Source organism: Pseudomonas sp. UBA6753 (assembly GCF_002453565.1).
Lineage (GTDB): Bacteria > Pseudomonadota > Gammaproteobacteria > Pseudomonadales > Pseudomonadaceae > Aquipseudomonas > Aquipseudomonas putida_Z.
Window position 1 is genome coordinate 1 of the sequence record NZ_DKHD01000056.1, and the last position, 54,826, is coordinate 54,826.

Genomic DNA, 54,826 nt, shown 5'->3' on the forward strand with positions numbered 1-54,826 from the left:
TCGGCTTAGATCCCAATTGTCTTTTAACCAATTGGTCGTAGTTTCAAATCCTACACGCCCCACCACGAAAAAAGGGCATCTCGCATGAGATGCCCTTTTTTTTGCGTTGAATTTATCCCACAAGAATGCGCTCTTGGGCCTACAAAGCCCTGTGTGGGAGCGGGTTCACCCGCGAATGCGGCAGCAGGTTCACCATCGCATTCGCGGGTGAACCCGCTCCCACAGGGCATGCTGGTGTCTGTCAGTGCAGTTTCAGGCGCGGCTCGGTACCCCGGCCAATCTTGCTACCCAGCATCATCAACGCCGTACGGAAGAACCCGTACAACGCCATCTGGTGCATCCGGTACAGCGACACGTAGAACATCCGCGCCAGCCAGCCCTCCAGCTTCACGCTGCCCATCAGGTTACCCATCAGGTTGCCCACCGCCGAGAAGCGCGACAGCGACACCAGCGAACCGTAGTCCTTGTACTCATAGGTCGGCAGCGCCTTGTTCTCCAGCCGCGCCTTCAAGCTCTGCGCCAGCATCGAAGCTTGCTGGTGCGCCGCCTGGGCACGTGGCGGCACGTTGCGGTCGCTACCCGGTTGCGGGCAGGCGGCGCAGTCACCGAAGGCAAAGATATTGTCGTCGCGCGTGGTCTGCAGGGTAGGGCGCACCACCAACTGGTTGATGCGGTTGGTTTCCAGGCCATCGATGTCCTTGAGGAAACCCGGCGCACGGATACCGGCCGCCCACACCTTCAGGCTGGCCTGGATCACTTCACCATCCTTGGTTTTCAGGCCATCCTCGGTCACTTCACTGACGGCAGCGTTGGTCATCACCTTCACCCCAAGCTTTTCCAGGGTCTTGTGCACCGGCACGCTGATACGCTCTGGCAGCGCCGGCAACACGCGCGGGCCCGCCTCGATAATGGTGATGTGCATGTCCTTGGGCTGGATGCGGTCCAGGCCATAGGCCGCCAGTTCGTGTGCCGCGTGATGCAGCTCGGCGGCCAGTTCCACACCGGTGGCACCGGCGCCGACGATGGCCACGCTGATCTTCTCGCTCGCCACATCACCGGCATGGGCACGCAGGTAGTGGTTAAGCAACTGCTGGTGGAAACGCTCGGCCTGCTTACGGGTGTCGAGGAACAGGCAGTGCTGCGCCGCGCCCAGGGTGCCGAAGTCGTTGGTGTTGGAACCCACGGCAATGACCAGGGTGTCGTAGCCCAGGGTGCGCGCTGGCAGCAGCTCGCGGCCCTCTTCGTCGAGGGTGGCGGCCAGTTGAATCTGTTTGCCTTCACGGTCCAGGCCGCTCATGCGCCCCAGCTGGAAGTTGAAGTGGTTCCACTTGGCCTGGGCCACGTAGTTCAGTTCGTCTTCCGAGGAGTTCAGCGAGCCGGCGGCCACTTCGTGCAGCAGGGGCTTCCAGATGTGCGTGAGGTTGGCGTCGACCAGGGTGATCTCGGCCTGCTTGCGCTTGCCCAGGCTTTTACCCAGGCGGGTCGCCAGTTCCAGGCCGCCGGCGCCGCCGCCGACAATCACGATGCGATGAGTCATGGGGATATCTCATAAGGTTTACGGAATTCGTGGCCCCGGGGGCCGGCCGCAAACTGCACGATGGGAGGGCGAGCGCGAAGCAGCTCATAGCACCAGTCCACTGAGCAGGCGGCTGATGAGACCCAACCCGATGGTCACGGCCACCACCAGCACAAGGAGCAGCCACGGCCGGAAGGGCCTGCGCTCGACTTGGTGCTGGGGGGCTCGCAGATACTCATCGACACGACGCTGATCTTCCGGATTCAGGCGGCTGGTCATGGTAGGGCCTCGTCAGGTAGACGTTTGTGACTGCGTAAACGCTACAGCGTTCACGCAAGCGCTTGAAACAAATGATAATGCTTTCTATATCTGGCGCCGAGTGTACGCCATCGCAAACATTCGCTGCACTGGATCAAAGACTGATGCCCACGTCGAAGACAATGCTGCGGCCCAGGTTGCCGCGCAGGAAGTCCGGCGCGTCGGGGTGGGCGAACAGCACCCGGGCAAAGGTCGGCCCGACCAGCGACAGCGAGCGCCAGCCCTGGCGCAGGTATTCGGTGGGCGGCGGGAAGTGGGTATTGAGGTCGAGCACTTCGCGCTTGAGGCTGGCGAAGGCAATGATGTCCAGCTCGTTCAGCTCCAGCCCGCGTTCCCGGTAGTTGTGCGCCTTCTTGCGCAAGGTCGGCGCCAGCCGCCCCAGCAGCTCGGTGGCACTGATGCGCCGCGGGCGCGCTTCGCGGCGTACCAGCTGCGCCAGGGAGAATGCACTGCGCCGGCGCTGCAGTTCTTCGCGCCATTCGTCGTTGAGCCGGCGGCCCTCGTCGAGCACGAAAAACACCTCGAACGCCGCGTCGCGGAACAGTACGTCTGGCGGTTCTTGCCCGGCCGGGGTGAAGTCCTCGCTGCGGTAGGGGATGTTCAGCCCCTGCAACAGGCGTTGGCACACCCAACGCTCCCGCTCCCACTTGCGGGCGTTGGAGAGAAAGGCATTGGCTTGTTCCGCCTGGATGGTAAGCAGGCGCAGGTAGTCTGAGTCATCCATGCAGACAAGCTTAGCCGCTAATCGATGACGATAAGATGCTGTTTGTGCGCAGGAATCAGCCCGGTACCGGCGCACTGTTGCGCTACCCCTGCCAGATGAAACCGAGAATGGGTGTAGACTCGGCTTTATCCACATGGCAGTAAGGGGCATTCGTCAGGTGATCAGCGCGCAGGTGTTGTCCGGCACCACCCTTACGCTTGGCTGGCTGGGATATGTGCCGTTGCTGATCTGGGCGGTCAGCCAGGTGCGCTGGGTTGAGCTGTTCACTGACCGGCGCCGCCAGCATCTGCTGTTTGGCACGGTGTTCTGCCTGTTTGCCTTGTGGTTGGTGCGGCGCGATTTCGATACCGGGGTGTCGTACCACTTCATTGGCATGACGGCGGTCACGCTGTTGCTGGACTGGCCACTGGCGGTGCTGGGCGGATTCATGGCCCAGCTCGGCTTGCTGGCGCTGGGGCGCCAGGACCTGGCGGCGCTTGGGGTGAATGGCTTGTTGCTGGTTGGCCTGCCGGTGCTGATAGCCGAGGCGTGCGCGATAGGGGTCGAGCGCGCCCAGCCGCGTAACCTGTTTGTGTATATCTTCTGTTCAGGGTTCTTTCCGGCGGCATTGACCGTGCTGGCCTGCCTGTCGACCGCGCTGGGGCTGTTGTGGCTGGACGGGCGCTTCGCCATGCCGGAGTGGCTCAGCGATTTTGTCGGCTACCTGTGGCTGATGATGTTCCCCGAAGCGTTCATCAACGGCACGGTGATCAGCGCGCTGGTGGTGTTTTGCCCGGAGTGGCTGGAAACCTTCAACCGCACGCGGTATCTGCAGGCGCCGTGGAAGGAGGATGATCGATAAGTAACCAGGCCCGAGCAGCCCCGGCGATCTTTGAGTTAACGCTGAAATCGGGGGCCGCTTTGCGGCCCATCGCGACACAAGGCCGCTCCTACAGGTACCGCGCCAGTCTTGAGGCTTGTGGGGTTGCCTGTGGGAGCGGGCATGCCCGCGAAGAGGCCCGCACAGCCACTTGGCTATCGGATCAATGCCGCGGCTCCAGGTCCCCCGAGTACAGCTCGTCCTCGGACTCTTCCGCCCCCGGAATCTTGTGCTCTTCCGCCGCCCAGGCCCCAAGGTCGATCAGTTTGCAACGGTCCGAACAGAATGGCCGGAACGGACTTTTCTCGTTCCATTCCACAGGTGCGCCACAGGTCGGGCAATCGACGGTCAATGGCTGGCTCATGGCTGGCCTCCTCGTAAAGTCAGGTAAAAGTGGTGCAGGCGGTCAATCTGCTCATGCAGCGCGGCCAGGTCGCCGTCATTGACCACCACATCATCGGCATGGCGCAGGCGCTCCTCGCGGGCCAGCTGGGCCTTGAGAATGGCCTGCACCTGCTCGGCGCTGGTGTTGTCACGCGCCAGGGTACGCGCCACCTGCAGCTCCTGCGGCGCATCGATCACCAGCACCCGCTGGGTCTTCTGGTACTGGCCCGACTCGATCAGCAGCGGCGACACATACACCGCATACGGCGACTCCGCCTTGGCCAGGTAGCTGAAAATCTCCTGCCCTATCAGCGGGTGCAGCAATTGCTCCAGCCATTTGCGCTGCGCCGGGTCGGCGAAGATCAGCTGGCGCAGGGCTGCACGATCGAGTTGGCCGTCCGCCTGCAGCACGCCGGCGCCGAAGCGCTCGACGATGCTGGCCAGGGCCGGGCGGCCAGGTTCGACAACCCAACGCGCCGCCTGGTCGGCATCGACCAGGTGCACGCCAAGCTCGACGAAACGCTCGGCAGCGGCGCTCTTGCCGCTACCAATGCCGCCGGTCAGGCCGAGAATCCAGGGGGTAAAGGCCGCAGTGGTCATCAGAATCCAAGCAGTTGTGTGTATGTAGCGTATATTTCATCACCCCAGAGCACGGCAATCCACCCCGCAATCGCCAGATAGGGGCCGAACGGGATCGCCGTACCCATGGCATGCCGGCGCAGACGCAGCAGGCACAGCCCAGCCAGCGCCCCAACCACTGACGACAACAGCAAGGTCAACGGCAACACCTGCCAGCCACCCCAGGCCCCGATCAGCGCCATCAGCTTGAAGTCGCCATAGCCCATGCCTTCCTTGCCAGTGACCAGCTTGAACAGCCAATACACCGTCCAAAGGCTGAGGTACCCGGCCACCGCACCCCACAGCGCGCTGGTCAGCGGGACATAGAGGTCGAAGGCGTTGACGATCAGCCCCAGCCACAGCATCGGCAGCACCAGCGCATCCGGCAGCAACTGGTGCTCGGCATCGATCAGGCTCAGGGCCAGCAGGCACCAAGTCAGCGGCAGCGCCAGCAAGGCCTCGGGCGAAGCACCAAAGCGCCAGGCCACCACTAGCGACAGCAGCGCGCTGGCCACCTCCACCAACGGGTAGCGCGGGCTGATGCGGGTTTTGCAGGCTGAACAACGCCCGCGCAAGGCCAGGTAGCTGATGACCGGAATGTTCTCCCACGCGCGAATTCGATGCGCGCAATGCGGGCAGCGCGACGCGGGTAGCCACAGGTCGAAACGCTCGTGCGGCGTGATCGGCAATTCCAGCATTTCCTGCGCCTCACGCTGCCATTGCCGCTCCAGCATGATCGGCAGGCGGTACACCAGCACATTGAGAAAACTGCCCACCAGCAGGCCGAGCACCGTGGCCAGGGTGAGAAAGTACGCCGGCTGCTCAGCCAGCAAAGTCCATAAAGTCATGTTCAGATCAAGCTACCCAACTGGAAGATCGGCAGGTACATCGCCACCACCAGGCCGCCCACCAGCAGGCCCAGGACCAGCACGATGGCCGGCTCCAGCAGGCTGGTCAACTGGTCCAGCGCCTGGCTGACCTGTTCCTCGTAATGGCTGGCGGCTTTTTCCAGCATCTGGTCCAGCGTGCCGCTGGATTCCCCGATGGCCGTCAGTTGCACCAGCAGCGGCGGAAACAGCGGCTCAGCGGCCATCGCCTGGTGCAGCCCCTGCCCATTGGCCATGCCCTGGCGCAGCCGCAACACCGCCTGTTCATGCAGGTCGCCACCACTGACCCTGGCCACCGTGCCCAGCGCATCCAGCAACGGCACCCCAGCGGAGTAGGACGTTGCCAGGCTGCGCGCAAAGCGCGCCAGCGCCGCCTGCCCCAGCAGCGTGCCGAACACCGGCAAACCCAGCACCCGGCGAGATATCCACAGGCGCGCTGGCGCGTGCTGCCGGTAGAGCTGGCGCATGGCAACACCCAGCACCACACCCATCACCAGCAACAGCGGCGCAAACCGGCTCAGCCCTGTGGACAAGTCGATCACCCATTGGGTAAATGCCGGCAACGCCACGCCCATGCCCGAGAACATACTCTCGAACTTCGGAATCACCTCCAGCAGCAAGATCGCCGATACCCCCAGCCCCGTCAGCAACAGCAGCAACGGGTAGATCATCGCCTTGCGCACCTTCTTGTGCAGCACGCGACGCTGCTCCAGCATGCCTGCCAGCTGTTCCAACTGCCGGTCGAGCGTGCCGGACTGCTCACCCACCCGCACCAGGTTGCAGTACAACGCATCGAACCAGCCCGGGTGGCGCTGCAACGCATCTGCCAGCCCCAGGCCCGAGGCCACATCCTGTTTCAATCTATCCAGCAATGCCGCCTGCGCCGCATCACAGCCACTGCGCCCCATCACCTCGAACGCCTGCAGCAGCGGCACCCCGGCCTTGAGCAAGGTCGCCAACTGCCGGCTGAACCCCGCCGGGTCAGCCTTTGCCCGCCGTTTCGGCAAACTGAACGTCAGCCCACCGGCAGGCCGCAAACTGGCGACCTTGATGCCCTGGCGAATAAGCCCGGCACGCACATAAGCCGGGCTGCGCCCGGACGTTTGCCCGCTGACCGGCGCGCCGTTGGCGTCGGTGCCGTGCCAGGTGTAGAGGAGTGTGGATTGGGTCATGCAAAGGTCCTTTTTCTGCCCGTGCGACAAGCCTGGAAACAGCTTGCCGCGCCCATGCAAGGGCGTGCGTCCGAGATGCTCACTAGAGTAGTTCAGCGAAGACGACGCCCGAGCGGGCAGGGGTGACAAAAGGTGTCTGTTCAGGCCTACTGCGCCGCTGCCAGCCGGGGTCGAGCCTGACCTCAACGAGTACGCGTATCAAAAAGGAAAACGTTCATGAAAGGGCAACGCGGTATTACCCTGATCGAACTGATGATCGTCGTCGCGATCATCGGCATTCTGGCGACCATCGCCTTACCGATGTACACCAACCACCAGTCACGCTCCAAGGCCGCGGCTGGGCTGCTGGAGATCAGCGCGCTGAAGACGGCGATGGACCTGCGGTTGAATGACGGGAAGGATGTTGCGGATGTGGCCACGTTGGGTGGCCAGCCGGCGACGGCGCACTGTGCGATCACGGCTAGTGGCAAGGCGGCGGACGGCACTGGGAGCATCGTTTGTAAGCTGGTGGATGCGCCGGCCACTGTGCTCGACAAAGCACTGACCCTGACGCGTTCGGCTACTGGGTGGGCGTGTACGACCAACATCGAGGAAGACCTGGCGCCGAAGGGGTGCAAGGCGCCTTGAGGGTGGGGCAATAAACTAGCGGAAACAGGGGTTTGCGTAACGGGTGCGAGCAGTGGTACGTTGCGCTACACGCCGGTGTAGCTCAGTCGGTAGAGCAGCGCACTCGTAACGCGAAGGTCGTAGGTTCGATTCCTATCCCCGGCACCAGTAAATACAAGGTATCCAGCCAAATCACCGTGACAGCAGTGAATGGTGTGACAGCAGGGTGACAGCAAAGAGAAGCCCCGCACAGAGACGATCTGGCGGGGCTTTTTCGTGGGCGCCACAAAATGGCGGTGTCGGGTTTCGTGGCGCGGCCTGGGTCAAACCGGCGATTCGCCGGTTTTGTCGGAATACCCGGTATTACGGGAATTTCCCGTATTCAGACCAGCGCAGTGCTGCGCCCGTTGACTACGTACGCTTTCCGTACGAATTGGGGTTGGTACGAAAAGCGTCCCGACCTACTACGAAAATTTCGTAGTGGAACCCAGGTGGAACCTAGTCGGTTCTGAGTTCTGGATTTCAAATCCAAAAGTGTCTCAGAGACAGGTTTGTATCGACGAAATTCGTCGGAACAAGCAGCCGGACGCCAGGCGTACGCTTGGCCAAAAGAACGTTTGGCGTTGTTTTGCCGGACAACTCCCGGACAAGAACGCCGGACAAGGAATCGGCTCCAGCCCAGGCGCCATACGGCTTGCAGCGATATCTAACTACGTGTGTCGCGAACCCATACACAGAGCCAGAATCGAGAGCCGATTGGTGTTCATGAAGGCACAATATCAGGGCACAAGGTTTTCGCTCCAGGCCATGCGCCATGCGGCCTGTAGCGTATTCAAACTACGTGCGCTGCAAACCCCATGTGGATTTGAAGTCTGGATGGCTCAGAACCGAGCCATGGTCCAGAACTGGACCATCTAGAGATGCCCTCAATTTTGAGGAGACCTCATTCAGATGAATGACATGCGGGATTTTCCCGGATGACTTGCAGGAAAAATTTCCGGCATGACCTGGCCCGCCAGATCGACGGGGTAGACTTCCCCCAATGGGGAGAGTTGACGATCAATTCTGTCAGCCTGCCAGAATTGTCTTCCCCCGCTGGGGGATCAGATCGGTTCTGACTCCTCAATTTTGAGGAGTCGGGTGGGGTGGTGATTCGTCACCCCATGGGGTCGTGAAACGCTACCCCCTTCAAGCACGCCCTGTCTTGCACATGAGCTCGATTCGCCGGCGGCGAGCGTCGGGCAGCACGGCAGTGATTTCGTAGGTCTTCGCCCCTTCGCGTAGGCGCCAGCTCGATACCAGGTCGTCGCGGTAACGGATGCGGATGCGGAACACGGTCTGCGACTGAGGCGCCTGGGCGGCCATGAACTCGCTGCCGCTGATGCTCTCAATATCGGCCCACTCCCGGCCCACTGGCTCCCAGGTACGAATGAACCCACCGCCGGGTGTTCTGGTGTCCACCGGGCGTTCAATCGTCACCGGGTAGCGCAGCTTACCGGCCAGCATCACAGCACCGCCATCGAGCGATACGGGGCCAGCAGCATCGCGTAAGCGGTGCCCTCGGTCAGCGTGCGGTCGCCCTGGCGCTCCCGATTCTCGTATAAGTCGCCCACCAGCAGCAGTACAGCAGCCTTGATCGGGGCGGGCATCGGATCGGGTAAGCCGTCTCCCAGAAAGTTGCTGACGTGAGTTTCGGCGGCAGCGATCAAGCCTAGGATGTGGCCGTCTTCCTCGTCGTGATCGACGCGCATGTGCAGTTTGGCTTCTTCAAGGGTCACGGTGGTCATACGAAAAATACCTCGGTATCAAGATCGGCAGGGGCCTCGGCCACCTGGGCGGCGCCGAACGCCATAGCCAGGGCCTGCAGGCCGTCGATGCGGCCGGTGCGACGGCTCTTGTCCAGCTTGCGGTTGCCGCTGGGGTCTTTCACCGCCACGGCGTTGGCAGCGCACAGGGTCAGTACGGGGTGGCCACCGTGGGCGATACGACCATTCAGCAGCTCAGCCTCTAGGGCGTCGAGGGCTGGCGCCATGTCGCGGAAACCCTGCCCGTGTGGCACCAGCGGCAGCTCCAGGCCCAGGCGTTCCAGTTCCTTCTTGAGCACGTCGATGCGCCAGCGGTCATAGGCGATCGCCGCCACCTCGCAGTCGCTCAGTATCTCGGCCATGTCCAGTGCCACCGCTTCCAGGTCAACCGTGGCGCCTGGCGTGGTGCGGATGTATCCCTGGCGCACCCACATGTCGTACGGGGCGCGGTCCTTCTGCGCTCGGTCGAACAGGCCCTGCTCGGGCGTCCAGAAGTACGGACGGACCTGCCACACGCCATCCACCTTGCCGATCAGCACCAGCGCCGTCAGGTCGGTTCGGGCCGACAGATCGAGGCCCGCATAGACCAGGCCCTCGAACGGGTCAGGCGCGGTGTCGCAGGCCATCCACACGTCAGGGCTGATGAATGGGCTGTCGAGGCTGACCCGCTGGTTAAGCAGCAGGTTGCGGGCGGTGTTGCTCATGCTCGGCATGCGCTCGGCTTGCTGCATCTGCTCTCGCAGGTCTGTCTCCGACCGAAAGATGCCCAGGGCCGGGTTGGCCGCTCGCCAGCCGTCTTCGTCCATCAGTTCGCATCCCGCTGGCGCCGCGTACAGGCGGCACACGATCTTGGGGTCATTGCTGCGCAGGGCGTCGTCAATCCACTGGCTCAGCAGATCGGCGTCGTTGGCTGCCTGGGTACTGATGGCGATCAGCAGCGGTGCCGAGTGAGCGCCCTGGCTGGTGGTGATAGCGTCCACGAAGTCGGACTGCGGGCCGCGAATCTGGCCAATCTCGTCCAGGATAGCCAGCACCGGGGAAAGGCCATGCGCGGTTTTGCCATCGGCGGCCAAGGCGCGGAACTCGGTGTTCAGGTTCAGCCCCAGCAGCCGCTTGCCGCTGGGCACGATGCGGACGATCTTCGACAGGGCGGGCGATAGCTGAACCATCTTGGCGGCCAGGTTGAACACCAGGGCGGCTTGGTCGCGGCTCATGGCACCCGACACAAGCTGGCTGTTTTGCTTCGCCTCGGGGCCGACCAGGTGCGCCAGCAGCAGGCCCGCGATCAGGCCCGACTTGCCGTTCTTCCTGGCCACACTGAGGATGGCCCGGCGAGTGCCCACCGGGTTGTCGTACACGTCGCGGATGAACTGGCGCTGGAACTCAGCCAGGCATAGCGGCTTGCCCACGTCTGCGCCTTCGGGCGTCACGCAATAGCGCTCGATGAACGCGACGATCTTTTCGGCGCGGGTCATTGCAGCGTGCTCAGGGTCGGGATCAGGTCGTCATCCACATGCTGCCGAGCCTCACGCTCGAGCGCAGCGGATTTGCGGCCATCCTCAGACCGCCCCACGGTGGCAGCCGCGTGGATGTGCAGGAGCCTGGACAGGGTGATTGCGCGACGGCTCATGGTGTCTAGAATTGCGCAAGCGGGGTTGGCCTTTCCGTCAACGACAAAGCCGTCCACGTCGATACTCTGCTGTAGCGCTTCGATATCCGCATTGGTTCGCGCAAGGTTTCCCGCCAGTACCAGATCGTTATCGGTCCAGGTGTCCCGTGGTCGCGTCTGTATCACAGCGTTCCAGAACGGCCAATCCTGCGCACGAAGTCGGACATGGGGAGGCGGTGCGATAGGGCCAAGCGCGACAGCCTGGGCCGCTGCTATGGCGGCCTTGGCGCTATCGGATCGGGGGCGGCGGGTTTTCATGGTCGTTTTTTGCGGTTAGCGATGAAAGAGAGGGTCGGGGGCGGTCTTGCTGTCGGCGGTTGCTGGTGATTTTTCCTCCCGATTCCACGGGTGATCGGGGTCGATGGGCATCCCATTCACGTCGCAGCCCAGATGCACGCGCTTGCCCATGTCGCGGGCAGTCTTGAGGGAGTGACACTCGCGGCACATGGCAGTCAGATTCTCTCGACAGTTGTCATCGCTGTAGTCCTCGCGGCTGTCCTTGATGTGGTCCACGTCAGTGCTGGGCACATACAGGCCACGGGCCAGGCACCAGCGGCACAGTGGTTCCTCTGCAAGCACCTGGGCACGCAACTCCTTCCATGCGGCGCTATTGAGGCTGACTGTTCGTTTCTTCGGCTTGTACCTGTTCACGCTTCTTCTCCTTCGCCCGTGCCTGCATCGCTTCCAGGGGTGTTGGGGCTTCCTTGAGTCTTGGTTGCAGCATCTTGAGGCGGGGTCGCTTGGACATCATCAATACCTTCGACGGTGGGTAGATTCTCAATGCGGCGCACCTCAGAGCGCAGCATCCAGCCATCCTTGATGGCGTAGTCATAGAACTGGGCGCGGGTGACGCTATCGCCACGCAGCAGACCTTCCACGTTGTGCTCACAGAAGAAACCACTGCTCAGCATGGTCTTGTTGATGGCCTGCTCCCACATGACCAAATGTCTGCGCAATGTGAGGGTGATGAACTGGCGGGCCAGCTCCACGCTGTTGCTGTAGTTGGCAGACTCCATGCTCTGCACGATCACAGGCGGGCAACGGAACAGGCGGCATACCTCGATCACCGACAGCTTGCGCGACTCGATCCACTCACTGTCTTCCAACGTCATCGACACTGTGCGGAACGTGGCACCTTGCGGCAGTACGGCGGTCTTGCCGTGGTTGCTCACACCACCTTGGCCAGCCGCCCAGCTATCACGGATCTCCCCTGCCTGCTGCTTGGTGGTGCCCGCTTGAGTCTCGATCACGCCCGACAACTTGGTGCCCTGCTCGAACATCTTGGCACCGTGGGTACGCTCAGCCAGGGCCAGGCCCAAAGTGTCGCGGGCCACTGCAATTGGCGAGCGACCGAGCACACCATCATCGGAGTGGAAGCGCAGGTGGAGCATTTCGTCCGCAGTCAGGCGTTGCAGCTTGCCGTGGCGGTCGGTGTATTCGTAGACCAGGCGCTCACTGGTGGACGTGCGCAGGATCGACACGCTGTCAGGGTGGATAGGCTCCAGGGCTTGGACGCGACCGGCACCACTCCAGCGGATACGGGCGTAACCATTGCCACGCAGCAGAACATGGCGTTGCAACTGCTCCCGGAATTCGAGAGCGGTCTGCCAGTCGTTCGGCGCGTCGTGGAGTAGGGCATACAGTGGGTGGGTGCGGGCCTTGTCGCGTCCGTCATCGGAGTGGCGGTACACGTCCAGCGGCAGGCTGGCCACCGTTTCGGCAATGGCACTCACGCAGCCATAAACCGCGCTGATGCTCTCAGCCGATTGTGCCGTGACATTCACGCCCGCCGAATTGCTGGCCTGGCTGAATTGGTCGAAGTACCGGTCGTATGCCGGTGTGTTGTTGTCGGAGCGGGTGAATAGTCGGAACAGCTTTTTCACCGGATGCACTCCAGGAACTCAAGGTATCGACGGGCATTGGTCAGCGCCAGCAGCGGCTTGCGGCTGCGCACCGATACGGTGGTGCTCGCATATGCCGGGGTGGCGGTGATCGTGATTTCGTGCAGGTCCACGTCCTGTAGGCTGCGCACCTCGCCTTGCCAGTCCTCCTTCACCGGCACGAAGCCGAATGAGCACCCGGCTACGTCGCCACGCTTCACCAGCTCGGACAGGTCGCGGCCCAGGCTGGTATCGGGCAGGTCCAGTTCGAAGGCAAGGCCCACGTCATCCTCAGTAAGGCGCAGGGTGCCAGCTCCGACACGGCCCAATAGGGCTGCATCGTCGTGCTCGTAAACGGCGCGGATGCTGGCGGCGGCTGGGCCTGCAAGGGAGCGCTTGAAAGCCCCCGGAAGGATGATTTCGGTAAAACCCCCAATGGGGGCTGGATCACCGAAACGGGCGGCATAGCCGAACAGCGTTCGGCCTTTGCGTTCCAGGCTTACGGCTGCTCGGCGTTCCATCACGGTGCGCTCGCTACGACGAAGCCTTCGGGATGGCGTACAGCGGTATCGACGGTGGCCATTGCACGGACCTGCACACCGCCACGGCTGTAGGCGGGTTCAGCGAATGGGTTGACCAACAGGTCAATTTCGCTCCAGACGCCCAGCATCACCTGGCTCCAGTCGCCCAGGATCAGCTTGCCAGTCGGGACGTTCTTCGAAGTCGCCAGCGCCAGACTGGCCAGGATGCCGTTGTCGAACAAGAAACCGCTGCCCGATCCAGCCACCTTCTCGGTGCTGCCCAGGATGGTGCGGATCGCGGCGGTGGTCAGCCAGCGGGCGTTGGTGATGTTCACGTCATCCAGCTTCTCCAGCAGCGCCAGCACCTCGGCCCAGGTGTTGGGCAGAGCAGCGGTCTGGATGCCGGGGGTGTTCAGCACGCCCAGCGGTTCACCAGCAGCGCCGCTGCCGTTGATGATGGCGCGGTCGATCTGGCGGGCGATGAGGAAGGCCAGGTCTTCGCGCACCAACTGCTCGATACCCGGCGCCGATTGCTGGAGCAACTGGCGGCTCATTTCAGTTTTGCCGCCGCAATGCTTCGGCGTCAGGGTGACGTTGTCGAACGACATTTGGGCTTCGGGCACGGCCTGGCCTTCAGTGACCCAGCCGGTTTCCAGGCCGCTGCCGTACTTCGGAATCGACACATTGCCGATCAAGCCGGTCAAGGTGCGGATACCCAGCGAGCGGGCCAGCAGGCTTTCGCGCAATGGGCCGATGTATTGGTCTGCCCGGTGGTCGGTGCCCACCAGCTCGGGTGCGGTCGTGGTGGTGTTGGCGCGGCGCTCCAGGGCGGCGAACGGAACGAATACGCCCTCAGCCTTGCGACCAGTGCGGCGCTCGGCCTCTTTGGCATACTCGGCCTCGGCGCCGTCCAGAGTACGCCCCTCCATCTGCGCACGCAGGACACGCACGACCGATACGCGCTTCTCCAGGTGCTCAGGGGTGTCGGTGGCGGCGGGAGCGGCGGTGCGCTTCTCCAGATCGGCCAGGTGCTCGTGGCGGGTGATCTGGTCGGCCAGCGAACGCTCTTCGGTCTTGAAGGTTTCAAACTGGGTGGATTCGTCGGTGGTCAGGTCACGGCCAGCAGCGGAAGCGGTGTCCACCAGCTTTCTCATGCCCTCGACGGCAGTGGTGCGCTTCTCGCGCAGTTCGTGAAGTTTCATCAGGGAAAAGTCCTGTGGATGGGGTTTTCGAGTACCCACCATAGGCCTGTTTTCCCTGTCAAAACAGTGGCTTACCGTTCGCTTGATTGAGGCTCTGTCCTATTGTGTATGGGTGTATCTGTAGGGACATTGAGGCTTGAGAATTTCCGATGAACGGTCATCTGGTCGCCTCGCTGCCTGGATTGAGCAAAAGTCGCGGGCCGCGATGTTTGGTTCAGGCCGAGTCGTAGTGAGAAAGCCATTCATCGACGGATTGATCTTCTGGTGCTCTATGTGTCTCTTGTGGGGTATTGGAAAGGGTCTTGTTACCGCACATCCTGATTACCTTGTTTCCGTGGTTTGCAACGCCCGTAGTTTGATTTGGCTGTAGGCCGCATGATTCCTGGGCTGTAGCGGTTTCCTTGTCCGGAACTTTTGTCCGGGAGTTGTCCGGCGCTTGTCCGGAAATTGTCCGGATGTTGTCCGGCAAAACGGCTGCTCTGAATTGCTCTGCGGTCAGACTGACAGGTGCCAGACTGCCGACTTTGAATCGGTCATCAGTCACCGATCCTGTCACCACGACGCTGCGTAGCTTCCCCATGTAATCGTGCATAGCTGCCAGCCGCCGTGGAAAGGGCAGGCCGGTGCTCAGCCAGAACTTGTAGAAATGGCTGCGCTTGCCGACACGGAATTGCCCTTTTGGTAGCAGGGCGCCAGCCTTACCAGCGGCAGTGGTGCGCTGGCGTGTCAGATCAGCATTGAACACCGCGTAGACAGACTGGCCAGACAGCACCGAGACAAACTGCAGCGTCACCCCGGCGACCCGGGATTTGCCGTAGTGGCCAGTGGAGTAACCGATGTACTCAAACGCATCCATGCCCACCGCCATCAGGGCCTCGCGACACAGCCCGGTCCTATTGGCGGCGATCCACTCAGGCGGCACGGGCTTGCCGCTCGCCGGTTGAATGACGAGCTGCCCACGCTCAATGCTCACCATGTCTCCACGGCGAAGTAGTTTTGCGGCTAGGCATTCCATTCATGAACTCACAATCAGGCGCAAAGGGGTCGATCTGAAATCGACCCCCTGCATGGGGCGGTGGGTTGTCAGGCTGCGCGGCGCGTGCCAGACTTGCCCCCGATATCGCATTCCCGTGCCATGTCTTGACCCTTGCGGCGCTGCAACGCCGCTTGGGCCTTCTCTTCTTCCTTCCAGATAAACTCGCTCAGGTTCTCACTGCGTTCGCACAGGCTGTGCGCGACCAGCCTCAACCCGTTCATGAGCCCAGCCAGGCGATAGCCGTTCAAGAACGGACTTCCTTCGCTGTCTTCTTCGGTGGCGTTGTCGTTTACCAGGTCAGCGACCACGTTCATGAAAGTGCCAGCATCCATCAGCAGCTTGGCGTCAATTTCCGCAATTCGCAGATTCATGCCGCGTCACCCTCGAAGAACTCGATGATCTGCTCGGCACCCATGTCGTAGCGGTGGCCAGCCTCAATACGGTTTGTCGCATCTTCAATCAGCATGAACTCCCCGTAGTTGTCCCCTGAATATGGCTTGTCGGAGCGCTCCGCCCGATAGCCGTTCTTTGCTGCGATCCGCTTTGCTCGAGCGTCGAGCGCCCTTTGTTCGTTGCTCATGCTGCGATTACCTCCACACGATGGGCGCCAAGCTGGCGCAGGGTTTCCAGATCGACCAGGCGGGTGCTGGCCGGGAGGTGAAGCGTGCCCAGGATCTTCTGGGCACTACCGATAATGCGGACGGTCATCGGGCGTTCTCCACCGCCACGCGGTTGATGTACGTCTCCAGCTCTTTCGTCAGGATCATTCGCCGGCGCCCGATCTTGAAGCTAGGGAGCTCTCCTCGTGCGACGATTTCGTAGATTGCTGAGCGAGCTACTCCGATGGAGCGGGCTGCATCTTCGATCCCTAAAGCCAGGGGTGGAACGTGGTGCGCTTGAGTCATTGCATTCTCCATCTGGCGAGTTGATTGGTTCCGCCAGTGGAGTAAGGCTATACCGAAGAAATACTGCACGTCAAATGATGTGCAGTATTTTTCTGAATTGTATGGGATGGATTGACGGGTATACTGAGGCCCTCAGAGGGGAAAGAAATGACCGCCAAGAAGACGCCAAAGAAGACAGATGCCCTTACGCTGCGACTTGATCCGCGCACGAAATTCCTTATCGAGCTATTGGCTAGATCAGGCCATCAGTCAATCACGGGCGTGATCGAGTCTGCTGTCACTCGGCTTGCTGGCGACCGAAGGGTCGATGGCGGTCAGCGGGAGGAATCTCTTGCGGCGGTGTCGGCGCTTGTGTGGGCGCCGAGCGAGAGTGAGCGAATCGTCAATCTGGCACTTTGCGCCCCTAGCTTGATGAGCCATGAGGAGAGCTGCATTGCCTCGGTGCTGGATTCTGCCGTAGATATATTCTTCAATGTCTACGAGATTGGAGGCAGCGCTGATTACGATTACAGAATGGTAGATGCTAAAGCCGGAAGGGGCGGATTTAGACAGTCCAGTAGTGGGGTGACAATATTTGTAACTCCGAAAAGAAAGTTGATTCGATTGTCTTGGGATCTTATTAAATCTCGTGCTTTAGAACTCGCTGAGAAAGGGTGTTGCCCTGACCTAACGCTTGATGATGTAGAGTCATTCATTGGCCGCCCGGTTTCATCGTTAACTCCTGAGGTAAAAGTCCCTGCGGTGGTTATTCACGACGACGATGGCGTCGGATACATGGGAGCCGATAAGGAGTTTGACGATATCTCTGATAGTTTAGGAGTTAAGCGCTAGATCAGTTCTACCGCCGCCGCCTTGCTGTCTGGCGCAAGGTGCGCGTAGCGCAGGGTCATCTTGAGGTCGGCATGCCCTAGTAGATCCCGGATCGTATTGAGCGGGACGCCCTTCATTGCCAGTTTTGAGGCGAAGGTGTGTCGAAGGTCGTGCCAGCGGAATGCGCTAATGCCTGCCGCCTTCAATACTGCATCCCATGACTTTTTGACGTTGTCCATACGCCCGCCAGTTTGGCTTGGGAATACAAGATCAGAACTTGATGACTGTTCTCTCCAGCCTTCGATGGTTGCCAGGGCCTCGGCGTTTAAAGGGATATGTCGAGTCTGATCGGATTTGGCGCCTTCACCAACTACTGTCAGGTTCTTGTGCTGAATATCAATGTCCGCCCAAGTTAAGTTAAACAGCTCACCCCGGCGAAGCCCGGTATTCAGGCTGATAATTGCCATAGGTTTAAGGTGATCGGCAAATGCGAATTCACGCAAGTTAGGCAGCTCTTCTTTCTTCCTGTCTCGGCGCCATCTGTTGGCGGTGTCGCGCTCGGCTCGTATGCGCTCCTCGCGGTCGCCCAGGGCTTTGCGCAGTCGCAGTTCCTCTTCCCCTGATAGGAATCGAACCCGACCACGGGTATCGAGGCGCAATGGCTTCAGCTTGGTCATCGGATGATCTTCAATCACGCCCCATTCCACTGCCTTGGAGAGGGCGCCCCGGAGAGCTGCAAGCTTCCTGTTGGCCGTGGCATCTTTCAATCCCGACGCCAGCCATTTCACCCGCATAGCCTCCAGATCGCGCTGATTGAGGTCTGAGAGGGGCTTGGTCATCAGGGCAGCAAAGCTGTGTTCTATCGCGTGCCGGGTCTTCTGGTGCGCCTTGTGGTGCGTTTCCAGCCAGGGGTAGTAGCTCTCTGTTAGGTAGCTTGCCAGGGTGTGGGCGGCCCGGCGCTTGTTCTTGGTGGCGACCAGTGGGGCACCGTGCTCATGCGCTTCCGCCAGCCACCTGGCCGCTTCCGTCCTGGCCTGATCGAGCGTCATCATGCCGACCCTGCCCAACGTGGCGGCTTGATTCCTGCCCCAGCTCACCATGTAGCTGGAGTGGCCACTAGGTAGTACCCTGATCGACAGGCCGGGCTGAGCTGTATCATGGATGCGGTAGGGCTTATCCTGCGGGTGGATACTCGCAAGGAGCTTGGCCGTGATCTTGGTTTTCATAGCTGGGCGCCCGTGACAGCATGGTGACAGCAAAATAGACTATACGGACGTGTCTCAAAAGACAAAACCAGACGCTAAAGCCCAGTGTTTATTGGGATCTCCCCGATTTCGTTAGGCTCCATAACGCACTCGTAACGCGAAGGTCGCAGGTTCGATTCCTGTCTCCGGCACCACATCCAGCTCCACTGCATTCCGCTGAATGCTTTGGAAGCCCCCTAAACCGGCCTTATGGCCGGTTTTTCGTTTCCACGACCCTCCGTCGGGAACCAACTAAATCCCCAATAACCGGGGGTATTTTTGGGGTACAGCGTCTTTCCTGAATGGAGAACGTACCCCTATGCCACGTCTAGCCACTCCGCTCAGTGACCTCAAATGCCGCACGGCCAAGCCGCGTGATCGCGCCTACAAACTGTTCGACGGCGGGGGCATGTACCTGTACGTCGCACCCAGTGGCTCGAAGACTTGGCGGCTGCGGTATTTCAAACCCAACGGCAAGGAAGGCACGCTGATTATCGGCAAGTACCCTATCGTTTCATTGGCCGTTGCGAGGACCAAGCGCGATGAGGCCAAGGCGCTGTTGCTCGACAACCTTGATCCGATGGAAGAGAAGCAGAAGGCCAAGATCGCAGCTCAGCGGGCGAGCCTTCTCTTTGAAACCGTTGCCCTGGAGTGGCACGTCGAAATGTCCCGGCGCTGGACTGAGAGCCATGCCAAGACGGTGCTTAGCAGGTTGCGCACGCATGTATTTCCACTGATCGGCCAGCGGCCTATCGCTGAACTCGACACCCATGATCTGCTTGAGGTCACCCAGCGAATCAAGGATCGCGGCACGATGGATGTTGCGCTGCGAGTGCAGAACTATCTATCCACGATCATGCGGGGAGCGAAGCGGGCGCGGCAGATCACTCAAAACCCGGCGCTCGATCTGGCGGGCTCGATTCAAGCCCCGCGCACCGTGCACCGTCCTGCTCTCTCGCTGAACCGCCTTCCTGAACTGTTGGATAGAATCGACAACTACACCGGTCGCGAGCTGACTCGGCTCGCAGTGCTGCTGACGCTGCATGTGTTCGTGCGCTCCAGCGAACTGCGCTTTGCGCGGTGGGATGAATTCGACCTGCAACGGGCGATGTGGGAGATCCCTGATACCCGTAAGCCAATTGAAGGCGTCCGCTACTCCACACGCGGGACCAAGATGAGTGGGGACATTCAGATAGTGCCGCTGTCGCCTCAAGTCATCGAGATCCTTGAACGGCTGCGTAGCTTGAATCGCTTCTCTGAACTGGTGTTGCCCGGTGACCACAGGTACTGGAAACCCTTGTCGGAGAATACGGTTAACCAGGTGCTGCGCAATATGGGCTACGACACCACCAAGGACGTCTGCGGGCATGGTTTCAGGACCATGGCTTGTAGTGCCTTGCTCGAATCAGGGCTGTGGACGGACGCGGCGATTGAGCGGCAGATGAGTCATCAGGAGCGTAACCGCGTGCGCGCTGCGTACATCCACAAGGCCCAGTTTCTGGAGCAGCGTCGGTTGATCATGGCGTGGTGGAGTAACTACATCGATGCCAACAGATCGGGCCATGTCACCCCGCATGAGTTTGCCCATCCGGTAGGCGACAACGTCACCGCTTTGCCAAATGGCCATGGCGCATTCAATCGCGGGTGAGCCTGCAAGATCGGCGCTGGCTGCTCTTTCACGCGGGTCCATCCAAACAGGGCTGCAAAGCCGCCCTGTTTGGATGGACCTCACATTGAAGAGCTATAAGCCACAACGATGTCCGGGATTTACCACGGAATTCCACCGGAGAATAACCGCTTTTCCTGTCCTCAACAGCCCGGAGTTTCGACCCTTGACCGGGTTTATCCACAGGCGTAGAACTGGCCGTGCAAGCGCTGTCGATGACAGCACCCCAGGTGACCCGAACCTTCAAGGTCACGCCGCTCCTGCGGTGGTTCTCCCCAAGGGCGATTAGCATCCGGCAGCTCGCCCGGTCACTACCCATGTGATGGATGCTCTTACACACATAGCGCTCGTGCGCCAGATACTCCGTACCTCGCTGCCCTGCAGCAATCTATCCGCTTGGCCGAATCTTGCGCCAACCTGTGCCCGTCTCTTTCTCTGGAAAGAGACGGGCACTTCTAACACTGCTGCAGCCCTGATCGCACATGGCTTTGCGGCAATCCCCCTCGTGACAATCGGCGTGACAAACGCCGATGTCACCAGCAACAGCCATGCAGATGATGGTGCCGCAGACCAAGGAGTGGACTGCACCTGACTGACAGTCAGGCATGCCCCGGTCATCGCATTGCTGCTTGCACATGGCTCAGGATCTTCAGGTGCTGGTCTCGTCAGCCAGTGCTGCCTCCACCCGCCCACCGGTAACGGTGTTCAGGAGGCCAGATCATGAGATGCCCTTGCTCCCGGTTGTAAGGAGCCGCCAGTCCCGCGTAGTGGACATTCCCCACAGGTCGCAGGGGCCTTAATCCCTGATAACACTCAGCATTCTTGGCGGGATGACGTGGGGCGAGGATCGAAGAGTGGACGATGAGGTGACCGACATGGCATTGGTGGGTAAACGCGGTGGCCGTAATTTCGGCTACGGCAGGCAATTGAGTTACGCAGGTCCGCAGGCGCTCAAAGACATGTTCGGCGGCGGTCACTACGGCACGGTGAGGGCACACTGCGATCGGTGGCAGGCATTCGTGAAGTGGTGCCGCTCCGAACAAGGGCCGGTATCAATGATGCGCGGCTGATTGATCGGGAGGTGCTGGCCGACTATGCGGCGTATCTGCGCGACATGGTTAGGCGCGGTGATCTCCCTGTCAGCACCGCACAAAATCGGCTATCCAGCGTTAACAGGGTCATGGCTGCGCTTCGCGGTGATCAATACGTGAAGTTGCCAAGTCCGAGCAGGGCGTTGGGTATGCAGCGCACCGGGGTTCGACACTCGGTACCTCAGAGCCAAGACCGCGAACAGGTTAAGCAGATCGTCGATGCGCTTTGCAGCCATCATCAGCTGCGGGCTGCCGCGATTGTTCTGTTGGCGCGAGCCACCGGTATGCGCTTGCGTGAGGCCATCTTGGCTGACCTGCCACGGTTAAGCCGTGAGGCTAGCAATCTAGGTAAGATTAACATTCAGGACGGCACCAAAGGCGGTCGCGCCGGCGCCTCGGCGCCACGTTGGATTGCAGTGGATGACCATGTTCGAGGTGCCCTTGAGTTTGCACGGCAAGTGTCGGCTGCGGGTAGCTGCAATCTGATTGCGCCAAGCGAAAGTTACCTGGACTTTCTGCAGAAAGTCGCCCGACCTGCGCGGGACATCCTCCATGCACACAACCTCAAGGGCTTCCATGAGCTGCGAGCGGCATACGCATGTGAGCGCTATGAGCAAATCACCCAACACCGAGCGCCTATCAACGGCGGTCAATGTTGTCAGGTCGATAGTAATCTTGATCGCGAGGCCCGCAGGCGAATCAGTTACGAGCTTAGGCACGGTCGGATCGACGTGGTTGCGGCCTACATTGGAGGACGGACATGAGCAAGCCATTCGATATGGAGTTGTTCTTGGCTTGCGTGCTGACCGGGTCGCACGCGACGCGGCAACGCCACTTGCGGCAGGCAACGCTTATCCTAGTTGAAATTGCAGATCGCTGGCAGCGAGAGACGCCTTGGGCCTGGCAAAGAAAGCATTTGGTTTGGTTTCTAGAGCATCGTATAGATCGACACAGCAGGATGACGCGGTACTACTATCTTCTGACCGTGCGGTTACTCGTTCGCCGTTTACAAAAAACATGGGTGTTCAACCTCTGAGCGAGGATCTGATATTGACAGGCAGAACTGACAGTAATCGATCCATAGCTGCCCTTCAGGAAGTGCAGAAAGCGGCCAGAAGCGCTCACCGATTCTCATCAAAAGCCGAGGGGGATTCACAGCACTATGAGCTGTCGCCAGTAGAGTATGAGAAACTCTATCTTCTGAGCTTGGAGAGTGTCTAAGAAACCAGGGGCGATTCAACCATGTGAATAAGTAGATTTTGAAATTCCGCCATTTACGAATGCGACGTTAGGAGCACGCGAGGGAACGGTATCATCCTAGATCTTGGTGAGTTGGCTTTTTTGACTGTTTTAGCCTGAGCTTGCCCGTAAATGAATGGCTGATAATAGCTTTGTGCTGCCAATGGCTAGCGCCCGCTCCGGGTCGAATAGTGGTAACTAGACCCAAATGAAAGAGGTTTTTCTGGATCAGCACGGTAATTTAATATGTCTCCTTTTTCCCTCTCGCGAAGATAGCGAGGGGTAAGGCATGTCCCTTTGACCTGTGATTACCTATCTCTTTCGGCCAAGCTCACCGCTCAGTTCGACGGCAGCTATGGGGTGATTTTCGGTAAAAAGTGGACGTTAGCTGCGACTGAGTGTTTTAACAGCGAGAGTTTGTACAAATGTCTATAAACGCATCAATCAGAAATCTTTGTAGAGCTGATATGCAATGAAACTATCAAGAGATATACGCCTCCCACTGCACGCCACGCATTACTAAGCGACCTGTTACTTTTGATAGTAACGCAAGCAAACGAGCCAAACCCACTCCCGCTTCGTTGAAGCGAATGTATGCAGCAGTACCGTCATGACCAAATAGCACTCCGTCGTTCTTGATTAGAATCCCTTTTGTTAAATCTAAATAGACATCTGGCTGACCTGTCGCGGGCAACTCTATTAGTTTGCGCTCAATGACATCCAATGCAGAACCTCCATATGTCAGAATAACATTCAATATTCTTGCATATGGCCAGTCTAGATCGCCTAATTGAACCCCCTCTAATGTGCTTGGTACTAGCGTGTTCACGCTTTCAATATTGATCGCAATAGCGTCGAGAGTAGATGGGGAGATTTGGGTTTTAATTTCGAAAGTCGCTACGGTTCCCTCCTGAAAGATAAGATCATGGCCGCTAGCAAAAGGTAATCTTGGCATAGACCGCAACATCAGAACAATGTCTTGTTGTTTTGAACGCCCCCCGTTCGAGTCAATAATCATCCCACTCACAACGCTGGTCATTTCTGGGAGATGCGCAATGAGAAAATCTTGGATAAGACGTTCGCGCGCCGACCCAGCGGTGGCAGAGTGACCTAGCACGTTGCTCATTTCATATTGAGCATTCAATGCTTTAACAGCTCCTTGGCAGTATTCGACTAGCGGTTTCATTCGGCAGCTCTTTTTTGGATTTGCGTGAGCCACGATTCTGTAGGAGTCTCGGAGGGACTGCAAATGGCTGTCAGTTGTGCTCTGCCAAGTGCAGCTCTGGGTCGTTTTCAGTCGTCCCTCTCCTAGCTTTCGGAGCGGGTGTGCGTAGCTCTCACTGGATCCTCCACAAGTCCCGATTCGATTCCACGGAAAGCCACAACTAGCTGATTTGTTTATAGATACCCTATGAGGTACATCAAAAAATCCACCAAATTCCAGCCCCGCGAAAACCGGGCCCTCACGGCCAACAACCGTCCGTCTGTCTCCGCAGCCGAAGCACGAACTCATGAGATGGATACTTCAGTTTGGGAGTGCGTTGCCGGGTTTGATTTCCGAGCAGCTTTGATGAACATCGCCGTTCCACCATTCCGCATATCGATCTCGAACAGCCCCGAGGTTCGAATCAGATCGCCAAGGGTCCGGTGCCCGTAGTTCACGGCAGAAAACGAACTGTTGTTGCGTATAAAAGTGCCGACCTGGCTGAGGTGCGACCAGCCTGCGTCATCGGCGGTCTTCTCTGCCGCAGTTCTCAGCAAGCGCACAAGTGATGTGTCATTGCGAAGCTCGTTTCGGGTGCGTTTACTGCATTTCGACGATTCGCCTTCATCAGCTTTCTCGTGATCATCACCAAGCAGGTTCTCTGTGTAGATGAACTGCGAGCAGGCATCTACAAAAGGCTTCGGCGTCTTCTTCTCCCCAAAGCCGTAGACCGGCAAGCCGCTTTCCAGCAGCCGAAGCACCAACGGTGTGAAATCGCTGTCGCTTGTCATGAGTGCAAAGGCATCGACGTTTTTGCTGTATAGCAAATCCATTGCATCAATGATCATCGCTGAGTCAGTGGCATTCTTGCCCTTGGTGAAAGCAAATTGCTGCATGGGGCGGATGGCGAACGGGTGGATCTTCTCGACCCATCCAGTGAGGAGAGGAGAACTCCAGTTCCCGTGTGCATGCCTGATGTTGACCATGCCGTACTTGGCCAACTCATCGAGCACGCCCCCTATGGATGCATGGCTCACATTGTCGCAGTCAATCAGCAGTGCTATCCGTTTCGACTCCACGGTGTACCCCGGTCAGTCCCTGTGTAACCAAACTCTAGCTCAACTGCCCTGGCAGCACTTTCAATGTTCATATCGTGCACCTCATCTTACCTTGGGGATTTCAGCTGAGCCTAGTTCGCTGCATTCGAAGTTTGAATGGGGATTTTGATGCAGATGATCGGATGTGGATTTATGGTTGCGTTCAACGCTGTTCGCACATAATTCAGAGACGTTTCCTACAGCTTTGACACTTGCTTGGCCGAGATACATGAGGCTAAATTTCCTCCGTCGCGGAAAATTCCGTGACCGGGCGTAGGAACCCGTTGGTAAACTTGGCGCACGCACTAGGCGCCCCTGCACCACAGCTGGCGCTTTTTTTGTGCCTGCCGTGCTGTGTCATGGCGGCTGTGTGTGGGCAGGCTTCGGCCTGGCCGGGTTTCCAAGTTTCCCGGTATTCCTACCCCATACACAGCTGCCACCCAATCCCGTAGGAAGGATCGTGGCAGCTCCAACTAAAACTTGGAGTGTCATGCATGCTTATCTCAAGTCCGTCCAGGATCCTCGCATTCGTTCTCCACCGCCGTTCCTCGACGGCCCTCAGCGATCTCACCTCCAGTCAATCTCGCTCCGTCTCTGCAGCCAGGGAGGTGCACCATGACTGACCAAGAACGCCTATCCACCATCCAAAGCTACGCCTGGACCCTCGAACTGCTAGGCGAAGCCCTGGTCCAGCACGACGAAATGCTGGAGTGCGAACACAACCCACACCTGAGCTTTCGCAACACTGCCGGTATCCATCAGGCGATCCGGATCATCAGCCGTTTGGCCAGTGAGCAGTGCGGGAAGGTGATGGAGCGAAACGGGCAGGACCCTGTTAGTTAGGCAGGATCATTGATGAGCGGCGGGCCAGATATCACCTTTGCGGCTGGCCCTCTGCTCAAGGCCGCCTGGTGGTTTATTCCTGTTGGGTAAGGTTATGGGGCTGCTGCGCAGCCCATCGCAGGCAAGCCAGCTCCTACAGGGGCCGCGTTAATCCCGGGATATGTGCTTTACCTGTGACAGTGGGGCAGGCGCCGGGGCAAAACGGCACGGGCTTCGCTCGTTTTCGCTTTGTGAGCCTCAACCACGGACAATAGCAATCATTGTTGGGTGGCTTGCCGGATATAGCCGACTGGCCCTCTACCAAAGGCCGCCGGGGATTTATTCCTGCCAGGTGGGGTAAGGGGGCTGCTGCGCGGCCCATCGCAGGCAAGCCAGCTCCTACAGGGGCGGTGAAATCCTGGGGCATCGGCTTTGCATGCGGCAGTGGGAAGGCGCTGGGGCAAATGGCACGCCCTCCTGAAACCCGATTTGTGGCGGGTTCTTTCCTTATCCACCACAGCCGGCCAGCACTAAACGCCGTGATAGTCAGAGCCAGCAATCGCTCTCAGAAAGCCTCGATCGGCCAGCCGCCGCAGGTCCCGCCACTCGCGCCAGTCTACCAATCCAAGGCGGTCCATCTCATCGGCCAAGCGCAACAATTCCTCGTGGTGGTTGCTAGGGCAGTTTCGTCTTTGCTCGACGTCGTCGTAGAGCAGAAACCAGCGATTGATCGCTTCGAGCCGGCGCTGTCCAAGGGCTATCTCCTCGCTGAACGCGTTCATGCCGAAAACTGCGCATGCACATCAGCGAGCGATAACACTTCGCAGTACAAGTCTCCCTGGTAACTGCGCAACTCGCAGGTACCGGGCTGGTCGAGGATGCAGTGGATCAAGTTCAGGTAGTTGACCATGCGAATGCCCTCTTGGCGGAACTGGGACAAGTGACTCAGTTAGGTTGATCCCGATCGAGCCGCAGCCGTTCAGCCGGATAGATGGCTGGCTGCGAATCAAACAGTGTTTCGCCCTAAAGGCGGGCGATTGTTTTTTGGACAAAGCTTTGAGCGCCGCTGATAAACGCAATTTGTATACCTCGCCACCATGATCGTTTTCGCAAGAAGTAGGGGCCACTTCCATTAGGGCATTTCGTCAGCTCTTTCAGAATTCGTTGCAAGACGCGCCGCTTGGGCTCTGTCACTGATGAACACAGACCTTCCTGTGTAACTACCGACATGAGGTTTCAATCATGGCTAGCAATCAGGACAACCGTGGTAACCAAGGTGGCAACGCCAATACCAATCCAGGCAATTTTGCCAACGATCGCGAAAAGGCATCGGAGGCGGGGCAGAAAGGCGGCCAGATGTCAGGGGGTAACTTCAAGAACGATCCAGAGCGCGCATCGGAAGCAGGCCACAAGGGGGGCCAGGCGTCGGGTGGCAATTTCAAGAACGACCCTGAGCGGGCGTCCGAAGCTGGCCGCAAGGGCGGTCAGGAGTCCGGGGGCAACTTCGCCAATGACCGGGAAAAGGCCTCGGAGGCCGGACGGGTCGGTGGCCAACATAGCCACGGCGGTGGTCGCAAGAGTGACGACAACCGCTAGTCATCCGTGAAAAACGCAGGGGCAGCCGCGCTGCCCCTGCATGCCTGAGGACCTGCTTATGTTCATGCACAACAAGCGATTGCAATAAACCGTACGCGTGGCACAGCCTGATCCGGGCCTGGCCAACCTGTTGCTGGAGCAGTTCGGTGGCCCGCAGGGCGAGCTGGCTGCCGCCATGCGCTATTTCACCCAAGCGGTCAGTGAAGATGACCCTGGCCGCAAGGACATGCTCTACGACATTGCGACCGAGGAGCTCAGCCACCTGGAGATCATCGGTTCGATCGTGGTGATGCTCAACAAAGGAGCCAAGGGCAACCTTGCTGAAGGCGTGGAGGCCGAGGGCGAGCTCTACCGCTCGCTGACCGGTGCCGGCAACGATTCACATGTCACCAGCCTGCTGTATGGGGCCGGGGCGCCGCTGGTCAATTCCGCCGGCGTACCTTGGAACGCTGCCTACATTGATACCATTGGCGAACCGACTGCCGACCTGCGTTCGAACATTGCCGCCGAGGCGCGGGCCAAGATCGTCTACGAACGGCTGATCAACGTCACCGACGACCCATGCATCAAGGACGCGCTGGGCTTCCTGATGAGCCGCGAAATCGCCCACCAGATGTCGTTCGAGAAGGCATTGCACGCCATCCAGCCAAACTTCCCGCAAGGCAAGTTGCAAGGTGACCCAGAGCTCAACCGCACCTATTTCAACCTGTCCCAGGGCGGTGAAATGCGTGGGGCGTGGAACCAGGGGCAGGACTGGATTTATGTCGACGAGCCTCAACCGGCGGTAGACGGCGGCGATGGCTCTGCCAGCATCCAGCTGGACGAGCACAGTGCGTCGGTAGTCGAGGCAATGAAGCTTCGCACCCAGTCGAACCCGGAGGCGCAACCGCTGACTGGAGCGGAGCTGGGCAAGGTCAACAGCGGACAGCAATGAGAAATGCCCGCGCCGGAGTTGATCCGTCGCGGGCAGCACACTTAGCGCTTGGCTGTGGCGTCAGGGGCGGCCGAGCGGGCCAGGAACGCCCGGGTGACCTCCGGCAGATGTTCCTTCAGCCATTCGGCCATGGCGACTTCTTCCTTCAGAATCGAACGACATGCCTGTGCGGTGGCGCTGTCCCCGGCCGCCTCGATCAGCGCCGTGTAAGACGCGATTTCCATGTTCTCGAACACGTACCCCTGCCATGGCGCCTCGTTTCCAGTGATGGGTACCTGTTCAGAGAACCCTCACCGCTGTCACGGTCGGCTGGACCGACGAACGGGACAAGCGAAGGCGAGGCCGAGGACATCCGCGAAGAAGTACGTATCTGGTCGGCCGGGTGCTGCACCGGGGAGGGCTCGCATCAACCTTCGAGTGGCCTTTTCGCCTCAGCGGGCAATACTTCTGTGTATTGCAGGCGTGTTCCTGGTGGCGCGCGCCGCTGGGAGGTGTCACGTGAATAAACTGACAATCGTGGGTGCCGGCATGGTCGGCGAGGCGGCGGCGCAGATCATCGCCCGGGAAGAGTTGTGCCGGGAGTTGGTGCTGATGGATGTGCAGGGCGAAATGGCGCAAGGCAAGGCGCTGGATGTGTGGCAGGCGGCAGTCGAGTCGGGTTCCGATACCCGGGTTCACGGCGGGGCCAAGGCTGACATGCTGGGCGGGTCTGAGCTGGTGGTCGTTACCGCAGGCGTGCCGCGCAAGCCTGGGCAGTCGCGTCAGGACGTGCTGAGCATCAACCTGCCGATTATCGATAGCATCATGGCGGACATCAAACAGCATGCGCCAACGGCGACGGTGCTGGTGGTGTCGAACCCGGTCGATGTGCTGACCTATCGCGCCTGGAGCCTCAGCGGGCAGGGGCGCAGCAAGGTGTTCGGCCAGGCGGGGGTGCTGGATACCGCGCGCATGAAGTGTTTCATCGCCGAGCAGACCGGGTTTTCTGCCCGGGATATCACGGCGCTGGTCCTGGGCGGGCATGGCGACAGCATGGTGCCGCTGATGCGCTATTGCCAGATCGGCTCGGTGCCGCTTTCGCACTTCCTTTCCAGCGAGCAGATCGAGCAGATCGTCGAACGCACCCGAAAGGGTGGTGGCGAGATCCTGGGGCTGAAGAAGCTGGGCAGCGCCTGCGATGCGCCGGGCGTGGCGATTGCGCAGATGGTGGATGCGATCGCCAATGGGCGAAACCGCATATTGCCGGCAGTGGCGATTCTGGAGGGCGAGTACGGGCGAACGGATATCGCCATGGGTGTGCCCTGTGTACTGGCAGGGGAGGGGCTGGCGCGGGTGATCGAGTTGCCGCTGGATGCGCAGGAGCAGCTGATGTTCGACCATTCTGCAGATCAGGTGGCACGGGATATCGCTGAGATGAAGGCCTTGTAAGCGAGGCCGAGCGCCTTGGGGCGGGGTGACGCGGTCGGTTTTAGGAGCGGCCTTGTGTGGCGAAAGGGCCGCGAAGCGGCCCCCGGATGTTAGCACTGCCGCAGATATCGAGGGGCTGCTCCGCAGCCCTTCGCGGGCTCGCCCGCTCCTACAGGTTCACCGCAGGCCTGGGGACTTGCGCTGCACCTGTGGGAGCTGGCTTGCCGGCGATGAGGCCAGCGCAAGCAGCACAGACTGTTGCTCTGGCGTGCGCTGGCGGATCAGCGTACGAACAGCGGCACTGCCCTTACGTAAACCAGTTCACACACCAGCTCCACCAGCGTTTGGGTAATCACCGCAGCGGCGGCCAGCCCGCGCATTTCTTCGGGTAGCGCCAGCGCCAATGGCAGCACCACCAGCGAGTTGCGCGTGGCGGCGCTGAAGGTTACCGAGCGTGTCTCGGTCACTGGCAAGCGCAGCAAGCGCGCTGCAACAAATCCGAGCACCGGCGCCAACAGCATGAAGCCGATGTACACCGGAATCACCGGCAGCAAACGGTCGAAATCACGCAGCACCACGGCAATCTGCGAGGCGATCACCAGCACCAGCACCAGGGCCATGGCGGGTACCGGCATCCACGCCCAGGCGTCGTTCCAGGTCGAGACCGTGCGCGAGCGACGGGCGCCGGCGCTGGTGAGCACGGCAAGCGCCATAGGCAGTACGATCAGCAGCACGAAGGCTTCCACGAACGGGGTGATGGAGATGGCCACGTTGCTGTTGTCACCCAGCATAAGGGCCAGGTAGAGCGGCAGCATTGCCAGTTGTACCAACAGCAGCACAGGGGTGGCGGCCAGGGTCAGGCGGGAGTCGCCTTTGCCGATGTGGGTGAAAACCACCACGTAGTCGATGCACGGTGTCAGCAGCACCAGCAAGGCGCCGACGAGTATCGCCGGGTGTGCCACCAGCCCGCGGGTGATTGCCCATACCAGCAGCGGCACGAGGATGAAGTTGGCCAGCAGCAAGGCGCTGATGAAGCGGCGGTTGCCCAGGCCTTGGCGCAGGTCTAGGAAAGGGATCTGCAGGAACATCGCGTACATCAGCACGGCGATGGCGGGGGTAACCAGGACTTCCAGGTGGCGCGCAGTGTTGCTGGCCAGCACGCCGAAGGCGACGGCGGCGAGCACGGCGATGAAGTAGATCGGGATCTGGTGGGTTTCGAGTTGCTCTCTGGTCAAGGTACGGCCTGTGCTTGCGGGTATCAAAGGGGCACAGGGTAATACGCGCTACCAGCAGGGTGTCGCGTTTTTTTGTAGGAGCGCGACAGTGCTGGAAAATTGCTTATGGCTCGACAACGAAAAAGCCCGGCACTAGGCCGGGCTTTTTCCTGTCAGGCAATCGCCAATCAGTTGCCGTAAACCGGCAGCTTCTTGCAGATGGCCTTGACCTTCTCACGCACGGCGTCGATCACCGCTTCGTTGTTCAGGTCTGCCAGGATGTCGCAGATCCAGCCGGCCAGCTCGCGGCACTCGGCTTCCTTGAAACCACGGGTGGTGACGGCTGGGGTGCCGAAACGCAGGCCCGAGGTGACGAACGGGGAACGTGGGTCGTTCGGTACCGAGTTCTTGTTGACGGTGATGAAGGCTTTGCCCAGGGCGGCGTCAGCGTCCTTGCCGGAGATTTCCTGCTTGATCAGCGACAGCAGGAACAGGTGGTTCTGGGTGCCACCGGAAACCACGTCGAAACCACGCTCGATGAACACGCTGGCCATGGCCTGGGCGTTCTTCACGACCTGCTGCTGGTAAGCCTTGAACTCAGGCTGCAGGGCTTCCTTGAAGCAGATGGCCTTGGCAGCGATGACGTGCTCCAGCGGGCCACCCTGGGCGCCAGGGAAGACGGCGGAGTTCAGCTTCTTCTCGATCTCTTCGTTCTTGCGAGCGAGGATCAGGCCGCCGCGCGGGCCGCGCAGGGTCTTGTGGGTGGTGGTGGTGACCACGTCGGCGAACGGAACTGGGTTCGGGTACACGCCAGCGGCAACCAGGCCGGCAACGTGGGCCATGTCGACGAACAGGTAGGCACCGACCTTGTCGGCGATGTCGCGGAAGCGAGCGAAGTCCAGCACCTGCGAGTAGGCAGAGAAGCCGGCAACGATCATCTTAGGCTTGTGCTCGACAGCCAGGCGCTCGACTTCGTCGTAGTCGATCAGGCCGTTGCCGTCGATGCCGTACTGGATGGCGTTGTACAGCTTGCCCGAGGAGCTTACCGAAGCACCGTGGGTCAGGTGGCCACCGTGGGCCAGGCTCATGCCCAGGATGGTGTCACCGGCCGACAGCAGGGCCAGGTAGACGGCGGCGTTGGCCTGGGAGCCGGCGTGCGGCTGGACGTTGGCGTAGTCGGCGCCGAACAGTTCCTTGGCACGGTCGATGGCCAGTTGTTCGACGACGTCGACGTACTCGCAACCACCGTAGTAGCGCTTGCCCGGGTAGCCTTCGGCGTACTTGTTGGTCAGGACCGAGCCCTGGGCCTCCATGACTGCCGGGCTGGTGTAGTTTTCCGAAGCGATCAGCTCGATATGCTCTTCCTGGCGCAGAGCTTCTTGCTGCATGGCTTCGAAGAGCTCGGCGTCGTACTTGGCAATGGTCAAATCACGGCTGAACATGGCGGTCCTCAAGGATCGGGGTGAATTGGGGGGGCATTCTAACCGATTGATTCGCGGCTGGCATATGAAGTGGCATCAAGTCGCGGACCAATGGGCTTCACGTTGCATCCCGCGCCGTTTCTGGGCTGGGCGGGAACTGGAGTTGACTCAAAGGTCCGTTTTTTGGGGCGCTGTGCGCCCCATCGCCGGCAAGCCAGCTCCCACAGGTACTGCACAGGGCTTGAGGTCTGTGCGGTCGAGGTGGGAGCTGGCTTGCCGGCGATAGGGCCAGTGCAGGCAACTGCTCAATGGAACATGAACAGCTTCTCGTTGGCGAACTGCGCCTCGAACTGGTTCGCCGGCATCGGCCGCCCGAACAGGTAGCCCTGCACCTCGTCGCAACCATGCTCGCGCAGGAACTCCAGCTGCTCGTGGGTTTCCACGCCTTCGGCAATTACCGCCAGGTTGAGGCTGTGGGCCATGGCGATGATCGCCCGGGCAATCTGCGCATCCTGCTCGCCTTCAGGCAGGCCGTCGACGAAGGTGCGGTCGATCTTCAGTACGTCGATCGGGAACTGCTTGAGGTAGTTCAGCGACGAGTAACCGGTGCCGAAGTCGTCCACCGCGATGCTCAGGCCGAGGTTTTTCAGGCTGGCGAGAATCTGCATGGCTTCGTTCACTTCGCGCATCAGGATGCTTTCGGTCAGCTCCAGCTCCAGGCACGCCGGTGGCAGGCCGGTTTCTTCCAGAATGGTGGCGATGCGCGTGCCCAGCTGGCCGTCGGAGAACTGCCGCGCCGAGATGTTCACCGACACCTTGGGCACGCGCACCTTGGCCTTGTGCCAGGCCTTGAGCTGGCGGCTGGCCTCGCGCAGCACCCAGTCGCCCACGTCCACCACCAGGCCCAGTTCTTCGATCACCGGGATGAAATCGCCCGGCGGCACCAGGCCGCGGGTCGGGTGGCGCCAGCGCAGGAGGGCTTCGGCGCCTGTCAGGCGCTTGCCGTCGCCGCTGAACTGCGGCTGGTAGTAGAGGATGAACTCGTTCTGCTCCATGGCGTGGCGCAGGTCGCTCTCCAGCTCCAGGCGTTCCAGGGCGCTGGCGTTCATCTCCGCCTGGTAGAACTGGAAGTTGTTCTTGCCGCGCTCCTTGGCGTGGTACATGGCGGTGTCGGCGTTTTTCATCAGCTGGCTCAGCTCGCTGCCGTCCTGCGGGCTGAGGGCGATGCCGATACTGGCGGTAACGAAGAACTCGCGGTTCTCCAGCACGAACGGCCGCACCAGGCTGCCGAGGATGTTCTCGGCCACGTGGATGGCGCGGTTGAGTGCCATCTCGCGGGTAGCGCGCGGTTGCAGCAGCAGGGTGAACTCGTCGCCGCCCATGCGCGCCACGGTGTCGTCGTTGTCCACGCAGGCCAGCAGGCGCTGAGCCATGTCCTTGAGCATGCGGTCGCCGGCAGCGTGGCCGAGGGAGTCGTTGATCGGCTTGAAGCGGTCCAGGTCGAGGAACATCAGCACCACCCAGGCCTTTTGCCGCTCGGCCTGCTGCAGGGCGTTGTACAGGCGGTCCTGGAACAACGTGCGGTTGGGCAGGTGGGTGAGGGCGTCGTAGTAGGCCAGGCGGTGGATGCGCTGTTCGCTGGCCTTGCGCTCGCTGATGTCGGTGAAGAAGCACACGTAGCTGGCCAGGTCGCCTTCGTCGTCCAGCACCGCGGTAATGCCGACCCAGGCCGGGTAGTGGTCGCCGTCGCGGCGCTTGAGCCACACCTCGCCCTCCCAGCTGCCGCGCTGGTAAAGCTGCTTGACCACGTAGCGCAGGTGGCCTTCCTGCTGTTCGTCGACGGTAAGCATGCCCGGCAACTGGTCGAGCACCTCGCTGACGGCGTAGCCACTGACGCGGCTGAACGCTTCGTTGGCCTGGACGATATAGCCGGCCGGGTCGGTGATGAGGATGGCCGAGGTGGAGTGCTCGAATACCGTCGCGGCCATGCGCAGGTCTTTTTCGGCGCGGCGTTGCTGGCTGATGTCGCGGCCCACCCCGAGCACGCCTTCGAAGCGTTCTTCATCGTCCCACACCAGCACCAGGCGCAGTTCGATGGGGATCTTGCGGCCATCGGCGCGCAGGCAGTCGAACAGGAACAGCTGGGTGGGCAGCTGGCTGCGTAGCTGGGCCAGCTGGGCCGGGTCGCCCATGGCCTTGCTGACGCGTTCCATCAGGCTGTAGATACCGGTGAGCTGGGACGGGTTGGCGACGATCGACTGCCAGCCGTTGGCAAAGATCCAGTCGGCCTGGTAGCCCAGCACCCCCTGCACCGAGGGGCTTACGTAGTTGAGCTGGAGCAGCCTGTCGGTGGAGAAGATCACGTCGCTGATGCTTTCGGCGAGCATGCGGTAGCGTTGTTCGCTGTCGCGCAGTGACTGGCTGGCCTCGATCTGCACGGTCACGTCCTTGCCCACGCCGATGATGCGTGTCACCAGGCCGTCGGCGTCGCGGGTCAGCACTTGTTCGCGGATGTCGTAGCAGCGCCAGCCGCCATCACGGTGGCGGAAGCGCAGCTGGCAGTGCAGCGGTTGGTCATGGCCGCTGTCGCGTTGTTGCTGGCGCAGCGCCTGGTAGTGCGCGGCGTCCTCGGGGTGCAGCAGCAGCTCCCAGAAGCGGTCGCCCATCTGCGCCAGCTCGGTACGGTCGTAGCCCAGCGTCTGGCCGAGGTGGCGGTTGCTGAAAATCATCCGCTGGCTAAGCACGTCCTGTACGTACAGCTGGTCGGGCACGGTGCGCACCACGTCCGACCAGAAGCTTTCGCGCTCCAGCAACGACAGCTCCACCTGCTTGCGGCTGGTGATGTCGCTGATGCTGAGGATGACCGCCTGGTAATCGCGGCGCTGCTGCGGCAGGCGGGCCATCAGCCACAGGTGCAGCTCGCCTCCCAGCGGCGCCGGCAGGCGCACTTCCAGTTCCAGAAGCTGGCGCTGCTCGATCAGCGCGTCGATCAGCTGCATGCCGATGCTGTCGCGGCCATCGCCCGTGCCGTCGATCAGGCGCTGCCAGGCACCTTCGTGGCTGTCGATATTCAACAACTGGCGAGCCACCTGGTTGATCTCGGTGATCTTCAGCTCCAGCAGCAGCGAGCGGCGCAGGTTGGGGTCCAGGGCCAGGCTGTGCTTGAGCGCGGCGCGGTTGCGCAGGTGGTAGCGGTCGAGTTGGCCGGGCAGGCTGGACAGGTCGAGCACACACAAGGCCACGCCGGTGCCTTCGAAGATTTCCTGGTAGCGCCGGCGGTCTTCCTGAAGCGCCCGTTGGCGGCGGCGCATGTTGATCAGGGCCAGCACTGGCAGCAGGGCGCAGAACAGCACCAGCAGGCATTTGCCGAGCAGCGCCGGCAGCAGCTTCTGCTGGGCCAGCTTGGCGTCGAACAGGCCGCGCAACTGCCAGGTACTGTTGTCGATGAAGGCCAGCATCACGCTTTGCAGTGGCTCGTTGCTGGTATCGGCTGGCGCATGGCTTTGCAGTACCTCGCCGTTGCGGCTGTTTTCCAGCAGCCACAGCGGGTGGCTGGCACCATCCAGGTGGAAGGTAAGTGTGCGGTAGTAGTCCGGCGACAGGCGCAGCAGCCAGTAGCCGCGGCCCTGTTCGGTGGCCTGGCGTAGCAACAGGTAGAGGGTGCGGTTGTCGGCCGAATTGGTGAAGAAGTACGGGCTGCCCTGGTTCAGCCTGAGCAGCTCGTCAAGCAAATGGCGGTCGGGGCTGCCGGCCAGGCTGTCGGCCTGCACCTGCCCGGTAGCGTCCAGCCAGGCCATGCTCTGCAGGGCCGGCAGGCGCTCGCGCAGGGTACTCAGCAGGCTGGGCAGGGCCGAGGGCGTCGGCGCCTTGACGTAAGGTTGCACCACATTCACGGCCTGCTGGGCCTTGAACGCCATGTTCAGGCTCAGGTGGTCGGCCAGTTCGGCGGTGGCGTCCAGGCTCTGTTTGCGCAGGTCGGCCTGGGTATGGTTGAACTGGGCGAACAGCTGCCACAGCAGCAGGCCCAGCAGGATCAGGGCCAGCAGCGCCAGCGCACCCTTGATCGACCCGCGCAGCGAGGCGACGGGCGCCTGTGGCGCGGAACGCAATGACGACGGATGAGTAAGATTGGTCAAGCGTTGATCCTGCGATTGGGCTGGCGATGGCAGGGATGGATCATGCACGGTGTGTGCCGGTGTCTGGTTGCCAGACCGCGGTGGCGCACTATAAGGCCGGACACCCGAAACGAGCTAGCATGCCTAGGATTATGGCAAAGTGCCAGCCAATGTGACCGGTGGTGCCTGCCCGGTGGTTCGGCAAGCCCCTGCAACCTGTGCGAGAATAGCGCCCGCTTCAAATGACAACGCATCGGAGATGTTCGGTTTTGGTTACTCACTTTTCCTCCAATGGCCTCGATTCCGCCTGCGGGCGCAGCAGTCAGACCCTTGTCAGCACTGCCGTGACCGAGGACGTATCCTGCAAGTCTTGCCAGCGTTCGCTGAGCAAACCCGAGGCGGCAGCTGTCGCCAAGAGCAAGAGCCCTTCGCTGGCTGAACTGCGCAAGACCGCCAAAGCGGCAGCTGAGCCGGTGGTGGCTGTGGCTGCGGCCAGCAAGCCCGCCGCCAAGGTCGTCGGTACTGCGCCTGCGGCGGCCAAACCGGCCCAGGTGGCCGAACAGCAGCCTGCCCGTAACGGTGGCTTCAGCGTGAAATCGGCCTGGGCCGCGCGCCTGGCCGAGCAGGGCGAGCGCTGCCGGTTGCCGCGCGGCAAGGCCAGGCAGCGTCACGTCTGAGCCATCTCAAGACCTGTGCGGTCCCTGTGTGGGGCTTCAGCCGCGAAGAGGCCGGCACAGGTCATGAGTTTCCCAATCATTCAACCGATCCTGCCTCCACCTTCAATCCTTGCTTATCCGGGTACAAGGCAGTCAACTCAAGGCCGGCAATGACCTGCTGTTGTCCGCCAACGCGACATCCAGCTTGAGGCTGCTGCCAATACGCAAATGCTCGATGGCAAGAACAGCAGCAGTGGCGGCGCCATCGGCGCCAGCATTGGTGTAGGTTCCGAAGGTGCCGGTCTCAGCATCTTCGCCAATGCCAACAAGGGTGCCGGCAACGAGAAAGGCAACGGCACGACCTGGACCGAAACCACACTGGACGCCGGCAATGAGGCGACCCTGCTCAGCGGGCGGGACACGGCGCTCAAAGGGGCCCAGGTCAACGCCGCGAAAATCACCGCCGACGTAGGGCGCGACCTGACGCTGCAAAGCCTGCAGGACAACGACAACTACAAGTCCAAACAGGCCAATGTCAGCGGTGGGTTGAGCGTCACCATCATCGGCGCGGGCGGGGCAAGCGGCAGTCTCAGCGTCAGCAAGACCAAGCTCGACTCCAACTACCAGAGCGTGCAGGAGCAGACCGTACCTCGCGCAGGTAATCAAGAAATCCACTGGTGACAATGCTGCACTCAACGTCATGGCCCACGCAGTGTTGGGTGCCGTTGTCGCCCAAGCGCAGGGCAACTCGGCGGCAGCCGGGGCAGCGGGTGCGGCCGGCGGCGAACTGGTTGCCCGCCTGATCACTCAGCAGTTGTATGGCACCAGCGACAGCAACTCGCTCAGTGAAGAGCAGAAACAGACCGTTTCGGCGCTGTCGACGCTAGCGGCCGGGCTTTCGGGCGGTCTGGCGGAAGGTAATAGCGCTGGGGCTGTCGCGGGTGCCGGTGCGGGCCGTAACGCGGTTGAAAACAACCTGCTGGCGAACAAATACGGCGTTGAACGGCTGGATGCCGCCAGCCGTGCGTTGTATGAGAAGCTCAAGGCCGCCGGTATTGGCAGTATTGATGAGTTGCACGAGCGGTATAAAGCCTGTGGTGGAAATGGCGGCTGCGAGGTTGGTATTCGTGATGAGTACCGGCAGCAGGAGAAGCAGGCTGGGGAAAAGCTGGTTGAGCTGTACCAGAGCGGCAGGCTGAGCAAAGCGGAATATGACCTTCTGGTAACGGATTACGCCCTTGCGATGATGAGGGGGGGAGTGGACGCGCAGAAGAGCGACGCGGACGCGAGCTTCCTTGATGTCTACGCGCTGTCGGGCAGCGATTGGTCGCCAATGGGCGTTGTTGCGAATCCGTATGTGAACGCGATCAGAGCGAGTGAGCTGATTGCGGAATGGAGACGGCAAGGGTTAACTGAAGAGGCAATCAATGAACGGGCACGTCAGGACGGCTTGCTCGGCTCGACCTTGGCGGCGGTGGATGTGCCAGGGATCATTAGCCTTGTCGATAAAGGTGCTACGCGGGATGATGTAGTAAAATTAGCGGCGGTGGTGATACTAGGCAAAGCTACCAGCGGTGCAAAAGACCCCACCCGCTTTATTGATGGAGTGAAGGTCGTTGATCAAAAGACCGGAAATGTTTTACAAGGCACTGTTGATCTCGGCCCGACCATAGACCGGATAAAATCAGGTGGTTCGTTCCCTCATCGAAACGATGGGTCTATATTTCAGAATCGTGGCGGGGATTTGCCGCAAAAACCTGCTGGCTACTATAAAGAGTACGTACATCCTACCCCAGGTGTTTCAGGGCCAGGGCCTCAGCGGATAGTTGTTGGGAAGGGTGGTGAGATGTACTACACTGCAGATCATTACAAAACATTTATCCCAGTCAATAAATAAAACAAGGAGTGGAAATGCTGCCATTCAAGTACTCCGATCTCACGCCTTCATTCGACGCTGCGGAAGTCTTTTATGTCCGTATTGATCCGAAAATTTCTCTCTCGGAAGAGCTGCTGAGCGCGCTATATTACCAGCTATGGCTTCCAGGGTATTTTGGATTCAATTGGGATGCACTCTACGACTGTTTGAGAGATCTTGAATGGATTCCATGCCGCAAGGTGGTTCTTGTGCATGAAGTTACTCCAAACGTGCCAGTAGATGACCTGAAGGTTTATCTGGAGGTGTTGCGCGACGCGGCTCTTGACTGGGGGCGAGATGAGGCGCATCAATTGGAGGTTTTCTTCCGGTCGACTGACCGAAGTGCCGTAGAGGCACTTTTAATGAGCTAATTCAAGTGGTGCAAAAGGAATAGGGAACGCTACAGAGGCGGGCTCTGTTTTTACTCAGTAACGTAATTTTTGGTCAAAAGATCCTATTCAGTTTAGTGGGAATAAGGTCTATCAGCGGAATGATTTATTTGATCCTAATTTGCAAACTGGTTGGCGTGAAGGTGGCAAAGTCATAACAGGTAGTAATGTTGAGGGTATGGCCTCTGGTCGAGCGCCCATAGGTGTAGATGGCAAGTCGGTGAACCTGCACCATATGACGCAAACACAGTCAGGGCCTATTGCAGAAATGACGCAAAGTTTTCACCAAGCCAATAGCGCAACTATTCACATTAACCCTAATGCAATTCCTTCTGGTATTGATAGGGCAGCTTTTGATAGGTGGAAGGTGCAGTACTGGAAGCAACGATCTGCAGACTTTAGGAATTGAGAATGAGCCAAGTTACGACGCATCAAATTGAGGATTTAGTATCACTGCATCCTGATATCGTGTGCTTTGGTAGCCAGGCCGATTGCGTGGGTGATGACTGGATTGAGAAGGCCGAGCAGCGGCTAGGACTTGAACTGCCAGGGTCGTACAAGTGGTTTTTAAAGACGTATGCGGGGGGCGAGATTGGTACTGAAGAAATTTACAGTATCTATGGCGTGGACTTTGAGGGTGTCAATGGAGGGGATATTGTCTATCAGCATATTGTGGGCATAAAAAATAATCTGGTAGATGGCAAAAAGCTTGTGATTAGCGAAACTGATATGGGGGAAGTCTTTTTCTTTGACTATTCAAAGTTTAAAGATGGTGAGTGTCCCGTGAATCTTCGACTTCCGTCTGGTGAAGATGTTAATTACGCTTCAGATTTTTATGAGTTTTTATATAAACGAATTTCTGCTCATATTTGATAGGTGTCCTAATTCTGCACCGGCCATGCGCCGTGTTGTTTTATCTGCTTACTGCAAAATCTCCTTTCCTTCGCTGCTTGCTTTGGTCGTGGCCTGAGCGATCAGGGCATCGAGCATCTGCGCAACGAATTTCTGTTGGCTTTTAGATAGCTGCTCAATGGCTTCCAGTTGCTGTTGCCATTTTGGAGCAGGCCCACGTTTACGCACAGTGGTTTCCTTCTGCTGACCAAACAGCTCTTCGAATGTGGTCGAAAGCAGCCTGGCCAGCTCCGGCAACGCCGCTACCTGGATACGCCGCTTGCCGGACTCATAGGCTTGGATGGTCTGCTGGGACACGCCCAGCCGTTCAGCCAAGTGGGTTTGGCTGCTGGCCGACGCCGAAAAACAGGCGATTACGCGCCTGCATCAGAATGCCCAGCGGCTGATCAAAACCGTGGCGTTCGCCGATCAATGGACCTTTCTTTCGGACAAAACCCGTACCCGGCGCGACCACATGAAATACCTGACGCTGATTCGCTGCATTGCCTTGCTGCATCAGCATCAACGCACAGTCAAACACATTGAGCACCGAGGCAAGTCGTTGGCTTACATCGAGGTCACGAAGGGCGACATCGTGTTGGCCAATCGGCTGGCCCACGACATTCTTGGGCGCACCCTGGACGAACTGCCGCCGCAAACGCGGCGTTTGCTGGAGTTATTGCAGGGCTGGGTCGAAGCCCGAAGCCAGGCGCAGGGGCTTAAAAAGAATGAGTTTCGGTTTGGTCGCAAGGACGTGCGCGAGGCCACCGGTTGGGGGAATACCCAGTTAAAAATCCATTTGGGCCGACTGACCGAACTGGAATACCTGCTGCCGCACCGCAAGGGGTTAGCGCATGAATACACCCTCACGTATGACGGCAAAAGCGGTCATCAACCGCATTTGATGGGCCTGATCGATGCCGACCAACTCGACAACACATCCGCTCGGTCGGGGGATTCAGAAAAACGATCGGACTCAGGTCGGGCCATGGTCGGTACTCAGTCGGACACCCTCAACCATGCGCAAAGCCACGCCGTTTCTGGCATTGAGGCCGAAGCGGTCGGTCTGAACGAAAAACCACTGATCCAGCATCCACAAAACAACCACTCCGCGTTGTCCAGCGCCGTCTAAGTCGAGGTGGTTATGCCGAAAAAAGACGAGAGCAAAAAACAGCGTGTTTCGGAACAAATCATTGGCCCACTAGGCGATCCCGGCAGCCTGTATTTTCAGATGAAACAGTTTCTGCAATACCAGCGTGAGCGTGGTTATTCCGAGCGCACCGTGGGCAACCGCGAAAGCCTGTTGATTGCGTTTATCCATTGGTGTGACGAACGCGGTTTGACCCGGCCCCAGGAAATCACCCGACCCATTTTAGAGCGCTATCAGCGTCATCTTTTTTTGTATCGAAAAGCCGATGGCGAACCGCTGTCGACCCGCAGCCAAACGGTGCGCATCACGCCGATTCGGGTCTGGTTCAAGTGGCTGACCAAGACCAATCGCATCTTGTACAACCCGGCTTCACCTGAGATTGAATGAGCAAGGCTTGATTGATCTGCAAACCTGGATGATCGACTCAACCGCAGTACGTGCAACCCGAGCCTCATCTGGCGCTCGGAAAAAAGGGGGCCTGACGAACCTGCCGATCACGCTCTAGGCCGCAGTCGCGGTGGCCTGACAACTAAGATTCACATGCTCTGCGACGCCAACGGGACACCGTTGCGCTTCCTCCTCTCTGGCGGTCAAGCCAGTGACATCAGCTACGCACAACCACTGCTGGACGAAGTCAGCATTCCATCAAACCAACCTGGCCGCCCGCGCAAGCGCTGCAAATGGTTGCTCGCCGACAAGGGCTACGACGCCGAAACGCTGCGCCGATACTGCGACCAGTACCGTATGCAACCCGTCATCCCGATGCGCTCTATGAAGCGCAAACCCAAGCCTGGCTTACCCAGACTGTTTGATGGGCCCAAATACTGACAGCGCAACATCATTGAACGCATTTTTGGCTGGCTGAAAGAGAATCGCCGCATCGTCACACGCTTCGACAAGCTCGCGAAAAGCTATGCCGCCATGGTCTCACTGGCTTGTTCCATGCGGTGTTTGCGACATCTCTTTTCGTACGGAGCCTAGTATATTCAACGGACCTGGGGAGAGGTTGAACCTCCTTCCCATGAATGGGAGCTTGAATAAAGGTACTTGGAAATCTATGGGGGATACATGGGCGTCCGCACTCAAGGAGGGAAAGCAAGTTAACGTAAAGATTGAGACTATTTATTCTGGCAGTAGTGTTCGGCCAGAAAGCTTTAATGTGCAGTATTCAATAGGTATTGCTCGTCCAAAAGAAATTTTATTCAAAAATTCACCGGGTGGAAATTGATGCGTAGTGATGATGATATCTACAATGACATTGGGGGTATTCTGTTTGAGATTGCTCCCGATGGAGCCTGTAAAGTTATTATGCGTGCACAACTATCCCAGGAGCTAGATAGCTGTGAGTATGAGTATGACTACATTGATGTACAAGGTAACGTTGCCTGGTTTACGGCAGGCGGGCGAGTCAATACAGATATTTTAGATCTTTTAATAGAGTTGCGTCGTTGGTATGTTGAGAATAAACTGACAGGAGGACTGCCAGCGTGGAGTGGCTGTGAGGTGGCCTTGGACTTGATTAAATTTAAAATTTGCATCGACTTTATTTATCCTTGAGAATTAAGTGGCAAGTTTAGATGTAGAGGCTTAGGCTGAATGTGGTGTGCTTTTGGGAAGTGTCAGCCTTTTTGTGTGCGAGCCGGTAACGGCCTGCCGTCTGGCAGGCCCTGATTTTCACTGGGTCGGCCTGATGAACCGATCTCCGTACAAATCGCGAATTTGATTCATCGCACTTTTCCAATCCTGCGCCGCTGAGCCCCAGTTCGCCGTCATGTTTCGCAGGCCCAGCCAGATCAGCAGAGGCAATCAATGAACGGGCACGTCAGGACGGATTGCTCGGCTCGACCTTGGCGCCGGTGGATGTGCCAGGAATCATTAATCTTGTCGATAAAGGTGCTACGCGGGATGATGTAGTCAAGTTAGCGGCGGTGGTGATACTAGGCAAAGCTACCAGCGGTGCAAAAGGTACTGCAACAGATCCGAAAGTCACCATCAAAGATCACTATGATCGTCACTTGAATATGGTGGATGACATAAAGGATCAACTTTCGTCTCAAGGGGTCAGAGTCAGCGAAAAGGAAATATCATTCGGTAGCTCCTGCGGAACTGGTCGTTGTAGGCCAGATATCGTGGCCGAAGCACCTGATGGGACCTTGAGAATTATTGAGGTTAAGACAGGGGGCGCGGACTTGAGTATTCGTCAGTCAGAATTTTTCCCTCAAATAAAAGATGGGGCTTCAATTCCAAGAGGGAAAGTTTCCGAAAGTTTTGGCCTCACGCCAGGCGTACCAATAAAGGATCAAGGTTATCCTAACGGTATCCCTATTGAGATAATGAATTTTCCTGGTGCTAAGTGATGAAGGAAAAAGATGTGGCTTCAATTTTGACGGAGCAGGGCTGGGTTTGTAGCAAGGATGAAGTCGGGGATTATTTTTGCGTGACAGATGTTGATGGGGTTAAAGTTCAAGTAATCCCGTCTGTGAAGAAGCGCTCGGATCATTTTCGGGTGTCACTTATGCCATCGGTTTCGACCAAAGAATTCTCGGAAACTGTTGCGTTTGTGTGGGGAGAGGGGAGCGGATATTCGCCGGTAATAGTTAGTAATGAGCCTCCGGAGAAGTTGCCTGAATTTTCTAGTGATGATGTTCTCAGGATGTCTGAGAAAGCCATGTCTTGGGCACGCTCTCAAAATATTGAGTCCGGCCTGATGGTTTATAGAAGTCTGCCGACTGACAGTAAAGGCGCGATGCCCCTTCGGCACTTGGCTGCATTGGCAATAGCTGGTGACGTTGAACGATTGAACGGTTACAAGAAGAGCTTTGAGATGGGAGACAGGCTTGGTTTTGTACCCTGCATTACTGATGGCATGATTGATCGTGCAGTCTTGAAAGCCAAACTTGCAAAATAGATTTTTTCTTGAGCGCTATACGCTGAAGCGTCGCGGCTGATCAATGAGGTAATTTTATGTTTGCAGGTCGTATTATTGAATTCGGGAAGAAATTCGACGGCCGATTGGAAGCTGGCCTGCTCCAAGGGGCTTTGGACTATGTCGCGTACAATGAGGAAGGCCTAGCCTTTGAGATACTATGCGATCACATTTGTGAATTTGATATTTCTATTACGGGCGACGAGTACCAGGAGGCAGTTAGACTTATCACAGATCTAGGGTTTGATTTAGATGAGGGTCCATTTAAGCACTTGGTGGGATTGAAGAAATAAAATCCTAGGGGTCGGTTTGTGCAAAAGGCGCAGGTGAGGTTGCCTCTATTGGCGGAAAGACCTGTGTTTATAACTGCGTTGTTGATGGCGTGACGAGATTAATTTAACTGGTCATGAAATGAAGTTTGGTATTGAATTTGTATATAGTAATTAGATTAAGTCATATTCATCCAGGCACCGGCCTCGACCAAAGCCAGCAGCGAAGGAAGGGAGGCCTGGCTTGAGCGATCAGGGCATCGAGCATCTGCGCAACAGAGTGTGGGTGATGCCGTGTTCTTTGCGCAGGCGGGCAATTCGCTCGCCCACGGCAATGAAAAATTCACGTTTTTCGCTGGTGATGCTCAGTCCGCAGGCCAAGCCCCGTCTTGGTCTATACCAGAGGGGCGTACTCCGCTTTGCTCAGCCTCCCTTTATCCAATGATGAACATGACTACCTTTCTGCCACCCAGCAGGCGAACAGTTGAGCGTGTCGCACGTAGTTGAGATGATAGCCAGCTTGGCAGCGGCGACGACTGGCGCAGGCGCCACAGGAGCGAGCAGCCTGCCGGCTCTGAGCGTCATGGCGAGGTCGATTTTTGTAGCGAGAACATGAGGTAGGGCGGAAAAAGGCTGCTTCACTGCGTTGCACCACCCAGCGACGGCATCCAGACCCCCGGCCAATCCTCGCCAGCTGCGCAACGGATCATTTTCATGGCGAGAAGGCTGTTTACGCGTTTTTGCAGCCCAAATTAACAGCGCGACGCCAGACAACGAATTTTTTGGCAATGGCAGCCCGGTCAAATTCACGTGGGCTGCCCGGTATTTCTTAACCTTTAGACTGGGGTATCCAGAATGGCTCAATACGTCTACACCATGCATCGGCTGAGCAAGGTCGTGCCGCCGAAGCGGGAAATTCTCAAGAACATTTCCCTGTCGTTCTTCCCGGGCGCCAAGATCGGCGTGCTCGGCCTGAACGGCGCCGGTAAATCGACCCTGCTGCGGATCATGGCGGGCGTCGACAAGGAATTCGACGGCGAAGCCCGTCCGATGCCCGACATCAACGTTGGCTACCTGCCGCAGGAACCGCAACTGGACCCGAACAAGTCGGTGCGCGAAGTGGTCGAGGAAGCGGTCAGCGTGATCAAGGACGCCCAGGCACGCCTGGACGAGGTCTACGCCGCCTACGCCGAACCGGATGCCGACTTCGACAAGCTGGCCGCCGAGCAGGCCAAGCTGGAAGCCATCCTGCAGGCCGCCGACGGCCACAACCTGGAGCGCCAGCTGGACGTTGCCGCCGACGCCCTGCGCCTGCCGGCCTGGGACGCACGCATCGAGCACCTGTCCGGTGGTGAGAAGCGCCGCGTGGCCCTGTGCCGCCTGCTGCTGTCGGCCCCCGACATGCTGCTGCTGGACGAACCGACCAACCACCTGGACGCCGACTCGGTGGCCTGGCTGGAGCGCTTCCTGCACGACTTCCCGGGCACCGTGGTAGCTATTACCCACGACCGTTACTTCCTCGACAACGTCGCTGGCTGGATCCTGGAACTGGACCGCGGCGCCGGCATCCCGTACGAAGGCAACTACTCGGGCTGGCTGGAAGCCAAGTCCGAGCGTCTGGCGCAGGAATCCAAGCAGCAGAGCGCCCACGAAAAGGCCATGAAAGAAGAACTGGAATGGGTGCGCAAAGGCGCCAAGGCCCGCCAGTCCAAGTCCAAGGCACGTCTGCAGCGCTTTGAAGAAATGCAGTCGCAGGAATTCCAGAAGCGCAGCGAAACCAACGAGATCTACATCCCGGCCGGCCCGCGCCTTGGCGACAAGGTCATCGAGTTCAAGAACGTCACCAAGGGCTACGGCGACCGCGTGCTGATCGACAACCTGTCGTTCTCCATGCCTAAAGGCGCCATCGTCGGTGTGATCGGTGGTAACGGTGCCGGTAAGTCGACCCTGTTCCGCATGCTGATGGGCAAGGAACAGCCGGACTCGGGCAGCATCGAGATCGGTGAAACCGTGCAGCTGGCCTGCGTCGACCAGAGCCGCGAGGACCTGGACGGCGGCAAGACCGTGTTCCAGCAGGTTTCCGACGGCTCCGACATGATCCGCATCGGCAACTACGAGATCCCGTCGCGTACCTATGTAGGTCGCTTCAACTTCAAGGGTGGCGACCAGCAGAAGTTCGTCAAGGACCTGTCCGGTGGTGAGCGTGGCCGCCTGCACCTGGCCCTGACCCTGAAGGAGGGCGGTAACGTCCTGCTGCTCGACGAACCGTCCAACGACCTCGACGTCGAAACCCTGCGTTCGCTGGAAGAAGCCCTGCTGGACTTCCCGGGCGCGGCGATCGTGATCTCCCACGACCGTTGGTTCCTGGACCGTGTGGCTACCCACATCCTGGCGTACGAAGATGACTCGAACGTGGTGTTCTTCGAGGGTAACTACACCGAGTATGAAGCCGACCGCAAAAAGCGCCTGGGCGATGCTGCTGCCCAGCCGCACCGTGTACGGCACAAGAAGCTGGCCCAGTAAGCCGGTGTTCTGATGCACAAGAATGGGGCCCTTTGAGGCCCCATTTTTGTGCCTGACTGGAAAGTGGTGCTGGCTTCTTCGCGGGCATGCCCGCTCCCACAGGAGCCCCTGGAACCCAAGGCCTGTGATGAACCTGTGGGAGCGGGCGAGCCCGCGAATGAAGCCGCCGCCGACCCCGGTTTTGTATACACTTATAGAAAACGCACCAAATAATTTCAAAAAAACGACATTCCGCCCTATTCCGGTGCGATTGCTTCTTGGTACATTCGTGAAAAAACCAATAAGTCCAATCCTCTTGGTGAGATGTCTACCATGATCGAATCTGTCGACAATTTCCTCGCGCGCCTGAAGCAACGCGACCCGGCCCAACCTGAATTCCACCAGGCTGTGGAAGAAGTGTTGCGCAGCCTATGGCCATTTCTCGAGGCCAACCCGCATTACCTGCAGGCCGGCATTCTGGAGCGCATGGTCGAGCCCGAGCGCGCCGTGCTGTTCCGCGTGTCCTGGGTCGATGACCAGGGCAAGGTGCAGGTCAACCGCGGCTACCGCATCCAGATGAGCAGTGCCATCGGCCCGTACAAGGGCGGCCTGCGCTTCCACCCGTCGGTCAACCTGGGTGTGCTCAAGTTCCTGGCCTTCGAGCAGGTGTTCAAGAACTCCCTCACCTCCCTGCCCATGGGCGGCGGCAAAGGCGGCTCGGACTTCGACCCCAAAGGCAAGAGCGACGCCGAAGTCATGCGCTTCTGCCAGGCGTTCATGAGCGAGCTGTACCGCCACATTGGCGCAGACCTGGACGTCCCGGCCGGTGACATCGGCGTGGGTGCCCGCGAAATCGGCTTCATGTTCGGCCAGTACAAGCGCCTGGCCAACCAGTTCACTTCGGTGCTGACCGGCAAGGGCATGACCTACGGCGGCAGCCTGATCCGCCCGGAAGCCACCGGTTACGGCTGCGTGTACTTCGCCGAGGAAATGCTCAAGCGCCAGGACAAACGTATCGATGGCTGCCGCGTGGCGATTTCCGGTTCGGGTAACGTGGCCCAGTATGCTGCGCGCAAGGTCATGGACCTGGGCGGCAAGGTAATTTCGCTGTCCGACTCCGAAGGCACCCTGTACGCCGAAGCCGGCCTGACCGATGCCCAGTGGGATGCGGTGATGGAGCTGAAGAACGTCAAGCGTGGCCGCATCAGCGAACTGGCCGCGCAGTTCGGCCTGGAGTTCCGCAAGGGCCAGACCCCTTGGAGCCTGCCGTGCGACATCGCGCTGCCATGTGCCACGCAGAACGAGCTGGACGCCGAAGACGCCCGCACCTTGCTGCGCAATGGCTGCATCTGCGTGGCCGAAGGCGCCAACATGCCGACCACCCTGGAGGCTGTGGATATCTTCCTGGAAGCGGGCATCCTGTATGCGCCGGGCAAGGCCTCCAACGCCGGTGGCGTGGCCGTGTCGGGCCTGGAGATGTCGCAGAACGCCATGCGCCTGCTGTGGACTGCCGGTGAGGTGGACAGCAAGCTGCACAACATCATGCAGTCGATTCACCATGCTTGCGTGCATTACGGTGAAGAGGCGGATGGCAGCATCAACTACGTCAAAGGTGCGAACATCGCAGGCTTCGTGAAAGTGGCTGATGCGATGCTGGCGCAGGGCGTGGTCTGATTCGAGGCCCTAGGGGCTGCTTTGCAGCCCATCGCCGGCAAGCGCGGCTCCCACAGGTACTGAACAAGGCTTGAGAGCTGCGCGCTTCCTGTGGGAGCCGCGCTTGCCGGCGATGGGGCGCGAAGCGGCCCCTAGGGCCCACCATCAATTTCGATAACTTCGATTACCTGCTCCCCCACCGGTCGCCGCCAGACCACCTCATCCCCAGGCCCTGCCCCGAGCAAAGCCCGCCCCAACGGCGAACCCCAGTTGATCAACCCCCGCCCGGCATCCGCCTCATCCTCGCCCACCAGCCGCACCACATGTTCCTGGTCCTGCCCATCGACAAACCGCACCCGGCTACCAATCTGCACCTTGCTGCGCGATGTCGCCGCCGGCACCACCTGGGCACTCTGCACCCGCGCGCTGAAGTAGCGCAGGTCCCGTTCGGTATCCGCCAACCGCTGCTTGTCGCCACGTTCGCCCTGTGCCTGCAGTTCGCTGCGCAGGGCATTCAGTTCGGCCACGCGCTCCTGCAGCTGGCGCATGCCACTGGCGGTCACGTAGTTGGGTTGTTCACTGACCCGTCGCTCGACTGGCTGATCAGCCTGGGCAGCGGCCTGGTCTTCGTTGACGAATGCTCGGCTCATGCGTGGCCTCCTTGTGCAGGAGACCATCATCGCAGGCCGCCGGTTTCAAGGGATGTCCGTTTGCGACTCAGTTGTGGCGATAGGCGCGTGCGGCGTCGCGGTCCTTTTCCTGCTCCCAGTCGCGCTCGCGCTGGTCCCAGAAGCGTTCGTGGTACTGGCGCTGTTCTTCGCTGTTCTGCATGGCGTGGCACTGGCGAAAACCGTCGTCCCAGCCGCTTTCGTACTGGCGCTCGTGCAGGTAGCGCGGTACGTCCTTGCGAAAGCCACCGACCATCAGCCCTGCCGCCTGGCGGCCGCTGCTGCAGCCATCCTGGAAGCCATCGGCATAGGCGGGGGGATAGCCCTGGTGGACCATCTGCTCGTGGGTGGTTTCGCAACCAGACAGCAACAACGCCATGCACACGCCGAACCAGTACCGCGACATAACCACAAAACCCTCCGGTTGATACTGGAAAGTCTAGGTGGCGATTTGTCGGGGGGCCGTCAAAACAGTGTCAAAGAGTCGGTTGGTTCACACTGCTCTGCTGCCCTCACTGGCCCATTCGCGGGCACGCCCGCTCCCACAGGATCACCCCAGGATTCGAGGCCAGTGCAGTACCTGTGGGAGCGGGCATGCCCGCGAAAGGCCGCAAAGCGGCCTCAGTAGTGATACCACTTCAACTCCAGCATCACCTCGTTCTGCGCCGTAGCCAGGTGGCTGAACTCCCGCGAAGCACTCAACCGCAGGCCCAGGTTCTGGCTGATCTCCCATTGCTGGTTCAGACTCACACTGCGCCGTACCTCGCCATTGGTGAAGTAGTCGCCCTTGGCCTCCAGCGTCATGTTGCCCAGCCAGTTGCGCCACAGCAGCCCGCCATTGAAGCCCGCCGCCGGGGCGATGAACTGGGCAAAATCATTGTGGTGCTCGACCCGCACCGTGCCCAGGGCAAAGCCCAGCAACCCGTCGGCCAGTTGCCAGGTGCCGCCGGCCCCGCCGTTCACATGGCTCACCAGCACTTCGTCATCATGCTTGCCCGGCACCCGCTCCAGCCCGCCGGCCACCTGCCACGACCAAGGCTTGAGCAGCTCGTTGCGCGGTGTCAGCGAGCGGATGGTGGCCAGGTCCAGGCGCTGCACCTGCCAGTCATTGCCTTCGTACTGGCGCAGCTTCAGCTGCAGGATCTCGATCTGCGCCCCCAGCGGGAAGCCATAGGCGTTGTCATTCAGGTCGTGGTAGGCCATGCGCAGGCCGTACTCGGCGTAGGCGCGGTCTTCGCGGGTGCCCACGCCAAGCTGCCAGGTGCGCGAGTCATGGCCGTCCTCGGGCAGGCCCGGGCGCTCGATCTGCAGGGGCGGTGGCGGGTTGCTGTTGATTGCCCGCAGCAGTTCGAAGCTGCGTTTCGCCTGCCCAGGGTCGCGCTCCTGGCCATTGGCGCGGTAACGCTCCAGGCGGTACGCGGCATCCTGCACCAGCGCCTGGCGCTGGCGGGGGAGGGCCTTGAATTCGGGGCTCTGCAGGTGCGCGGTGTCGGCGCTTGCAGCCAGCACCTGGCGCTTTTCGTCGTGATCGAGCGGCTCGGCCCGGGCCAGCAGTTCACGTTCGCGAGAGGGGCGGTACGTCTCGCTGGCGACCATGCCGGACTGCTTCACGGCCTTCACCGTGTCGGTCGGGATGGCGGTCAGCGGGAACTGCGAGGTCAGGTCCAGGCTCGGCCGGGCCACCTGCAGCAGCTCCAGCAGGCGGTACGAGCAGTTTTCGTCGAAGAAGAAGTAGTCGAACTGGACCTGCTTCAGCTCCCACACATGTTCGACCATGCGCCCGGTTTCTTCCGGGGTCAGGTCCAGCTGGTACTCCCACAGGTCGCGGTTTTCCAGGCTGCGGTATTCGGACAGTTTTTCCTGGTAGGGCATCAGCGCGAACAGGCCCGGGTAGCCGCCCATCAGGCCCTTCCAGGCGTACAGGATGCTGTTGTCGCTGCCTTCGATGTAGGCACCGAAGTTGATCGCGTAGCTCAGCAACGTGGTGTCGTCGCTGCGGGTGTTGGACTGGTCGATGCGCAGCAAGGTGTGGCCGAACATCGATGACGGGCTGTTCAGGTAGGCCGCCGGGAAGATCAGCGCCGCACTGTGCGGGTCGATCGACTGGTACCAGGTGGTGAATTCCTGACAGTCCGGTTGCGGCAAGTCTTGCAGGTCGAGCTGTTCGCGCAGCCAGCGGGTGCGCGCCGGGAATACGCACTGGGCATGTTTGTCGCCGAGGCTGGCCGGGGCGTACAGCGCTTCGACCGTGGCTTGCAGCTCCTGGTCGGGGTGGTGCGCGCCATCCGCTGCGAGGAAGAACGCATCATCGTCCACATAGCTGCGCCAGCCACCCAGCTTGGCGGTTTCGTAATGGCCCAGGGCAATCCAGTAAGGGGTGTTGGCCAGTTGCTGGACACGGCCTTGGTCCAGCACGGGCGCGGCATGAACAGGGGCGCAGGCACACAGCGCCAGGGATACGAAGCGTTTGAGCATGTCGGGCAACTACTTCTCAACGATGCCGAAAAAAGGCGAAACCCGCCCCGGGGCCGGGGCGGGAGCAGCTGCACTCAGGCCTCGGTTGCGTATTTGGCCAGGCGTGGGTCGTTCTTCAGAACAGCCAGGGTGTTGCTGTGGACGGTTTCGGCAGTGACGTCGGCGCTGCTGAAGATCTGGTTGAAGTGTTGGTGGGTGACCGATGCGAAGTAGCCACGGTCTTCCGGGGCCACGCCGAGAACCACGGCATAGGTGGTCAGTGCTTCGCCCTGGCCCATGGCCATGTCTTCGGAAAGCTCATTCATCATGCCGTTCATGGCGAACCAGGACTTGCCGCCGTAGGTCAGCGAGGCCTTGGTCGAGCAGCCGTTGGTGCCGGAGGTCATGCCGAAGGTGGCGTTACCGGAGGTGCCGTTGGTGGTGGAAGCCAGGAAGTGTGCCGGAGTGCCGCGCTGGCCTTCGAACAGCATGTTGCCCCAGCCGCAGTTCGGGCCGCCTGGCGCTTCGGCCATGGCATTGATCGAGACCACGGTGAACAGAGTACCCAGAAGAATCCGTTTCATAGCATTTGTTCTCTATTTGACTTAACCAAGGGTCAGGGTTTCTGGCAACTCGGTTGCCAGGTCGGGAAAGCTTTTCACCCACCCGCGCAGCTTGGAGTTTAGGCACGATCTAAGAGTTGCGTTGTTGATTGCGAAAAATTTGCGGTTACATGACCCGCACCGGCTGCGACATAAAGTCCCGTGGAGCCTTGCAAGGCGCGCGCGGGCGGCGCCAGAATGCTGCGTATCTGCCCCGCCGAAGTAAGGAAACCCAATGCCCGATCCTGTCGCTGCGCGCCTGCGTCTCGCGCCTGAAGCCCTGACCCGGCGTTTCTCCCCCGAGCAGTTTGCCTTTACCAATACCGACGATCTGGAGCCGTTTCGCGGAGTCCTGGGCCAGGAGCGTGCTGTCGAGGCCCTGCAGTTCGGCGTGGCCATGCCGCGCCCTGGTTACAACGTGTACGTGATGGGCGAGCCCGGCACCGGCCGCTTCTCGTTCGTAAAGCGCTACCTCAAGGCCGAGGGCAAGCGCCAGCAGACCCCGGCCGACTGGGTCTACGTCAACCACTTCGATGACACCCGTGAACCCCGCGCACTGGAGTTGCCGTCCGGCAGCGCCGGGGCGTTCATCACCGACATGAACGGGCTGATCGACAACCTGTTGTCGACCTTCCCGGCGGTGTTCGAGCACCCGTCGTACCAGCAGAAGAAAGGCGCCATCGACCGCGCCTTCAACCAGCGTTACGACCGCGCCCTGGATGTGATCGAGCGCGCCTCGCTGGAAAAGGACGTGGCCCTGTACCGCGACGCCAGCAACGTCGCCTTCACCCCGATGGCCGACGGCAAGGCGCTGGATGAAGCCGAATTTGCCCAGTTGCCGGAAGAGGTGCGCGAGCAGTTCCACGAGGATATCGCCCTGCTGGAGGAACGCCTGAACGAAGAGCTGGCCAGCCTGCCGCAATGGAAACGCGAGTCGAACAACCAGCTGCGCCAGCTCAACGAAGAAACCATCACCCTGGCCCTGCAACCGTTGCTGGCGCCGCTGTCGGAGAAGTACGCCGAGAACGCTGCGGTCTGCGCCTACCTTCAGTCGGTGCAGCTGAACCTGCTGCGTACCGTGGTCGAGCAACTGGTCGATGACAGCAAGACCGACGCGGCCGCGCGCAAGCTGCTGGAAGAGCAGTACGCCCCAAGCCTGGTGGTCGGCCACCACGCCGACGGCGGTGCGCCGGTGGTGTTCGAGCCGCACCCGACCTACGACAACCTGTTCGGCCGTATCGAATACAGCACCGACCAGGGTGCGCTGTACACCTCGTACCGCCAGCTGCGCCCGGGCGCGCTGCACCGCGCCAACGGCGGCTTTCTGATTCTGGAAGCCGAGAAGATGCTGGGCGAGCCGTTCGTCTGGGACGCGCTCAAGCGTGCGCTGCAGTCGCGCAAGTTGAAGATGGAGTCACCACTGGGCGAGCTGGGCCGGGTGGCCACCGTCAGCCTGACACCGCAGATGATCCCGCTGAACATCAAGCTGGTCATCATTGGTTCGCGCCAGCTGTATTACGCGCTGCAGGACCACGACCCGGACTTCCAGGAGATGTTCCGGGTGCTGGTGGACTTCGACGAAGACATGCCCATGGTCGACGAGAACCTGGAGCAGTTCGCCCAGCTGTTGCGCACCCGCACCAACGAAGAGGGCATGGCGCCACTGACCAGTGACGCGGTGGCGCGCCTGGCCACCTACAGCGCCCGCCTGGCAGAAAACCAGTCGCGCCTGTCGGCACGTATCGGCGACCTGTTCCAGCTGGTCAGCGAAGCCGATTTCATCCGCCAGCTGGCCAGTGACGAAATGACCGACGCCGGGCACATCGAGCGTGCGCTCAAGGCCAAGGCCACCCGCACCGGGCGTGTTTCGCAGCGGGTGCTGGACGACATGCTCGCCGGCATCATCCTGATCGACACCGAAGGCGCGGCCATCGGCAAGTGCAACGGCCTGACCGTGCTGGAAGTGGGGGATTCGGCGTTCGGTATGCCGGCGCGCATCTCCGCCACCGTGTACCCGGGCGGCAGCGGTATCGTCGACATCGAGCGTGAGGTCAACCTCGGCCAGCCGATCCACTCCAAAGGTGTGATGATCCTCACCGGCTACCTGGGCAGCCGCTATGCCCAGGAGTTCCCGCTGGCGATCTCGGCGAGCATCGCCCTGGAACAGTCCTACGGCTATGTGGACGGTGACAGCGCCTCGCTGGGCGAAGCCTGCACGCTGATCTCGGCCTTGTCGCGCACCCCGCTCAAGCAGTGCTTCGCCATTACCGGTTCGATCAACCAGTTTGGTGAAGTGCAGGCGGTGGGTGGGGTCAACGAGAAGATCGAAGGCTTCTTCCGTCTGTGCGAGGCGCGTGGCCTGACCGGCGAGCAGGGGGTGATCATCCCGCGTGCCAACGTCGCCACGCTGATGCTCGACGAGCGTGTGCTGCAGGCAGTGGAGAACGGCATGTTCCACGTGTACGCGGTCAGCCAGGCCGACGAGGCGTTGAGCCTGCTGGTGGGCGAGGAGGCCGGTGTGCTGGATGACAAGGGCCAGTTCACCGAGGGCAGCGTCAACGCCCGGGTGGTGGAGCGCCTGCGTGAGATTGCCGAGATGATCAGCGAGGAAGAAATCGAGAAGGCGGAGAAAGAACGCCTGGAAGAGGTAATTGCCCAGGCCAAGCCGGCCTGAGTCAAGAAACCGGCGCTAGCGGCGATGTGCTACCGTTCAGCGCCGGTTTTCCATCTTTCTATACCGTTCTTCTATGCTGGAACTTAAGGACGGTATCAGCGTTCAGGATGGAAAC

At 59.9% G+C, this 54,826-nt stretch carries 57 protein-coding genes, 1 tRNA gene and 6 pseudogenes; 30 read left to right on the forward strand and 34 right to left on the reverse strand.

All coding sequences use genetic code 11. From position 1 onward, the window contains the following. Positions 1-241: 241 nt before the first annotated feature. The 3 genes from B2790_RS21275 to B2790_RS21285 form a co-directional block, all read right to left on the reverse strand. On the reverse strand, positions 242-1,537 hold the full coding sequence (locus B2790_RS21275) for an NAD(P)/FAD-dependent oxidoreductase (protein WP_025337608.1): 1,296 nt from the start codon (positions 1,535-1,537) through the stop codon (positions 242-244). 84 nt (positions 1,538-1,621) lie between these two features. Continuing rightward, positions 1,622-1,795 (reverse strand): DUF3094 family protein, encoded by a 174-nt coding sequence (locus B2790_RS21280; RefSeq protein WP_013970765.1) that lies wholly within the window; start codon positions 1,793-1,795, stop codon positions 1,622-1,624. Positions 1,796-1,928: 133 nt separating this feature from the next. Beyond that, complete coding sequence (locus B2790_RS21285; RefSeq protein WP_013970766.1) at positions 1,929-2,558, reverse strand: DUF1780 domain-containing protein; 630 nt, start codon at positions 2,556-2,558, stop codon at positions 1,929-1,931. Between the two features lie 133 nt (positions 2,559-2,691). On the opposite strand from B2790_RS21285, the gene B2790_RS21290 reads away from it, so the two are divergent. Next, positions 2,692-3,399 carry an energy-coupling factor ABC transporter permease gene (locus tag B2790_RS21290; protein ID WP_286919675.1) on the forward strand — a complete coding sequence of 236 codons (708 nt, stop codon included), beginning with the start codon at positions 2,692-2,694 and terminating at the stop codon, positions 3,397-3,399. Positions 3,400-3,580: 181 nt separating this feature from the next. Here B2790_RS21290 and yacG read toward each other — a convergent pair whose 3' ends face one another. Genes yacG through B2790_RS21310 form a run of 4 tightly spaced genes read right to left on the reverse strand, consistent with a single transcriptional unit; the run spans position 3,581 to position 6,478 of the window. Beyond that, positions 3,581-3,781 (reverse strand): DNA gyrase inhibitor YacG, encoded by a 201-nt coding sequence (yacG, locus tag B2790_RS21295; RefSeq protein ID WP_003260624.1) that lies wholly within the window; start codon positions 3,779-3,781, stop codon positions 3,581-3,583. Continuing rightward, complete coding sequence (gene coaE, locus B2790_RS21300; protein WP_112251900.1) at positions 3,778-4,401, reverse strand: dephospho-CoA kinase; 624 nt, start codon at positions 4,399-4,401, stop codon at positions 3,778-3,780. The genes yacG and coaE overlap by 4 nt, the downstream gene beginning before the upstream one ends. Further along, complete coding sequence (locus B2790_RS21305) at positions 4,401-5,267, reverse strand: prepilin peptidase (protein WP_286919676.1); 867 nt, start codon at positions 5,265-5,267, stop codon at positions 4,401-4,403. The genes coaE and B2790_RS21305 overlap by 1 nt, the downstream gene beginning before the upstream one ends. A 2-nt stretch (positions 5,268-5,269) precedes the next feature. After that, positions 5,270-6,478: a type II secretion system F family protein gene (locus tag B2790_RS21310; protein WP_286919677.1), complete on the reverse strand. Its 1,209-nt coding sequence runs from the start codon at positions 6,476-6,478 to the stop codon at positions 5,270-5,272. Positions 6,479-6,694: 216 nt separating this feature from the next. Between B2790_RS21310 and B2790_RS21315 the strand changes: the two genes are divergently transcribed. Together B2790_RS21315 and B2790_RS21320 are read left to right on the forward strand one after the other, a co-directional pair. Beyond that, positions 6,695-7,105, forward strand: coding sequence for a pilin (locus tag B2790_RS21315; protein ID WP_286919678.1), 411 nt, complete (start codon positions 6,695-6,697; stop codon positions 7,103-7,105). A gap of 71 nt (positions 7,106-7,176) precedes the next feature. After that, positions 7,177-7,252 (forward strand) — tRNA-Thr (locus tag B2790_RS21320). A 1,020-nt stretch (positions 7,253-8,272) separates the two neighbouring features. Here the strand turns inward: B2790_RS21320 and B2790_RS21325 are convergent. The 13 genes from B2790_RS21325 to B2790_RS21385 all read right to left on the reverse strand — a co-directional run bounded on the left by B2790_RS21325 (position 8,273) and on the right by B2790_RS21385 (position 16,102). Next, positions 8,273-8,590, reverse strand: a complete 318-nt coding sequence (locus B2790_RS21325; protein ID WP_422662681.1) for a phage head closure protein — start codon at positions 8,588-8,590, stop codon at positions 8,273-8,275. Beyond that, positions 8,590-8,871 carry a head-tail connector protein gene (locus tag B2790_RS21330; protein WP_286919680.1) on the reverse strand — a complete coding sequence of 94 codons (282 nt, stop codon included), beginning with the start codon at positions 8,869-8,871 and terminating at the stop codon, positions 8,590-8,592. Before B2790_RS21330 ends, B2790_RS21325 begins: the two co-directional genes overlap by 1 nt. After that, positions 8,868-10,364 carry a terminase large subunit gene (locus B2790_RS21335; RefSeq protein ID WP_286919681.1) on the reverse strand — a complete coding sequence of 499 codons (1,497 nt, stop codon included), beginning with the start codon at positions 10,362-10,364 and terminating at the stop codon, positions 8,868-8,870. The genes B2790_RS21330 and B2790_RS21335 overlap by 4 nt, the downstream gene beginning before the upstream one ends. Then, complete coding sequence (locus tag B2790_RS21340) at positions 10,361-10,816, reverse strand: TerS protein (RefSeq protein ID WP_161892062.1); 456 nt, start codon at positions 10,814-10,816, stop codon at positions 10,361-10,363. Before B2790_RS21340 ends, B2790_RS21335 begins: the two co-directional genes overlap by 4 nt. A gap of 15 nt (positions 10,817-10,831) precedes the next feature. Next, positions 10,832-11,209 (reverse strand): HNH endonuclease, encoded by a 378-nt coding sequence (locus B2790_RS21345; protein WP_173887216.1) that lies wholly within the window; start codon positions 11,207-11,209, stop codon positions 10,832-10,834. Next, positions 11,206-12,441 carry a phage portal protein gene (locus B2790_RS21350; protein ID WP_173887214.1) on the reverse strand — a complete coding sequence of 412 codons (1,236 nt, stop codon included), beginning with the start codon at positions 12,439-12,441 and terminating at the stop codon, positions 11,206-11,208. Before B2790_RS21350 ends, B2790_RS21345 begins: the two co-directional genes overlap by 4 nt. Then, positions 12,438-12,959, reverse strand: a complete 522-nt coding sequence (locus B2790_RS21355) for an HK97 family phage prohead protease (protein ID WP_286919682.1) — start codon at positions 12,957-12,959, stop codon at positions 12,438-12,440. The genes B2790_RS21350 and B2790_RS21355 overlap by 4 nt, the downstream gene beginning before the upstream one ends. Then, on the reverse strand, positions 12,959-14,161 hold the full coding sequence (locus B2790_RS21360) for a phage major capsid protein (RefSeq protein ID WP_286919683.1): 1,203 nt from the start codon (positions 14,159-14,161) through the stop codon (positions 12,959-12,961). The genes B2790_RS21355 and B2790_RS21360 overlap by 1 nt, the downstream gene beginning before the upstream one ends. A gap of 214 nt (positions 14,162-14,375) precedes the next feature. After that, a complete protein-coding gene (locus B2790_RS21365; protein WP_286919710.1) occupies positions 14,376-15,137 on the reverse strand; it encodes a hypothetical protein in 762 nt (253 codons plus the stop codon). A 107-nt stretch (positions 15,138-15,244) separates the two neighbouring features. Next, on the reverse strand, positions 15,245-15,568 hold the full coding sequence (locus tag B2790_RS21370; RefSeq protein ID WP_286919684.1) for a hypothetical protein: 324 nt from the start codon (positions 15,566-15,568) through the stop codon (positions 15,245-15,247). Continuing rightward, positions 15,565-15,777 carry a hypothetical protein gene (locus B2790_RS21375; RefSeq protein WP_173887204.1) on the reverse strand — a complete coding sequence of 71 codons (213 nt, stop codon included), beginning with the start codon at positions 15,775-15,777 and terminating at the stop codon, positions 15,565-15,567. Before B2790_RS21375 ends, B2790_RS21370 begins: the two co-directional genes overlap by 4 nt. Next, positions 15,774-15,905, reverse strand: a complete 132-nt coding sequence (locus B2790_RS21380) for a hypothetical protein (protein WP_286919685.1) — start codon at positions 15,903-15,905, stop codon at positions 15,774-15,776. The genes B2790_RS21375 and B2790_RS21380 overlap by 4 nt, the downstream gene beginning before the upstream one ends. Next, positions 15,902-16,102, reverse strand: coding sequence for a helix-turn-helix domain-containing protein (locus B2790_RS21385; RefSeq protein WP_286919686.1), 201 nt, complete (start codon positions 16,100-16,102; stop codon positions 15,902-15,904). The genes B2790_RS21380 and B2790_RS21385 overlap by 4 nt, the downstream gene beginning before the upstream one ends. A 147-nt stretch (positions 16,103-16,249) precedes the next feature. Between B2790_RS21385 and B2790_RS21390 the strand changes: the two genes are divergently transcribed. Further along, positions 16,250-16,933, forward strand: coding sequence for a hypothetical protein (locus tag B2790_RS21390; RefSeq protein WP_173887201.1), 684 nt, complete (start codon positions 16,250-16,252; stop codon positions 16,931-16,933). On the opposite strand, the gene B2790_RS21395 is transcribed toward B2790_RS21390, so the two are convergent. After that, positions 16,930-18,138, reverse strand: a complete 1,209-nt coding sequence (locus B2790_RS21395; protein ID WP_286919687.1) for a site-specific integrase — start codon at positions 18,136-18,138, stop codon at positions 16,930-16,932. The two genes, B2790_RS21390 and B2790_RS21395, sit on opposite strands and share 4 nt — an antisense overlap. Before the next feature lie 337 nt (positions 18,139-18,475). Between B2790_RS21395 and B2790_RS21400 the strand changes: the two genes are divergently transcribed. From B2790_RS21400 to B2790_RS21410, 3 genes and pseudogenes are all read left to right on the forward strand, one after another. Next, positions 18,476-19,804: a tyrosine-type recombinase/integrase gene (locus B2790_RS21400; protein WP_286919688.1), complete on the forward strand. Its 1,329-nt coding sequence runs from the start codon at positions 18,476-18,478 to the stop codon at positions 19,802-19,804. An 893-nt stretch (positions 19,805-20,697) separates the two neighbouring features. Then, positions 20,698-21,677: pseudogene (locus tag B2790_RS21405) on the forward strand (integrase domain-containing protein). Beyond that, entirely contained in the window at positions 21,674-21,949 is a 276-nt protein-coding gene (locus tag B2790_RS21410) for a hypothetical protein (RefSeq protein ID WP_286919689.1), read from the forward strand. The pseudogene B2790_RS21405 and the gene B2790_RS21410 overlap by 4 nt, the downstream one beginning before the upstream one ends. Before the next feature lie 684 nt (positions 21,950-22,633). Here the strand turns inward: B2790_RS21410 and B2790_RS21415 are convergent. Beyond that, entirely contained in the window at positions 22,634-23,338 is a 705-nt protein-coding gene (locus tag B2790_RS21415; RefSeq protein WP_286919690.1) for a DUF6602 domain-containing protein, read from the reverse strand. Between the two features lie 323 nt (positions 23,339-23,661). After that, on the reverse strand, positions 23,662-24,435 hold the full coding sequence (locus B2790_RS21420; protein ID WP_286919692.1) for an NYN domain-containing protein: 774 nt from the start codon (positions 24,433-24,435) through the stop codon (positions 23,662-23,664). A 633-nt stretch (positions 24,436-25,068) separates the two neighbouring features. On the opposite strand from B2790_RS21420, the gene B2790_RS21425 reads away from it, so the two are divergent. Then, a complete protein-coding gene (locus B2790_RS21425; RefSeq protein ID WP_015268870.1) occupies positions 25,069-25,296 on the forward strand; it encodes a hypothetical protein in 228 nt (75 codons plus the stop codon). A gap of 509 nt (positions 25,297-25,805) precedes the next feature. On the opposite strand, the gene B2790_RS21430 is transcribed toward B2790_RS21425, so the two are convergent. Continuing rightward, positions 25,806-26,057: a hypothetical protein gene (locus tag B2790_RS21430; RefSeq protein WP_286919693.1), complete on the reverse strand. Its 252-nt coding sequence runs from the start codon at positions 26,055-26,057 to the stop codon at positions 25,806-25,808. Beyond that, complete coding sequence (locus B2790_RS21435; protein ID WP_286919694.1) at positions 26,054-26,185, reverse strand: hypothetical protein; 132 nt, start codon at positions 26,183-26,185, stop codon at positions 26,054-26,056. The genes B2790_RS21430 and B2790_RS21435 overlap by 4 nt, the downstream gene beginning before the upstream one ends. A 332-nt stretch (positions 26,186-26,517) precedes the next feature. Between B2790_RS21435 and B2790_RS25100 the strand changes: the two are divergent. The 4 genes and pseudogenes from B2790_RS25100 to B2790_RS21450 all read left to right on the forward strand — a co-directional run. Then, positions 26,518-26,637 (forward strand): annotated as a pseudogene (locus B2790_RS25100) (KGG domain-containing protein); the annotation flags it as partial. Next, a pseudogene (locus B2790_RS25105) lies at positions 26,632-26,778 on the forward strand (general stress protein); the annotation flags it as partial. The pseudogenes B2790_RS25100 and B2790_RS25105, both read left to right, overlap by 6 nt. After that, positions 26,779-26,871, forward strand: a pseudogene (locus tag B2790_RS21445) (general stress protein); the annotation flags it as partial. It lies immediately after the preceding pseudogene. 97 nt (positions 26,872-26,968) lie between these two features. Continuing rightward, positions 26,969-27,805, forward strand: a complete 837-nt coding sequence (locus tag B2790_RS21450; protein WP_286919695.1) for a manganese catalase family protein — start codon at positions 26,969-26,971, stop codon at positions 27,803-27,805. A 41-nt stretch (positions 27,806-27,846) separates the two neighbouring features. Here B2790_RS21450 and B2790_RS21455 read toward each other — a convergent pair. Then, positions 27,847-28,047: pseudogene (locus B2790_RS21455) on the reverse strand (DUF892 family protein); the annotation flags it as partial. A 256-nt stretch (positions 28,048-28,303) separates the two neighbouring features. Here B2790_RS21455 and B2790_RS21460 point away from each other — a divergent pair. Then, a complete protein-coding gene (locus B2790_RS21460) occupies positions 28,304-29,233 on the forward strand; it encodes a malate dehydrogenase (RefSeq protein ID WP_286919696.1) in 930 nt (309 codons plus the stop codon). A gap of 260 nt (positions 29,234-29,493) precedes the next feature. Here the strand turns inward: B2790_RS21460 and B2790_RS21465 are convergent, their stop codons facing one another. The 3 genes from B2790_RS21465 to B2790_RS21475 all read right to left on the reverse strand — a co-directional run bounded on the left by B2790_RS21465 (position 29,494) and on the right by B2790_RS21475 (position 35,983). After that, complete coding sequence (locus B2790_RS21465; RefSeq protein WP_286919697.1) at positions 29,494-30,447, reverse strand: arsenic resistance protein; 954 nt, start codon at positions 30,445-30,447, stop codon at positions 29,494-29,496. Positions 30,448-30,614: 167 nt separating this feature from the next. Beyond that, positions 30,615-31,868 carry a serine hydroxymethyltransferase gene (glyA, locus tag B2790_RS21470; RefSeq protein WP_286919698.1) on the reverse strand — a complete coding sequence of 418 codons (1,254 nt, stop codon included), beginning with the start codon at positions 31,866-31,868 and terminating at the stop codon, positions 30,615-30,617. A gap of 284 nt (positions 31,869-32,152) precedes the next feature. Beyond that, positions 32,153-35,983, reverse strand: coding sequence for a sensor domain-containing protein (locus tag B2790_RS21475; RefSeq protein WP_286919699.1), 3,831 nt, complete (start codon positions 35,981-35,983; stop codon positions 32,153-32,155). A gap of 248 nt (positions 35,984-36,231) precedes the next feature. Between B2790_RS21475 and B2790_RS21480 the strand changes: the two genes are divergently transcribed. From B2790_RS21480 to B2790_RS21505, 6 genes are all read left to right on the forward strand, one after another. Continuing rightward, on the forward strand, positions 36,232-36,639 hold the full coding sequence (locus tag B2790_RS21480; RefSeq protein ID WP_025337622.1) for a hypothetical protein: 408 nt from the start codon (positions 36,232-36,234) through the stop codon (positions 36,637-36,639). Between the two features lie 207 nt (positions 36,640-36,846). Next, positions 36,847-37,299 (forward strand): hemagglutinin repeat-containing protein, encoded by a 453-nt coding sequence (locus B2790_RS24900; protein ID WP_313666781.1) that lies wholly within the window; start codon positions 36,847-36,849, stop codon positions 37,297-37,299. Positions 37,300-37,318: 19 nt separating this feature from the next. Next, positions 37,319-38,515 carry a VENN motif pre-toxin domain-containing protein gene (locus B2790_RS24905; RefSeq protein WP_313666780.1) on the forward strand — a complete coding sequence of 399 codons (1,197 nt, stop codon included), beginning with the start codon at positions 37,319-37,321 and terminating at the stop codon, positions 38,513-38,515. Positions 38,516-38,529: 14 nt separating this feature from the next. Next, on the forward strand, positions 38,530-38,904 hold the full coding sequence (locus tag B2790_RS21495; RefSeq protein WP_025337627.1) for a barstar family protein: 375 nt from the start codon (positions 38,530-38,532) through the stop codon (positions 38,902-38,904). Between the two features lie 196 nt (positions 38,905-39,100). Next, positions 39,101-39,331: an HNH/ENDO VII family nuclease gene (locus B2790_RS21500; protein ID WP_256582448.1), complete on the forward strand. Its 231-nt coding sequence runs from the start codon at positions 39,101-39,103 to the stop codon at positions 39,329-39,331. Between the two features lie 2 nt (positions 39,332-39,333). Continuing rightward, positions 39,334-39,795, forward strand: coding sequence for an SMI1/KNR4 family protein (locus B2790_RS21505; protein WP_025337628.1), 462 nt, complete (start codon positions 39,334-39,336; stop codon positions 39,793-39,795). 48 nt (positions 39,796-39,843) lie between these two features. Here the strand turns inward: B2790_RS21505 and B2790_RS21510 are convergent, their stop codons facing one another. Continuing rightward, a complete protein-coding gene (locus B2790_RS21510; protein WP_200900017.1) occupies positions 39,844-40,131 on the reverse strand; it encodes a helix-turn-helix domain-containing protein in 288 nt (95 codons plus the stop codon). On the opposite strand from B2790_RS21510, the gene B2790_RS21515 reads away from it, so the two are divergent. The 10 genes and pseudogenes from B2790_RS21515 (at position 40,115) to gdhA (ending at position 48,334) form a co-directional block, all read left to right on the forward strand. Then, on the forward strand, positions 40,115-40,945 hold the full coding sequence (locus B2790_RS21515) for a hypothetical protein (protein ID WP_286919700.1): 831 nt from the start codon (positions 40,115-40,117) through the stop codon (positions 40,943-40,945). The genes B2790_RS21510 and B2790_RS21515 overlap by 17 nt on opposite strands. Before the next feature lie 99 nt (positions 40,946-41,044). After that, positions 41,045-41,350, forward strand: coding sequence for a site-specific integrase (locus B2790_RS21520; protein ID WP_046616158.1), 306 nt, complete (start codon positions 41,045-41,047; stop codon positions 41,348-41,350). Then, positions 41,328-41,944: pseudogene (locus B2790_RS21525) on the forward strand (IS5 family transposase); the annotation flags it as partial. The gene B2790_RS21520 and the pseudogene B2790_RS21525, both read left to right, overlap by 23 nt. Continuing rightward, positions 41,877-42,191 carry a DNA/RNA non-specific endonuclease gene (locus B2790_RS25110; RefSeq protein WP_414708602.1) on the forward strand — a complete coding sequence of 105 codons (315 nt, stop codon included), beginning with the start codon at positions 41,877-41,879 and terminating at the stop codon, positions 42,189-42,191. The pseudogene B2790_RS21525 and the gene B2790_RS25110, both read left to right, overlap by 68 nt. After that, positions 42,191-42,520, forward strand: a complete 330-nt coding sequence (locus B2790_RS21530; protein WP_085618661.1) for a hypothetical protein — start codon at positions 42,191-42,193, stop codon at positions 42,518-42,520. The genes B2790_RS25110 and B2790_RS21530 overlap by 1 nt, the downstream gene beginning before the upstream one ends. Positions 42,521-42,795: 275 nt before the next feature. Next, positions 42,796-43,320: a hypothetical protein gene (locus B2790_RS21535; protein WP_286919702.1), complete on the forward strand. Its 525-nt coding sequence runs from the start codon at positions 42,796-42,798 to the stop codon at positions 43,318-43,320. Beyond that, complete coding sequence (locus B2790_RS21540; RefSeq protein ID WP_085618659.1) at positions 43,320-43,871, forward strand: DUF6990 domain-containing protein; 552 nt, start codon at positions 43,320-43,322, stop codon at positions 43,869-43,871. The genes B2790_RS21535 and B2790_RS21540 overlap by 1 nt, the downstream gene beginning before the upstream one ends. 56 nt (positions 43,872-43,927) lie before the next feature. After that, a complete protein-coding gene (locus B2790_RS21545; RefSeq protein ID WP_286919703.1) occupies positions 43,928-44,182 on the forward strand; it encodes a MafI family immunity protein in 255 nt (84 codons plus the stop codon). Between the two features lie 831 nt (positions 44,183-45,013). Then, positions 45,014-46,681 carry an energy-dependent translational throttle protein EttA gene (ettA, locus tag B2790_RS21550; RefSeq protein WP_015268893.1) on the forward strand — a complete coding sequence of 556 codons (1,668 nt, stop codon included), beginning with the start codon at positions 45,014-45,016 and terminating at the stop codon, positions 46,679-46,681. A 312-nt stretch (positions 46,682-46,993) separates the two neighbouring features. Further along, on the forward strand, positions 46,994-48,334 hold the full coding sequence (gene gdhA, locus B2790_RS21555; RefSeq protein ID WP_015268894.1) for an NADP-specific glutamate dehydrogenase: 1,341 nt from the start codon (positions 46,994-46,996) through the stop codon (positions 48,332-48,334). Between the two features lie 131 nt (positions 48,335-48,465). On the opposite strand, the gene B2790_RS21560 is transcribed toward gdhA, so the two are convergent. The 4 genes from B2790_RS21560 to B2790_RS21575 form a co-directional block, all read right to left on the reverse strand. Continuing rightward, positions 48,466-48,963 carry a GreA/GreB family elongation factor gene (locus B2790_RS21560; protein WP_286919704.1) on the reverse strand — a complete coding sequence of 166 codons (498 nt, stop codon included), beginning with the start codon at positions 48,961-48,963 and terminating at the stop codon, positions 48,466-48,468. A gap of 67 nt (positions 48,964-49,030) precedes the next feature. Continuing rightward, the gene (locus tag B2790_RS21565; protein ID WP_085706332.1) at positions 49,031-49,387 is read right to left on the reverse strand and encodes a hypothetical protein; all 357 of its coding nucleotides are present in this window, start codon (positions 49,385-49,387) and stop codon (positions 49,031-49,033) included. Between the two features lie 215 nt (positions 49,388-49,602). Beyond that, positions 49,603-51,456: a DUF4105 domain-containing protein gene (locus tag B2790_RS21570; protein WP_286919706.1), complete on the reverse strand. Its 1,854-nt coding sequence runs from the start codon at positions 51,454-51,456 to the stop codon at positions 49,603-49,605. A 74-nt stretch (positions 51,457-51,530) separates the two neighbouring features. Further along, entirely contained in the window at positions 51,531-52,019 is a 489-nt protein-coding gene (locus B2790_RS21575; RefSeq protein WP_003256313.1) for a DUF3015 domain-containing protein, read from the reverse strand. 253 nt (positions 52,020-52,272) lie between these two features. Between B2790_RS21575 and B2790_RS21580 the strand changes: the two genes are divergently transcribed. Next, a complete protein-coding gene (locus tag B2790_RS21580) occupies positions 52,273-54,711 on the forward strand; it encodes a Lon protease family protein (protein ID WP_085619571.1) in 2,439 nt (812 codons plus the stop codon). Positions 54,712-54,826: the final 115 nt, after the last annotated feature.

Coding starts and splice junctions, on each gene's coding strand:
- B2790_RS21530 (WP_085618661.1), top strand. CDS start 42,191: ATGCGTAGTGATGATGATATCTACAATGACATTGGGGGTATTCTGTTT.
- B2790_RS21500 (WP_256582448.1), top strand. CDS start 39,101: ATGGCCTCTGGTCGAGCGCCCATAGGTGTAGATGGCAAGTCGGTGAAC.
- B2790_RS21355 (WP_286919682.1), bottom strand. CDS start 12,959: ATGGAACGCCGAGCAGCCGTAAGCCTGGAACGCAAAGGCCGAACGCTG.
- B2790_RS21310 (WP_286919677.1), bottom strand. CDS start 6,478: ATGACCCAATCCACACTCCTCTACACCTGGCACGGCACCGACGCCAAC.
- B2790_RS21520 (WP_046616158.1), top strand. CDS start 41,045: ATGAAACAGTTTCTGCAATACCAGCGTGAGCGTGGTTATTCCGAGCGC.
- B2790_RS21400 (WP_286919688.1), top strand. CDS start 18,476: ATGCCACGTCTAGCCACTCCGCTCAGTGACCTCAAATGCCGCACGGCC.
- B2790_RS21515 (WP_286919700.1), top strand. CDS start 40,115: ATGGTCTGCTGGGACACGCCCAGCCGTTCAGCCAAGTGGGTTTGGCTG.
- B2790_RS21285 (WP_013970766.1), bottom strand. CDS start 2,558: ATGGATGACTCAGACTACCTGCGCCTGCTTACCATCCAGGCGGAACAA.
- B2790_RS21410 (WP_286919689.1), top strand. CDS start 21,674: ATGAGCAAGCCATTCGATATGGAGTTGTTCTTGGCTTGCGTGCTGACC.
- B2790_RS21545 (WP_286919703.1), top strand. CDS start 43,928: ATGTTTGCAGGTCGTATTATTGAATTCGGGAAGAAATTCGACGGCCGA.
- B2790_RS21375 (WP_173887204.1), bottom strand. CDS start 15,777: ATGAGCAACGAACAAAGGGCGCTCGACGCTCGAGCAAAGCGGATCGCA.
- gdhA (WP_015268894.1), top strand. CDS start 46,994: ATGATCGAATCTGTCGACAATTTCCTCGCGCGCCTGAAGCAACGCGAC.
- B2790_RS21360 (WP_286919683.1), bottom strand. CDS start 14,161: ATGAAACTTCACGAACTGCGCGAGAAGCGCACCACTGCCGTCGAGGGC.
- B2790_RS21540 (WP_085618659.1), top strand. CDS start 43,320: ATGAAGGAAAAAGATGTGGCTTCAATTTTGACGGAGCAGGGCTGGGTT.
- B2790_RS21370 (WP_286919684.1), bottom strand. CDS start 15,568: ATGAATCTGCGAATTGCGGAAATTGACGCCAAGCTGCTGATGGATGCT.
- B2790_RS21395 (WP_286919687.1), bottom strand. CDS start 18,138: ATGAAAACCAAGATCACGGCCAAGCTCCTTGCGAGTATCCACCCGCAG.
- B2790_RS21365 (WP_286919710.1), bottom strand. CDS start 15,137: ATGGTGAGCATTGAGCGTGGGCAGCTCGTCATTCAACCGGCGAGCGGC.
- B2790_RS21570 (WP_286919706.1), bottom strand. CDS start 51,456: ATGCTCAAACGCTTCGTATCCCTGGCGCTGTGTGCCTGCGCCCCTGTT.
- B2790_RS21565 (WP_085706332.1), bottom strand. CDS start 49,387: ATGTCGCGGTACTGGTTCGGCGTGTGCATGGCGTTGTTGCTGTCTGGT.
- B2790_RS21580 (WP_085619571.1), top strand. CDS start 52,273: ATGCCCGATCCTGTCGCTGCGCGCCTGCGTCTCGCGCCTGAAGCCCTG.
- B2790_RS21505 (WP_025337628.1), top strand. CDS start 39,334: ATGAGCCAAGTTACGACGCATCAAATTGAGGATTTAGTATCACTGCAT.
- B2790_RS21390 (WP_173887201.1), top strand. CDS start 16,250: ATGACCGCCAAGAAGACGCCAAAGAAGACAGATGCCCTTACGCTGCGA.
- B2790_RS21425 (WP_015268870.1), top strand. CDS start 25,069: ATGACTGACCAAGAACGCCTATCCACCATCCAAAGCTACGCCTGGACC.
- B2790_RS21340 (WP_161892062.1), bottom strand. CDS start 10,816: ATGAAAACCCGCCGCCCCCGATCCGATAGCGCCAAGGCCGCCATAGCA.
- B2790_RS21325 (WP_422662681.1), bottom strand. CDS start 8,590: ATGCTGGCCGGTAAGCTGCGCTACCCGGTGACGATTGAACGCCCGGTG.
- B2790_RS21335 (WP_286919681.1), bottom strand. CDS start 10,364: ATGACCCGCGCCGAAAAGATCGTCGCGTTCATCGAGCGCTATTGCGTG.
- B2790_RS21560 (WP_286919704.1), bottom strand. CDS start 48,963: ATGAGCCGAGCATTCGTCAACGAAGACCAGGCCGCTGCCCAGGCTGAT.
- B2790_RS21430 (WP_286919693.1), bottom strand. CDS start 26,057: ATGAACGCGTTCAGCGAGGAGATAGCCCTTGGACAGCGCCGGCTCGAA.
- ettA (WP_015268893.1), top strand. CDS start 45,014: ATGGCTCAATACGTCTACACCATGCATCGGCTGAGCAAGGTCGTGCCG.
- B2790_RS21385 (WP_286919686.1), bottom strand. CDS start 16,102: ATGACTCAAGCGCACCACGTTCCACCCCTGGCTTTAGGGATCGAAGAT.
- yacG (WP_003260624.1), bottom strand. CDS start 3,781: ATGAGCCAGCCATTGACCGTCGATTGCCCGACCTGTGGCGCACCTGTG.
- B2790_RS21280 (WP_013970765.1), bottom strand. CDS start 1,795: ATGACCAGCCGCCTGAATCCGGAAGATCAGCGTCGTGTCGATGAGTAT.
- B2790_RS21290 (WP_286919675.1), top strand. CDS start 2,692: ATGGCAGTAAGGGGCATTCGTCAGGTGATCAGCGCGCAGGTGTTGTCC.
- B2790_RS21330 (WP_286919680.1), bottom strand. CDS start 8,871: ATGACCACCGTGACCCTTGAAGAAGCCAAACTGCACATGCGCGTCGAT.
- B2790_RS21575 (WP_003256313.1), bottom strand. CDS start 52,019: ATGAAACGGATTCTTCTGGGTACTCTGTTCACCGTGGTCTCGATCAAT.
- B2790_RS21315 (WP_286919678.1), top strand. CDS start 6,695: ATGAAAGGGCAACGCGGTATTACCCTGATCGAACTGATGATCGTCGTC.
- coaE (WP_112251900.1), bottom strand. CDS start 4,401: ATGACCACTGCGGCCTTTACCCCCTGGATTCTCGGCCTGACCGGCGGC.
- B2790_RS21415 (WP_286919690.1), bottom strand. CDS start 23,338: ATGAAACCGCTAGTCGAATACTGCCAAGGAGCTGTTAAAGCATTGAAT.
- B2790_RS21380 (WP_286919685.1), bottom strand. CDS start 15,905: ATGACCGTCCGCATTATCGGTAGTGCCCAGAAGATCCTGGGCACGCTT.
- B2790_RS24905 (WP_313666780.1), top strand. CDS start 37,319: ATGGCCCACGCAGTGTTGGGTGCCGTTGTCGCCCAAGCGCAGGGCAAC.
- B2790_RS21435 (WP_286919694.1), bottom strand. CDS start 26,185: ATGGTCAACTACCTGAACTTGATCCACTGCATCCTCGACCAGCCCGGT.
- B2790_RS21275 (WP_025337608.1), bottom strand. CDS start 1,537: ATGACTCATCGCATCGTGATTGTCGGCGGCGGCGCCGGCGGCCTGGAA.
- B2790_RS21305 (WP_286919676.1), bottom strand. CDS start 5,267: ATGACTTTATGGACTTTGCTGGCTGAGCAGCCGGCGTACTTTCTCACC.
- B2790_RS24900 (WP_313666781.1), top strand. CDS start 36,847: ATGCTCGATGGCAAGAACAGCAGCAGTGGCGGCGCCATCGGCGCCAGC.
- B2790_RS25110 (WP_414708602.1), top strand. CDS start 41,877: ATGCCGCCATGGTCTCACTGGCTTGTTCCATGCGGTGTTTGCGACATC.
- glyA (WP_286919698.1), bottom strand. CDS start 31,868: ATGTTCAGCCGTGATTTGACCATTGCCAAGTACGACGCCGAGCTCTTC.
- B2790_RS21495 (WP_025337627.1), top strand. CDS start 38,530: ATGCTGCCATTCAAGTACTCCGATCTCACGCCTTCATTCGACGCTGCG.